This window comes from Amycolatopsis sp. TRM77291 (assembly GCF_054166285.1).
On the sequence record NZ_JBSZHF010000001.1, the window covers coordinates 2,262,148 to 2,312,310 of the forward strand.

The 50,163-nt window shown below is 68.4% G+C and carries 49 protein-coding genes and 4 pseudogenes (1 of these 53 only partly in view); 30 read left to right on the plus strand and 23 right to left on the minus strand.

The features are described 5' to 3' along the window. Positions 1–82, plus strand: the final stretch of a protein-coding gene (locus ACXIZN_RS10610; RefSeq protein WP_457953997.1) for a glycoside hydrolase family 2 TIM barrel-domain containing protein. Its footprint begins 3,653 nt before the window's first position; only the last 82 of its 3,735 coding nucleotides appear in the window; its start codon lies off the left edge, out of view; the stop codon is at positions 80–82. Positions 83–155: 73 nt separating this feature from the next. Here ACXIZN_RS10610 and ACXIZN_RS10615 read toward each other — a convergent pair whose 3' ends face one another. Further along, positions 156–785: a hypothetical protein gene (locus ACXIZN_RS10615; protein WP_457953998.1), complete on the minus strand. Its 630-nt coding sequence runs from the start codon at positions 783–785 to the stop codon at positions 156–158. Between the two features lie 263 nt (positions 786–1,048). Between ACXIZN_RS10615 and ACXIZN_RS10620 the strand changes: the two genes are divergently transcribed. After that, positions 1,049–1,453, plus strand: a complete 405-nt coding sequence (locus ACXIZN_RS10620) for a hypothetical protein (protein WP_126735010.1) — start codon at positions 1,049–1,051, stop codon at positions 1,451–1,453. On the opposite strand, the gene ACXIZN_RS10625 is transcribed toward ACXIZN_RS10620, so the two are convergent. Further along, positions 1,431–1,985, minus strand: coding sequence for a hypothetical protein (locus ACXIZN_RS10625; protein WP_457953999.1), 555 nt, complete (start codon positions 1,983–1,985; stop codon positions 1,431–1,433). The two genes, ACXIZN_RS10620 and ACXIZN_RS10625, sit on opposite strands and share 23 nt — an antisense overlap. A gap of 39 nt (positions 1,986–2,024) precedes the next feature. On the opposite strand from ACXIZN_RS10625, the gene ACXIZN_RS10630 reads away from it, so the two are divergent. From ACXIZN_RS10630 to ACXIZN_RS10645, 4 genes and pseudogenes are all read left to right on the plus strand, one after another. After that, the gene (locus ACXIZN_RS10630) at positions 2,025–3,371 is read left to right on the plus strand and encodes an MFS transporter (RefSeq protein WP_457954000.1); all 1,347 of its coding nucleotides are present in this window, start codon (positions 2,025–2,027) and stop codon (positions 3,369–3,371) included. 388 nt (positions 3,372–3,759) lie between these two features. Further along, positions 3,760–4,020 (plus strand): annotated as a pseudogene (locus tag ACXIZN_RS10635) (HNH endonuclease); the annotation flags it as partial. 258 nt (positions 4,021–4,278) lie between these two features. Next, positions 4,279–4,756 (plus strand): annotated as a pseudogene (locus ACXIZN_RS10640) (DUF222 domain-containing protein); the annotation flags it as partial. A gap of 99 nt (positions 4,757–4,855) precedes the next feature. Next, positions 4,856–5,515 (plus strand): annotated as a pseudogene (locus tag ACXIZN_RS10645) (DUF222 domain-containing protein); the annotation flags it as partial. A 212-nt stretch (positions 5,516–5,727) separates the two neighbouring features. On the opposite strand, the gene ACXIZN_RS10650 reads toward ACXIZN_RS10645, so the two are convergent. Genes ACXIZN_RS10650 through ACXIZN_RS10680 form a run of 7 tightly spaced genes read right to left on the minus strand, consistent with a single transcriptional unit; the run spans position 5,728 to position 12,986 of the window. Then, positions 5,728–6,666: a squalene cyclase gene (locus ACXIZN_RS10650; RefSeq protein ID WP_457954002.1), complete on the minus strand. Its 939-nt coding sequence runs from the start codon at positions 6,664–6,666 to the stop codon at positions 5,728–5,730. A gap of 9 nt (positions 6,667–6,675) precedes the next feature. Next, positions 6,676–7,443, minus strand: coding sequence for an HpcH/HpaI aldolase family protein (locus ACXIZN_RS10655; protein ID WP_457954004.1), 768 nt, complete (start codon positions 7,441–7,443; stop codon positions 6,676–6,678). Then, entirely contained in the window at positions 7,428–8,213 is a 786-nt protein-coding gene (hpaH, locus tag ACXIZN_RS10660; protein WP_126735016.1) for a 2-oxo-hept-4-ene-1,7-dioate hydratase, read from the minus strand. Before hpaH ends, ACXIZN_RS10655 begins: the two co-directional genes overlap by 16 nt. 9 nt (positions 8,214–8,222) lie before the next feature. After that, positions 8,223–9,317, minus strand: a complete 1,095-nt coding sequence (gene hpaD / locus ACXIZN_RS10665; protein WP_457954006.1) for a 3,4-dihydroxyphenylacetate 2,3-dioxygenase — start codon at positions 9,315–9,317, stop codon at positions 8,223–8,225. A gap of 30 nt (positions 9,318–9,347) precedes the next feature. Then, entirely contained in the window at positions 9,348–10,853 is a 1,506-nt protein-coding gene (gene hpaE, locus ACXIZN_RS10670; RefSeq protein ID WP_457954007.1) for a 5-carboxymethyl-2-hydroxymuconate semialdehyde dehydrogenase, read from the minus strand. Positions 10,854–10,869: 16 nt separating this feature from the next. Continuing rightward, positions 10,870–11,541 (minus strand): GntR family transcriptional regulator, encoded by a 672-nt coding sequence (locus ACXIZN_RS10675; protein ID WP_457954009.1) that lies wholly within the window; start codon positions 11,539–11,541, stop codon positions 10,870–10,872. Beyond that, positions 11,523–12,986 (minus strand): fumarylacetoacetate hydrolase family protein, encoded by a 1,464-nt coding sequence (locus ACXIZN_RS10680; RefSeq protein ID WP_457954011.1) that lies wholly within the window; start codon positions 12,984–12,986, stop codon positions 11,523–11,525. Before ACXIZN_RS10680 ends, ACXIZN_RS10675 begins: the two co-directional genes overlap by 19 nt. Positions 12,987–13,135: 149 nt before the next feature. Between ACXIZN_RS10680 and ACXIZN_RS10685 the strand changes: the two genes are divergently transcribed. Then, a complete protein-coding gene (locus ACXIZN_RS10685) occupies positions 13,136–14,509 on the plus strand; it encodes an MFS transporter (protein WP_457954013.1) in 1,374 nt (457 codons plus the stop codon). An 18-nt stretch (positions 14,510–14,527) separates the two neighbouring features. Here the strand turns inward: ACXIZN_RS10685 and ACXIZN_RS10690 are convergent, their stop codons facing one another. Further along, a complete protein-coding gene (locus ACXIZN_RS10690; protein ID WP_457954014.1) occupies positions 14,528–15,217 on the minus strand; it encodes an IclR family transcriptional regulator in 690 nt (229 codons plus the stop codon). Positions 15,218–15,287: 70 nt separating this feature from the next. Between ACXIZN_RS10690 and ACXIZN_RS10695 the strand changes: the two genes are divergently transcribed. The 4 genes from ACXIZN_RS10695 to katG all read left to right on the plus strand — a co-directional run bounded on the left by ACXIZN_RS10695 (position 15,288) and on the right by katG (position 20,453). Next, a complete protein-coding gene (locus ACXIZN_RS10695) occupies positions 15,288–15,818 on the plus strand; it encodes a flavin reductase family protein (RefSeq protein ID WP_257486340.1) in 531 nt (176 codons plus the stop codon). 30 nt (positions 15,819–15,848) lie between these two features. Continuing rightward, positions 15,849–17,306: a 4-hydroxyphenylacetate 3-monooxygenase, oxygenase component gene (hpaB, locus tag ACXIZN_RS10700; RefSeq protein ID WP_457954015.1), complete on the plus strand. Its 1,458-nt coding sequence runs from the start codon at positions 15,849–15,851 to the stop codon at positions 17,304–17,306. Positions 17,307–17,753: 447 nt separating this feature from the next. Further along, a complete protein-coding gene (locus ACXIZN_RS10705) occupies positions 17,754–18,185 on the plus strand; it encodes a Fur family transcriptional regulator (RefSeq protein WP_257486342.1) in 432 nt (143 codons plus the stop codon). A 33-nt stretch (positions 18,186–18,218) separates the two neighbouring features. After that, positions 18,219–20,453: a catalase/peroxidase HPI gene (katG, locus tag ACXIZN_RS10710; RefSeq protein WP_457954016.1), complete on the plus strand. Its 2,235-nt coding sequence runs from the start codon at positions 18,219–18,221 to the stop codon at positions 20,451–20,453. Positions 20,454–20,505: 52 nt separating this feature from the next. Here katG and ACXIZN_RS10715 read toward each other — a convergent pair whose 3' ends face one another. After that, positions 20,506–20,967, minus strand: a complete 462-nt coding sequence (locus tag ACXIZN_RS10715) for a DUF4383 domain-containing protein (protein WP_457954017.1) — start codon at positions 20,965–20,967, stop codon at positions 20,506–20,508. Continuing rightward, a complete protein-coding gene (locus ACXIZN_RS10720; RefSeq protein ID WP_457954018.1) occupies positions 20,964–21,110 on the minus strand; it encodes a hypothetical protein in 147 nt (48 codons plus the stop codon). The genes ACXIZN_RS10715 and ACXIZN_RS10720 overlap by 4 nt, the downstream gene beginning before the upstream one ends. Before the next feature lie 112 nt (positions 21,111–21,222). On the opposite strand from ACXIZN_RS10720, the gene ACXIZN_RS10725 reads away from it, so the two are divergent. After that, positions 21,223–21,975, plus strand: a complete 753-nt coding sequence (locus ACXIZN_RS10725; RefSeq protein ID WP_457954019.1) for a ZIP family metal transporter — start codon at positions 21,223–21,225, stop codon at positions 21,973–21,975. Between the two features lie 7 nt (positions 21,976–21,982). On the opposite strand, the gene ACXIZN_RS10730 is transcribed toward ACXIZN_RS10725, so the two are convergent. Genes ACXIZN_RS10730 through ACXIZN_RS10740 form a run of 3 tightly spaced genes read right to left on the minus strand, consistent with a single transcriptional unit; the run spans position 21,983 to position 24,354 of the window. Then, positions 21,983–22,438, minus strand: a complete 456-nt coding sequence (locus ACXIZN_RS10730; protein ID WP_126735028.1) for an ester cyclase — start codon at positions 22,436–22,438, stop codon at positions 21,983–21,985. Beyond that, on the minus strand, positions 22,435–23,331 hold the full coding sequence (locus ACXIZN_RS10735; RefSeq protein WP_457954020.1) for a hypothetical protein: 897 nt from the start codon (positions 23,329–23,331) through the stop codon (positions 22,435–22,437). Before ACXIZN_RS10735 ends, ACXIZN_RS10730 begins: the two co-directional genes overlap by 4 nt. Before the next feature lie 12 nt (positions 23,332–23,343). Continuing rightward, positions 23,344–24,354 (minus strand): hypothetical protein, encoded by a 1,011-nt coding sequence (locus ACXIZN_RS10740; protein WP_457954022.1) that lies wholly within the window; start codon positions 24,352–24,354, stop codon positions 23,344–23,346. Positions 24,355–24,546: 192 nt separating this feature from the next. On the opposite strand from ACXIZN_RS10740, the gene ACXIZN_RS10745 reads away from it, so the two are divergent. From ACXIZN_RS10745 to ACXIZN_RS10765, 5 genes are all read left to right on the plus strand, one after another. Beyond that, positions 24,547–25,947 (plus strand): fatty acid desaturase, encoded by a 1,401-nt coding sequence (locus ACXIZN_RS10745; RefSeq protein ID WP_457954023.1) that lies wholly within the window; start codon positions 24,547–24,549, stop codon positions 25,945–25,947. Next, complete coding sequence (locus ACXIZN_RS10750) at positions 25,944–26,138, plus strand: ferredoxin (RefSeq protein WP_457954025.1); 195 nt, start codon at positions 25,944–25,946, stop codon at positions 26,136–26,138. The genes ACXIZN_RS10745 and ACXIZN_RS10750 overlap by 4 nt, the downstream gene beginning before the upstream one ends. 2 nt (positions 26,139–26,140) lie before the next feature. Further along, on the plus strand, positions 26,141–27,349 hold the full coding sequence (locus ACXIZN_RS10755) for an NAD(P)/FAD-dependent oxidoreductase (protein ID WP_457954026.1): 1,209 nt from the start codon (positions 26,141–26,143) through the stop codon (positions 27,347–27,349). A gap of 1 nt (position 27,350) precedes the next feature. Beyond that, complete coding sequence (locus ACXIZN_RS10760; RefSeq protein WP_457954028.1) at positions 27,351–27,977, plus strand: TetR family transcriptional regulator; 627 nt, start codon at positions 27,351–27,353, stop codon at positions 27,975–27,977. A gap of 96 nt (positions 27,978–28,073) precedes the next feature. Further along, complete coding sequence (locus ACXIZN_RS10765) at positions 28,074–28,376, plus strand: DUF1905 domain-containing protein (protein WP_457954029.1); 303 nt, start codon at positions 28,074–28,076, stop codon at positions 28,374–28,376. Between the two features lie 3 nt (positions 28,377–28,379). Here ACXIZN_RS10765 and ACXIZN_RS10770 read toward each other — a convergent pair whose 3' ends face one another. Next, positions 28,380–29,360, minus strand: coding sequence for an ArsR/SmtB family transcription factor (locus ACXIZN_RS10770; protein WP_457954030.1), 981 nt, complete (start codon positions 29,358–29,360; stop codon positions 28,380–28,382). Between the two features lie 66 nt (positions 29,361–29,426). On the opposite strand from ACXIZN_RS10770, the gene ACXIZN_RS10775 reads away from it, so the two are divergent. Next, on the plus strand, positions 29,427–30,617 hold the full coding sequence (locus ACXIZN_RS10775) for an MFS transporter (protein WP_457954032.1): 1,191 nt from the start codon (positions 29,427–29,429) through the stop codon (positions 30,615–30,617). Here ACXIZN_RS10775 and ACXIZN_RS10780 read toward each other — a convergent pair. Beyond that, complete coding sequence (locus ACXIZN_RS10780; protein WP_457954034.1) at positions 30,604–30,825, minus strand: hypothetical protein; 222 nt, start codon at positions 30,823–30,825, stop codon at positions 30,604–30,606. The genes ACXIZN_RS10775 and ACXIZN_RS10780 overlap by 14 nt on opposite strands. A 38-nt stretch (positions 30,826–30,863) precedes the next feature. Then, positions 30,864–32,894: an MMPL family transporter gene (locus ACXIZN_RS10785; protein WP_457954036.1), complete on the minus strand. Its 2,031-nt coding sequence runs from the start codon at positions 32,892–32,894 to the stop codon at positions 30,864–30,866. Between the two features lie 106 nt (positions 32,895–33,000). Between ACXIZN_RS10785 and ACXIZN_RS10790 the strand changes: the two genes are divergently transcribed. Both ACXIZN_RS10790 and ACXIZN_RS10795 read left to right on the plus strand, forming a co-directional pair. Further along, positions 33,001–33,474, plus strand: a complete 474-nt coding sequence (locus ACXIZN_RS10790; protein WP_457954037.1) for a MarR family winged helix-turn-helix transcriptional regulator — start codon at positions 33,001–33,003, stop codon at positions 33,472–33,474. Positions 33,475–33,486: 12 nt separating this feature from the next. Further along, on the plus strand, positions 33,487–34,947 hold the full coding sequence (locus tag ACXIZN_RS10795) for an SDR family oxidoreductase (protein ID WP_457954038.1): 1,461 nt from the start codon (positions 33,487–33,489) through the stop codon (positions 34,945–34,947). 48 nt (positions 34,948–34,995) lie between these two features. Here the strand turns inward: ACXIZN_RS10795 and ACXIZN_RS10800 are convergent, their stop codons facing one another. Then, entirely contained in the window at positions 34,996–36,723 is a 1,728-nt protein-coding gene (locus ACXIZN_RS10800) for a glycoside hydrolase family 6 protein (protein WP_457954039.1), read from the minus strand. A gap of 235 nt (positions 36,724–36,958) precedes the next feature. Between ACXIZN_RS10800 and ACXIZN_RS10805 the strand changes: the two genes are divergently transcribed. The 3 genes and pseudogenes from ACXIZN_RS10805 to ACXIZN_RS10815 all read left to right on the plus strand — a co-directional run. Continuing rightward, a complete protein-coding gene (locus ACXIZN_RS10805) occupies positions 36,959–37,636 on the plus strand; it encodes a response regulator transcription factor (protein WP_457954040.1) in 678 nt (225 codons plus the stop codon). Beyond that, complete coding sequence (locus tag ACXIZN_RS10810; protein ID WP_457954042.1) at positions 37,629–39,023, plus strand: sensor histidine kinase; 1,395 nt, start codon at positions 37,629–37,631, stop codon at positions 39,021–39,023. Before ACXIZN_RS10805 ends, ACXIZN_RS10810 begins: the two co-directional genes overlap by 8 nt. A gap of 57 nt (positions 39,024–39,080) precedes the next feature. Further along, positions 39,081–40,094: pseudogene (locus ACXIZN_RS10815) on the plus strand (acyltransferase family protein); the annotation flags it as partial. 117 nt (positions 40,095–40,211) lie between these two features. On the opposite strand, the gene ACXIZN_RS10820 reads toward ACXIZN_RS10815, so the two are convergent. Continuing rightward, entirely contained in the window at positions 40,212–41,660 is a 1,449-nt protein-coding gene (locus tag ACXIZN_RS10820; RefSeq protein ID WP_457954044.1) for a DHA2 family efflux MFS transporter permease subunit, read from the minus strand. A gap of 220 nt (positions 41,661–41,880) precedes the next feature. On the opposite strand from ACXIZN_RS10820, the gene ACXIZN_RS10825 reads away from it, so the two are divergent. After that, on the plus strand, positions 41,881–42,732 hold the full coding sequence (locus ACXIZN_RS10825) for a maleylpyruvate isomerase N-terminal domain-containing protein (RefSeq protein ID WP_457954046.1): 852 nt from the start codon (positions 41,881–41,883) through the stop codon (positions 42,730–42,732). 84 nt (positions 42,733–42,816) lie between these two features. On the opposite strand, the gene ACXIZN_RS10830 is transcribed toward ACXIZN_RS10825, so the two are convergent. Then, on the minus strand, positions 42,817–43,206 hold the full coding sequence (locus tag ACXIZN_RS10830; RefSeq protein ID WP_457954047.1) for a winged helix-turn-helix transcriptional regulator: 390 nt from the start codon (positions 43,204–43,206) through the stop codon (positions 42,817–42,819). A 98-nt stretch (positions 43,207–43,304) separates the two neighbouring features. On the opposite strand from ACXIZN_RS10830, the gene ACXIZN_RS10835 reads away from it, so the two are divergent. Next, on the plus strand, positions 43,305–43,712 hold the full coding sequence (locus tag ACXIZN_RS10835) for a RidA family protein (RefSeq protein WP_457954048.1): 408 nt from the start codon (positions 43,305–43,307) through the stop codon (positions 43,710–43,712). Between the two features lie 4 nt (positions 43,713–43,716). On the opposite strand, the gene ACXIZN_RS10840 is transcribed toward ACXIZN_RS10835, so the two are convergent. Together ACXIZN_RS10840 and ACXIZN_RS10845 are read right to left on the minus strand one after the other, a co-directional pair. Beyond that, the gene (locus ACXIZN_RS10840) at positions 43,717–44,196 is read right to left on the minus strand and encodes a cupin domain-containing protein (RefSeq protein WP_457954049.1); all 480 of its coding nucleotides are present in this window, start codon (positions 44,194–44,196) and stop codon (positions 43,717–43,719) included. A gap of 113 nt (positions 44,197–44,309) precedes the next feature. Next, a complete protein-coding gene (locus ACXIZN_RS10845) occupies positions 44,310–44,741 on the minus strand; it encodes a VOC family protein (protein ID WP_457954050.1) in 432 nt (143 codons plus the stop codon). Between the two features lie 101 nt (positions 44,742–44,842). Here ACXIZN_RS10845 and ACXIZN_RS10850 point away from each other — a divergent pair, with 101 nt between their 5' ends. The 5 genes from ACXIZN_RS10850 (at position 44,843) to ACXIZN_RS10870 (ending at position 50,096) form a co-directional block, all read left to right on the plus strand. Further along, on the plus strand, positions 44,843–45,499 hold the full coding sequence (locus ACXIZN_RS10850) for a GntR family transcriptional regulator (RefSeq protein ID WP_457954052.1): 657 nt from the start codon (positions 44,843–44,845) through the stop codon (positions 45,497–45,499). A 131-nt stretch (positions 45,500–45,630) separates the two neighbouring features. Continuing rightward, complete coding sequence (locus ACXIZN_RS10855; protein WP_457954053.1) at positions 45,631–46,944, plus strand: ABC transporter substrate-binding protein; 1,314 nt, start codon at positions 45,631–45,633, stop codon at positions 46,942–46,944. Further along, positions 46,944–47,900, plus strand: coding sequence for a carbohydrate ABC transporter permease (locus tag ACXIZN_RS10860; RefSeq protein ID WP_457954054.1), 957 nt, complete (start codon positions 46,944–46,946; stop codon positions 47,898–47,900). The genes ACXIZN_RS10855 and ACXIZN_RS10860 overlap by 1 nt, the downstream gene beginning before the upstream one ends. Further along, complete coding sequence (locus tag ACXIZN_RS10865; protein ID WP_457954055.1) at positions 47,893–48,732, plus strand: carbohydrate ABC transporter permease; 840 nt, start codon at positions 47,893–47,895, stop codon at positions 48,730–48,732. Before ACXIZN_RS10860 ends, ACXIZN_RS10865 begins: the two co-directional genes overlap by 8 nt. Positions 48,733–48,764: 32 nt before the next feature. Beyond that, positions 48,765–50,096: a GH1 family beta-glucosidase gene (locus ACXIZN_RS10870; RefSeq protein ID WP_457954057.1), complete on the plus strand. Its 1,332-nt coding sequence runs from the start codon at positions 48,765–48,767 to the stop codon at positions 50,094–50,096. The last annotated feature ends 67 nt before the right edge of the window (positions 50,097–50,163 follow it).

Genomic DNA, 50,163 nt, shown 5'->3' on the forward strand with positions numbered 1-50,163 from the left:
GGACAGCACGTACGAGTACACGCTGTCGCTTCGGCCGTTGACCCAGCAGGAAGCGCGGGCAGGGCTGCCGGCCGGCGGATGACCTCAGGAGATCGCGAGAGCCACTTTCGAGACGCGTGATGTCTCGAAAGTGGCTTTCGCGGCACCTCACGCCGCTAGCGGAACAATTTGTAATTGAGCACGATATAGCCGGAATTCTCGGCGATTTTGACATCGTTCGCGCTGAGCCACCCGACCGTTCCCTTGGATGTCCGCAGGCAATGTTGGACGCCGGCGGATATCACCGTGGGACCGGGAACGGTCCCCTTTCCCTCGGAAACGATCTTCGGGCACTGTATTTTTGCTTCCTGTTCGGTTCCGTAGTAATAGAACAGGCCCGTGCGATTGGCCGCCAGATAGCTTCCGCTGAAGTGGAGGTCCATGTCGCCGTTGGGTCCTGATGCGGAGACCGGGTTGGCGCGGGGTTGATCGAGGTCGACTCCCATGTCCGCGTCCAGCCTCACCTGCTCGGCGGGGGCTTCGGCGGGTTTGGTCTCCTGTTGCTGCGCGCTGGTGGCATTCGGCGACGTCGACGCCGCACCTCGGCCGTCGGCCCCCTTCGCCGGCTGCGCGCTGGTGTTGATGAGTGCCACGATCACCGCGCCCACCAAGCCCACCGTCGCAGTTATGACAGCCGCCAAAATAGCTCCACGCCGGCTGACGAGCGCCGCGGTCACCGCCGGATCCGGAGATTTGCCGTTTCTCGCCCGGTTGGTTTCCGACCGGTCGCGATCGTGGTTCGTCACATGGTCTCCCCTGTCAAAGATGCCGAAAGATGCTACAACAAGATCAAGGTGGCCTCGGGGTGAGTCTGCTCGACAATTCTCGGACTGAACCTGGGGTGATCCGGTCGTAGGACCTGGCGGCTCACTCGTTTCACCCTCTGGGGCTAAGCTTCGGTGCCGGAACGCGCACGGCCACAGCTGTCCGGGTGATGTCGGGTCGAGGCCGTCCTCTTCGCCGCCGCAGTCGCTAGTCTTGATCTTCGACTGCGAGGGAGACTGAATTCATGGCGGAATGGGCCGATCTGGTCGCGTTCGTACGGCACGAATATCGGGTGGTGAAGGACGAACCGGACGAAATCCGCATCCGGTTGTCCTACGGTGACGACGACTACGAAGAGCGGGCCCAGACCGTGGTCATCGCGCGGGAGGTCTTCGACCGCCGCGAGGACTGGGTGCAGATCGCGACGCCGTTCGCACGCGTCGACCAGGTCGATCTCACGACCGTGCTGACCGAGATCGGCAACACGATCGTCGTCGGGGGACTGGTGGTCATGGGCGAACACCTGGTGCTGCGCCATTCCCTGCCGTTGGTGAACCTCGACATCAACGAGTTCACCGACCCGCTCGAACTCGTCGCGGGCTCGGCGGAGCTGCTGGAGCAGCAGTTCACCGGACGCGACGACTACTGAGCCGCGTGACCTCGTCGAACGAGGTCACCCGCTCGCATTCCTCTTCCGTGAGCCTGTTGATCGCTGCCCGGTACGCCTGCGCTTGAGGCGTACCGGGCAGTTCGCCGTCGAGGAGAAGCGGAAGACCGAGTTCGAAACCGCAGCGCGCCCGCGCGCCGTAGCGGTGCCGGGTGCGGGCGACCGCGGTGGCGACGCGGAGCCCGTGCTCGGTGCCCGGCGGTGTGGCGGGCCGGTCGGTTTCGATGGCCGCGAAACGGAACCCGTCGGCCTGGTCGCATTTCTCGCAGCCGACGGGACCCGAGCCGAGCCCGTTGCCGCAGTCGGTGCAGGTCAACCTGTCGAAGGCGGCGTCGACGACTCGCCATTCGAACACGGAAGTGTCGGTGACGACCGATTCGGCGAGGTCGATCTCGTCGCTGGTCCCGGCTGCCACCCCGTATTCCGCGAGGAACAACCGCCAACGGTCCTCGATACTCGCTTCGACGGCGGCCAAGGCCTCGGCGGGGCGTCCGCCGCGCGGAAGAGTGGTCATGGCGAAGACTCGCTGTTTCGCGTGGATAAGGTGTGTGACATGGGTTCCTCGAGGTGGGGCGGGCTCGCGGCCCTGCTCGCGGGGTTCTTCGTGCTTCTGCTGGACACGACCATTGTCGCGGTGGCGAGCCCGAGCATCCAGGCCGACCTCGGCGGGGACGTCGCCGCGTTGTTCTGGGTGACGGCGGGTTATCTGCTCGCGTTTTCGGTTCCGCTGCTGGTCGCCGGTCGTCTCGGCGATCTCTTCGATCCCAAACGCGTCTACCTGTTCGGCATGGCGGGTTTCGGCGTCGCCTCGGCGCTGTGCGGGATCGCGCCGTCGATCGGATGGCTCATCGCGTTCCGAGTCCTGCAGGGCCTGGCGGCGGCCGCGATGTCACCGCAACCACTCACGTTGATCCGGCGGCTCTTCGCCGAAGACGAGCGGGGTCGCGCGTTCGGCATCTGGGGCTCGGTGGCGGCGGCCGCCACCTTGCTGGGTCCCATTCTGGGTGGGTTACTGACAGCGAGCCTGGATTGGCGCTGGATCTTCTGGATCAACGTGCCGCTCTGCGTCATCGCCGTGGTCGTGGGCATCCGCCTGATTCCGGGAAGCCAAGGAAGTGCGACACGCTTCGATCTGCTCGGAGCCGCGTCGAGTACGGCGGGTTTGAGTCTTCTGGTGTGGGCATTGCTGTCATGGAGCCCGCTTTCGCTGCCTGCGACCGCCCTCGCCGTCGCGCTGCTCGTCTGTTTCTGGTTCCGAGAGCGCAAGCAAGGCGAGGACGCCCTCGCGCCGTTGCGGCTCTATCGCTCGTCCGGGTATCTGTCCGCGAGCCTCGCGATGGCGTCGCTCGGTGCGACGGTTCTCGCGATGGCCCTACCCACGATGCTCTACATCCAAGACAGCCGCGGTTTCGGCCCGATGGAGGCCGCGATGGTCCTCGCGCCGGACGCCGTCGTCGCGATCCTGCTGTCGCCACCGGCCGGCCGCTGGGTCGACCGGGTGGGCGGGCGCCGGCCGGCGATACTCGGCATGAGCCTTCTCGCTACGAGCCTTCTGCTCATCGGGCTGGTAGTGGTCCTGAACCTGAATCCCTGGTGGATCTCGGTGGGTGCCGCGCTGCTGGGCGCTGCCAACGCGATGGCGTGGTCACCGCTGTCCGCGATCGCGATGGCGTCCGTCGGCCCCGCTGTCGCGGGCGGTGCCTCTGGTCTGTTCAACACGGTCAGGCAGGTGGGTGCGGTGGCCGGGGTGGCGGCGACCGGCGCGATCCTGGCGGGCCTCGAATCACGGCCGGCCTTGGCATTCGGTGTCGTGTTCGGGTTCATCGGTCTTGTCGCCGTTGGCGGTGTCGTGGCCGCGCTCCGGCTGCCTGGGCGCTCTCGGGTGATCGAGGTGGCTTGAGGCCACCCCTATGCAATTAGTCGGCTAATTGCGGTGGTTCGCGGGTTTGCTTGGGTCGCTACACGTTTTATGTGCCCTGCGGAGCGGATGGCGTCGCCTCCGGCGGTCTCGCAGTGGGGTTGCGAAAGCCACTTTCGCGACGTTGAGCGTTGCGAAAGTGGCTTTCGCAACGCTTATCGAAGACAGGGCGAGTGGTCGCTGGCTCGACGCGCTTGCCTTGTCTCGCATTTAGTCGACTAATTGCGTGACTCGCTCAGAGTGAACCGCTCTTGGCGACGGATTCACTCTCCAGTGTTGTACGCGCGTTTCGCTTGTTGCTTGAAATTACGAACATCTGTTCGATGGTTTTCGGTATTATGGAGGCGTGTCCGAGACTTTCCTTCCTGAGTTGCCGCAGGAGTTGTGGCGTGCCGGCAAGCTGGAGCTTGCGCATGGTGTGCAGCAGTCGTTGCGGGTGATTCGGATGGCCACCGCGGGTTTGGGGCGGTTCTTGGCGGAGGTCGAGTCTCGGGGCGCCAAGGATTTGTTCGGGTATGGCAGTACGGCGAGCTGGTTCGCGGAGTTGGCGGGGTTGTCGCGTGCTGAGGCGGGGGCGGTGGTGAAGCGGGCGGTGGCTTTGAACCCGACGCGGAACCTGGATGGCACCGAAGCCCCGGCTGAGGCGGGGGCGGTGGTGAAGCGGGCGGTGGCTTTGAACCCGACGCGGAACCTGGATGGCACCGAAGCCCCGGCCGTGGCACCCGCGGTGGTGAAGCGGGCGGTGGCTTTGAACCCGACGCGGAACCTGGATGGCACCGAAGCCCCGGCCGTGGCACCCGAGACGGCCGCGGTCGCCGCGGCTTTGAACCCGACGCGGAACCTGGATGGCACCGAAGCCCCGGCCGTGGCACCCGAGACGGCCGCGGTCGCCGCGGCTTTGAACCCGACGCGGAACCTGGATGGCACCGAAGCCCCGGCCGTGGCACCCGAGACGGCCGCGGTCGCCGCGGAGGGGCTGGTCGGGGATGAACGGATCGACCAGATCCTGGAGATCTTGAAGAGACTCCCTGCCGACACCTCCGCCGAGGATCGGGCGGTCGCGGAGAAGATCCTCGCCGACCTGGCCCCGACCGCCGGTCCGCAGCAGCTCGCCAAGGCCGAAGCGAACCTCCTGGGGGTGGCTGGACCCCGACGGCACCGAACCCCAAGACCCCGAACCCAAACAACCACGCCGGGAACTCACCCTGGAGCGCCGCAGGGACGGCTTCTGGAAACTCACCGGGCTGCTCGATGACGAGACCGGCGCCCGCACCGCCGCCGCACTCGAGGCCTACGCCCAGCCGCGGCCGGTCGACGAGTTCGGCCAAGCCGACCTGCGGATGAAATGCGAACGCCTGGGCGACGCCTGGGCCGAACTCCGGCCGGTCGACGAGTTCGGCCAAGCCGACCTGCGGATGAAATGCGAACGCCTGGGCGACGCCTGGGCCGAACTCCTCGACCTCGACGAGTTCGGCCAAGCCGACCTGCGGATGAAATGCGAACGCCTGGGCGACGCCTGGGCCGAACTCCTCGACCTGGCCATCGCGTGCCCGGACCAGCCCGGGATGAAATGCGAACGCCTGGGCGACGCCTGGGCCGAACTCCTCGACCTGGCCATCGCGTGCCCGGACCAGCCCGGCACCAGCGGCTACCGGACCTTGGTGCATGTCACCATCGGACTCGATGAGCTGAAATCCGGCCTCGGCACCGCCTGCCTCGACTTCGTCGGAACGATGACGGCGAGGGAAGCGCGGTTGGCCGCCTGCGACTGCCTGATGCTGCCGGTCGTGATGAGCACTGCTGGAGAACCCCTCGACGTGGGACGGCTCAGACGGTTCGTCACCCCAGGGCAAAGGCGCGCGTTGAACATCCGCGATGACGGTTGCGCCTTTCCTGGCTGCCATCGGAAACCGAAGAACTGCCACGCCCATCATATTGAGCACTGGGTGGACGGCGGGCCGACGGATCTTCGGAATCTCGTGCTGCTGTGCGGGTTCCACCATCGGCTGATTCATCACGGTGACTGGGAAGTACGGATGGCCGCCGACGGATTACCCGAGTTCATCCCACCCCAATACCGAGATCCGCTCCGACAACCCCGCCGCAACACCCTGCACCGCGTCTGAGCACCGACGAGCCCGCCGGCCACACCGGCGACGGGCCCTTCGGCATGCCCACGGGCAGAACGGAGCCTTGGACGGTATGGGTCTTCCCACCTGAATCGCGGTGGACGCTGATGCTGGCGATCATCGCGTCTGTGTAGCTACAGCCAGGTCGGAACGGTGGCCGACCGCAGCCACAACCAGAAGACCCGGCCACCAAACCCACGAACTCCGCCCTACGCCGCGGAATCCCACCAGTTCAGCACCCGGCTGCCAAACAGCGTCAGCCACTTCGAAGGCTCGCCCGCCGCGACGTCGACCTCGAACCACACCTGCCCGGCATGCCGGTGGGCCTGTAGCCAAGTCCCGTCCGGCTGCCGTGCGGCACGGATGCGTTCGACGGCGTCGGCCATTCGCGGATCCGGAGCCGTGCCGTCGTGCAGCGAAGCCTCGCGGAAGTAGTCGGCCGCGTTCAGCACGTCGTAGAACCAGCGGAACGGATAGGCGAAGACCGTGATCCACGGCGCGATCTCCGGACCGGTCGACAATCGCCGGAACAGCCCCCGCTCCAGCAGGTACTCCTCGCCCGAGCGCCGCGCGGACCGCGAAGCCGGAGTACCACCGGTCGCGGTTTCGAAGGCGAGCAGGCCTTTGAGCGAGTTCAGCGTCGAGTGCACGGACGAGCGCTGGGAACCTGAGATCCACTCGCAGTTCCAGCCACCGTCGGGTTGCTGATGCTCCGAGAACCACGTGACGAGCGGGGCGACGTCGGCACCGAGCCACAGGCCGTTCGCGAGGGTCCACGCGTTGATGCAGCAGTCGACCTCGCCACCCCAGTACGGGAGGTCGTCGTACTCCCACCGGCTGTTCCGAGCGAGGAGTTCGGCCGTCCCGGAAAGGGCCGCGGCGTCCATGCCCCACTCCCGCAGCGTGTTCAGCGACCACGTCGTCGCCGTCCACGGTTGTTCACCTTCCGCACCGGTGAATCCCGCGGGAAAGAACGCGCCGCCCGCCCACTGGCCGTCCGGGTCCTGGTGGGCGAGCAGCCGCGCGCCGAAGCCTTCGGTCGCGATCCGCGCCCGCGTCGCCTCCCAGACCTCGGGCGGTTCGTGCGCGAGGTCGCGTTCCACCTGCCAGCGCAGGGCGGGGTCCGAGTCGAGCAGCCACGGGAGCATGCCAAGACCTTAAGCCTGATGCCGCCGCGCGAGCGCCTCCGAACCTTGTGCGAGCAGGGTGACATCGGCGCCGACCAGCACGAACGAAGCGCCGGCGTCGAGGTAGCGCTGGGCCTGTGCCTGGTCGAACGCGTTGACGCCGACAGGTTTCCCCCGCGCGCGGACGGCCTCGAAGGTGCCCAAGACGGCCGCGGTGACGTCGGGGTGCGTCTGCTTTCCGAGCAGGCCCATCGAGGCGGCCAGGTCGGACGGCCCGACGAACACCCCGTCGACGCCGTCGACAGCGGCGATCTCGGCGGCCGCCGAGACTCCCGCCGTCGACTCGATCTGCACGAACAGCGACGTGAACTGCTCGGCCTTCGCGAGATAGTCCTCGACCCGGTTCCAGCGCGCCGACCGCGACAGAGCGCTGCCGACACCGCGCACGCCACGTGGCGGATAGCGGACGGCCCGCACGGCGGCCTCCGCCTCCTTCGCACTGTCGACCATGGGCACCAGCAGGTTCTGCGCGCCCAGGTCGAGCAGTTGCTTCAGCGCGACCTGGTCACCGGACGGGGCTCGCACCATCGGCGTGATGGGATACGCGGCGATCGTCTGCAGCAGCGACTGCACCGTCTCGAGCCCGGCGGGGGAGTGCTCGGTGTCGACGAGCAGCCAGTCGAGCCCGGAGCCCGCGCAGATCTCCGCGACGACAGGGCTGCCCGACGTGACCCACATGCCGATCAGCGGCCGCTCGCCCAGCCGATCCCGGAACGGCGGATCTAGACGAAGCGGCATGTGATGGCCCCCAGATCCCGGTAGTCGGCGGTCACGGTGTCGCCCGGGTGCACCCACATCGGCCGCGTGAACGACCCGGCCAGCACGATGTCGCCCGGATCGAGCTTGTCACCGTGCTGGGCGAGTTTGTTCGCCAGCCAGGCGACGCCGTTCGCGGGATGGTTCAGCACCGCGGCGGCGACCCCGGATTCCTCGATGGTCTCGTTGCGGTACAACAGCGCCGAAACCCACCGCAGGTCGACGGCGTCCACCGCGACCGGGTTGCCGCCGTACACCATCCCGCCCATTGCCGCGTTGTCGCTGATCGTGTCGACGATGGTCCGGCCCGCCATCTCGATCCGGGACGACAGGATCTCCAGCGCGGGCACGACGTACTCGGTCGCCCGCAATACGTCGAACACCGTGGCGTCCGGCCCCGAGAGGGAATCACGGAGGACGAAGGCCAGCTCGACCTCGATGCGCACGTTCGAGAACCGGCCGTGCTCGATCACGGAACCGTTCTCGAACACCATGTCCGCGAAGATGGCGCCGTAGTCGGGTTCGGTGATCCCGGTGGCGGCCTGCATGACCTTCGACGTGAGCCCGATCTTTCGCCCGACCGGACGGCGTCCCGCCGCGATACCCCGGCGCCGCCATTCGTTCTGCACGGCGTACGAGTCCTCGACGGTCATGTCCGGATAGCGCGCCGTCAGCAGCGGGATCGTCTCCCGGGCCTCCTCCGCGGCCGCCAGTTCGTCGGCGATCGCGGCGATCGTTTCCTGTTCGAGCATGTCCCCGCCTCAGAGCTGGTTGCCGAGTTTGTACTCGCCCTGTTTCCACGCCGGCAGTTCGCCTTCGTCGTCACCCTTGCGGGTGTACGAGAAGCCGTCGGCGCCGATGGTGACCTCCAGTTCGCTTTCCTCGGTCCGCGCGACCACGGGCTGCGGCTTGCCGTCGAGGTCGAGCACGAGCGAGGCGTCGGTGTACCAGGACGGGACCACCGGCGTGCCCCACCAGTCGCGGCGCTGGTTGTCGTGCACGTCCCAGGTGACGACCGGGTTGTCGGGGTCGCCGGTGTAGTAGTCCTGCGTGTAGATCTCGACGCGATGCCCGTCCGGATCGCGCAGGTACAGGTAGAACGCGTTCGAGACGCCGTGCCTGCCGGGGCCGCGTTCGATGTGGTCCGACATCCGCAGCGAGCCGAGTTTGTCGCAAATGGACAGGATGTTGTGCTTCTCGTGCGTGGCGAAGGCGACGTGGTGCATCCGCGGCCCGTCGCCGCCGGTCATCGCGGTGTCGTGCACGGTCGGCTTGCGGCGCATCCAGGCCGCGTACGTGACGCCCTGGTCGTCCTGGATGTCTTCGGTGACCCGGAAGTTGAGGTCTTCCATATGCTTCACCGCGAGCGGGACGTCCGGCGTGACCTGGTTGAAGTGGTCGAGCCGGACGAGCGCGCCCGGGACGTGCAGGTCGTAGCGCCAGCTGAGCCTGTCGACGTGCTGGACCTCGTGGAAGAACTCGAGCGGGAAGCCGAGGGGGTCCTGCACGCGCACCGAGTCGCCGATGCCTTTGGTGAACCCGTTCTCATTGCGTTCGACCCGGCAACCCAGTTCCGTGTAGAACGCGACGGCCTTGTCCAGGTCCTCCGGTGACCGCACCCGGTACGAGAAGGCCGCGACCGCCGCGACCGGACCTTGGCGCAGCACGAGGTTGTGGTGGATGAACTCGTCGATCGTACGGAGGCTGACCGTGGTCTCGTCCTCCTCGGTCACCGTGAGGCCGAGGACGTCGGCGTAGAACGCGCGCGACCGCGCCAGATCGGTGACGACGAGTTCCATGTACGCGCAGCGCAGGACGTCCGGCGGCGGTGATTTCGGGGTGGGGATCGGCTTCATTGCGTCATCCTTTGTGGACGGGGAACGGGGTCAGCCCTTGCCGAAGGCGGGGTTGTGCACCTCGCCGAGGTTGATGTGCACCGCCTGCTGGTCGGTGTAGAAGTCGATCGAGCGGTAGCCGCCCTCGTGTCCCAGCCCGGACGCCTTCACCCCGCCGAAGGGCGTGCGCAGATCGCGGACGTTGTTCGAGTTGAGCCACACCATGCCCGCCTCGACGGACTGCGCGAAGTTGTGCGCCCGTTTGAGATCGTTGGTCCAGACGTAGGCCGCGAGCCCGTACTTCGTGTTGTTCGCGAGCTCCAGCGCCTCTTCTTCGCTGTCGAACGGCGTGATCGCGACGACCGGGCCGAAGATCTCCTCCTGGAAGATCCGGGCGTCCGGTTTGACGTCGGCGAACACCGTCGGCGCCACGTAGTTCCCGCTCGGGAAGCCGTCCGGGCGGCCACCGCCGGCGACGAGCCTGCCCTCGGTCTTGCCGATCTCGATGTACTTCATGACCTTGTCGTAGTGCTCGGGGTGCACCAGCGCGCCGACCTCGGTCGCCGGGTCGCTCGGGTCGCCCACCTTGACCCGCTTGGCCTGCGCGGCGTAGCGCTCGACGAACTCGTCGTAGATCGCGCGCTCGACCAGGATCCGGCTGCCCGCTGTGCAGCGCTCGCCGTTGAGGGAGAAGACGCCGAAGATCGTCGCGTCGATCGCGGTCTCCAGATCGGCGTCGGCGAAGACGACGGCGGGCGACTTGCCGCCCAGCTCCATCGAGAGTCCTTTGAGGAACGGCGCCGCGTTGCCGAAGATCAGGCTGCCGGTGCCGCTCTCACCGGTGAACGAGATGAGCGGGACGTCCGGATGCTTCACCAGCGCGTCGCCGGCGTCCTCACCGAAGCCGTTGACGAGGTTGAACACGCCCGGCGGCAGCCCGGCCTCCTCGAAGATCTCAGCCCACAGCGAAGCGGAAAGCGGGGTGAACTCCGCGGGCTTGAGCACGACGGTGTTGCCCGTCGCGAGCGCGGGCGCGAGCTTCCACGACTCCAGCATGAACGGCGTGTTCCACGGCGTGATCAGGCCGGCGACGCCGATCGGCTTGCGGTTGACGTAGTTGATCTGACGGCCGGGCACCTTGTAGGTGTCGTCGGCCTGCGCGACTATCAGGTCTGCGAAGAACCGGAAGTTCTCCGCGGCCCGGCGCGCCTGGCCCAGCGCCTGCGAGATCGGCAGACCCGAGTCGAAACTCTCCAGCGCGGCCAGCCGCTTGTCCCGCGACTCGACGAGATCGGCGATGCGGTTCAGCACGCGCGACCGCTCGCGCGGCAGCAGCTTCGGCCAAGGCCCCTCGGTGAACGCCTTCCGCGCGGCGGCGACGGCGCGGTCGATGTCGGCCTTCTTCCCCGCGGCGGCCTGGACGTAGACCTCGTTGGTGACCGGGTCGAGCACGTCGAAGACGGCGCCGTCGGCCGAATCGGCGAGTTCGCCGCCGATGTAGTGCCGGATCCGCTCCGGGACACCGTCCGGGATCGGCCGGGGAGTGGTGGTGGTCAAGACTAGCCCTCCTCAGTCAGCGGTTCGCGCGCTCTCGAGCGTCCAAAAAGGCCTGCATGGTGGCCCAGCGGTGATTGCGCGCGGCGAATTCGATGTCGAGCGGATCGGCCTTCTCGGTGATCAGCCGGAGGATCTCTTCGTGTTCCTCGACCGACCGGTGCGCGCGGTCGGGCACGAACGCGAACGTGGAGTCGCGCAGCCCGGACAGCCGGGTCCAGCCCTGGTGCACGAGGTCGAGGATCTGCGGGTTCGGGCAGCATTCGAACAGCAGCGAGTGGAACTGCTGGTTCAGCGCGGTGAACTCGTGCGCGTCGAAGTGGTCCAGCAGCGTGATCATGCGCTCGTTCACCCGCCGCGCCCGCGCGATGTCCTCTTCGGACAGCCGCGGCGCGGACAGCGCGGTGGCGACCCCTTCGACGACACCGAGGGTCTGCATCGCGTGGACGTACTCGTTCTGGTCCACCATCGCCACGCGCGCGCCGACGTTGCGTTCGAAGGTCACCAGCCGTTCGGCCTCCAGCCGCCGGATCGCCTCGCGCACCGGGACTACGCTCATGTCGAGCGCGCCGGCGATCTCGGCGAGGACGAGCCGGTAGCCGGGTCCGTACTCGTGCCGGGCGATCCGCTCACGCAGCCACTCGTAGGCGAGTTCGGATTTGCTGGTCGTCTTCACTGCTTCTTCTGCCATGCCTCATACCTTTCCCGCCACAACGGGTTCAGCGGGAAGAGCCCCTCGATCGGGCGGCCCTGTCCGACCTGCTCGGCGATCCAAGCGTCTTCGTCCTCCTGGACGAGCGCCGCGTCGGCGATCTCTTCGGCCAGCGACGGCGGGATGACGACCACGCCGTCGTCGTCTCCGACGATGATGTCTCCGGGCAGCACGGTGGCCCCGCCGCAGGCGACCGCGACGTCGGTGTCCCACGGCACGTGTTTGCGGCCGAGGACCGCCGGATGCGGGCCCTGCGAGAACACCGGGAGGCCGGTCGCGGCGACGGCCTCGAAGTCGCGGACCCCGCCGTCGGTGATCACCCCGGCGGCGCCGAGGTAGCGTGCCCGGAGCGCCAGGATGTCCCCGAGCGTCCCGGAACCCTTGTCACCGCGGGCTTCGATGACGATCACCTCGCCGGCGCCGACCGAGTCGAACAGGCGCTTCTGCGCGTTGTAACCGCCACCGTGGGACTTGAAGAGGTCCTCGCGGTTCGGGACGAAACGCAGCGTCCGTGCCGTTCCGACGACCTTCGAGCCGGGCAGGTTCGGACGCACGCCGTCGATCGCGACGTTGTTCAGCCCGCGTTTGCGCAGCTGCGCCGACAAACCCGCGACGGGTGCGCGAAGAAGCTTGGCGCGCAGTTCCTCGCTGAGCGTGGGCGAGTTCTCTTCGACCTGTTCGACGGGCGTGCCCCAGGCCTCGGCGCGCTGCTTGTCGTCGACCTCGGGCAGGCTGCCGATGTCCGAAAAGGACCGGATGCCCTGGGTGACGGTGGTGTGGAGCCGTCCGCTGCTGAGGGAGGTGCCGGGAACGTCCACTTCGACCACGACGACGTCACCGGGGGAGACCACCGTCGAGCCGGCGGGGGTCCCAGTGAGGATGACGTCTCCCGGTTCGAGCGTGAAGTGCTGGGAGAGGTCGGAAACGAACTGCCGCAACGGGAAAAGCAGCCCGGCCGTGCTGTCCTCCTGCACCAGGTCGCCGTTCACCCACGTGCGGATGCGCAGCGACGAGGGATCGATGTCGCGCGCGTCGATGAGGCCGGGGCCGAGCGGGGTGTAGCCGTCGCCGCCCTTGGAACGGACGTTGGAGCCCTTGTCCGCGGCGCGCAGGTCGTAGAGGCCGAAGTCGTTCGCGGCGGTGACCGCGGCGACGTGGTCCCACGCCTTGTCCGGTTTCACCCACCGGGCCGTGGTGCCGATGACCAGGGCGATCTCGCCCTCGAAGGCCAATAGTTCGGTCCCGGCCGGACGTTCGACCGTGCCGCCGGACGTACCGATCGAGCTCGACGGCTTGAAAAAGTACGACGGGTTCGCCGGACGCCGCCCGCGCTGCTCGGCACGTGACGCGTAGCTGAGATGGACGGCGATGATCTTGCCCGGCCGGGTGGCCGTCGGACCGGACGGTGCCTCGTAAGTGCCCATGTTCCCCTGAATCCTCGAACCCTTGCTTCGTATCTAATAACGTATATGATTCCGTGCCACAGTGGCAAGGCGGTCACCGAGTGGCCTTCGCCTCGCCCGGGATCCCTGCGGGCCGCCACTCGCGTCAGGCCTATGTCAAAGGAGTCAAGGTGTCGAATCCAGCGCAGGATGAACGCACGCCCGGCCGGACCGCTCCACCGTCTTCCGATCGGCGCCGGGTCGCGTTCGCGACCGTCGTCGGTACCACGGTCGAGTGGTACGACTTCTTCGTTTACGCGTCCGCCGCCGGTCTCGTCTTCGGCAAGCTGTTCTTCTCCGGCCTCGGTGCCAACAGCACGCTCGTCTCCTTCGCCACGGTGGGCGTGAGCTTCCTGTTCCGCCCGCTCGGGGCGTTCCTCGCCGGGCACTTCGGCGACAAGTACGGCCGCCGGGTCGTCCTGGTGCTCACCCTGATCCTGATGGGCGTCGCGACCACGCTGATCGGCGTGCTCCCGACGTTCGATCAGATCGGTGTCCTCGCGCCGGTACTGCTGATCCTGCTTCGGATCCTGCAGGGCGTTTCGGCGGGTGGTGAATGGGGCGGCGCTGTCCTGATGGCCGTCGAGCACGCGCCCTCCAAGCGCAGGGGCCTCTTCGGCGCCTCGCCGCAGATCGGTGTCCCGCTCGGGCTGTTGCTGGCCTCCGGTGTCCTGGCGCTGACCAGCCTGCTCGTCCCGGGGCAGGCGTTCCTCGACTGGGGCTGGCGGATCCCGTTCCTGCTCAGTGTCGGGCTGATCCTGGTCGGCCACTACGTGCGGCGCCGCGTCGAGGAGAGCCCGGTCTTCCGGGAGATCGCCGAACGGCGCGAGCAGACCAGGACGCCGATCATCCAGCTGTTCCGTAAGCACGCCGTGCTCGTTCTCGTCGCCGCGCTGGTGTTCGCGGGCAACAACGCCGTCGGCTACATGACCACCGGCGGCTACATCCAGGACTACGCGACCAACCCGAAGGGCCCGATCGGCCTCGACCGCGGTCCGGTCTTGTGGGCGGTGACCGCCTCGGCGGCGACCTGGCTGCTGTCGACGTGGGCGGCGGGCGCGGTGTCCGACCGGATCGGCAGGCGGCGCACCTACGTGGTCGGCTGGATCGCGCAACTCGCCGGCGTCGCGCTGCTCTTTCCCTTGGTGGACACCGGGAACATCGTGTTGCTGGCGCTGGGCCTGATCATCCTCAGTGTCGGGCTCGGGTTCACCTACGGCCAGCAGGCGGCGTTCTACGCGGAGCTGTTCCCAGCGTCGATCCGGTTCTCCGGTGTTTCGATCTCGTACGCGCTCGGTGCGATCCTCGGCGGCGCGTTCGCGCCGACGATCGCCACCGCGCTGGTCGACGCGACCGGCACATCGGTGTCCGTGGCCGTCTATCTGGGCGGGATGACCGTCATCGGCCTCATCGCCACCTTGCTGCTGCGTGACCGGTCGGGAATCCCGCTCGGGCCGGACCACGAAGCCGAGCAGGCGGTCAGCCCGCTGCGCTTCTCGAAGTGATCCCGCCGTCCGTGACGCTCACCCGCCGAGAGCGTCACGGACGGCCTTCGCCGCCGCCTTGAGCCGCTCCGCGAGCTCGGCGGGGGTTCGCGTGCTGGACAGGTAGACGACCGCGAGCGCCGCGGGAGCGTGCCCGCGCAGGGAGAGTGGCACGGCCACCGAGCTGAGGTTCTCGATCACCTCGCCGTGGCTGTCCGCGTAGCCGCGGTCGGTGACTTCCTTGATCCCCTCCGGCCAGTCCTCTTCCGGTAGCTGGGAAAGAATCGCGCGGCCGGGAGCGCCCGCGGTGAACGGATGCCTGGACCCCGGGCGCTGCGCGACGGACGCGACGGCGTGCCGGGGTTCCACGCTGACCAGGGTCACGCATTCCTCGCGGTCCATCACCGCCACGAAACACGTCATGCCGAGTTCGTTCGCGGCCGCCGTCAGCTCCGGCAGGGCCGCGGCCTGCAGATCGTGTTTGACCCCCGCCGCCAGCGCGGCAAGCCGCGCGCCCAGTTCGTATTTCCCCGCGGGTTCCCGCGCGAGGAGCCCGTGCTCTTCGAGGGTGCGGATGAGCCGGTACGCGATCGACCGGTGCACGCCGAGCCGTTCGGCGATCCGGTCGACACTGAGCGGTTCTTGGGCGTCGGCAAGGACTTCGAGGACACGGATGCCGCGGCTGAGCGTCTGGGACGTGCTCGCGGTCTTGCGGGACTCCGAAATCATTGTATACGATCCATTTCGATAGTTGAACTGGCTGTTCGATTATAGAACAGGAACCGACTGGGTGGTCACGATGTCACGCGAAACCAGTTTCTCGCCGGGTTCGAGCCTGTACCGGCCACCCGCGCAGTTCTTCCGAGGCTGTCTCGGCCGGTTCGCGACGGGAGTGGCCGTCGTGACCTTCGACGCCGCCACGAAACGGCACGGCCTGACGGTGAACTCCTTCACCGCGGTCTCGATGGATCCGCCGCTCGTGCTCGTCTCCATCCAGCGCACCGTGAAGAGTCACGACCTGCTCGCCGGGCGCCCGTTCGCGGTCAACGTCCTCGGCGCCGAACAGGAGGCGCTGGCGATGAACTTCGCCGGCCGCCCGACCCCCGAAGGTGCGCCGACGTGGGTCGAAGGCGGGCACGCGCCGCGGCTCGGCGGCGTCCTCAGCTGGTTCGACTGCACGCCGTGGGCCGCCTACGACGGTGGCGACCACACCCTGTTCCTCGGCGAGGTGCAGGAGTTCGACTACCGCTCCGGCGACGCGCTCGGCTTCGTCAACGGGCAGTTCTCGACCATCCACGAATCCGCGCAAGGCCACGAATCCCTGTTCTGACAACGACGTCCACCCGAGAAGGAGCACGACATGGGAGCCCGTACCGGACAGCAGTACCTCGACAAGCTCAACGCGATGACGCCGGAGTTGTACGTCGACGGCGAGAAGGTGACTTCGAAGGTCGCCGAGCACCCGGCGTTCCGCAACAACGCGCTGACCTACGCGAAGCTGTTCGACCTTCAGCACGATCCGGCGCACCGTGACGTCCTGACCTACGAATCGCCGACCACGGGGGAGCGGGTCGGCACGTCGTTCCTGGTGCCGCGCAGCGAGGAAGACCTCAAGCGCCGTCGCGCCGCCTTCTCCGTGTGGGCCCAGTACTCCAACGGTTTCCTCGGCCGCACCGGCGACTACATGAACTCGTCGCTCACCGCGCTCTCGACCGCGAAGAAGTTCTTCTCCCAGGCCGATCCCGTCTACGGCGAACGCATCCAGAAGTACTACGAGATGGCCCGCGAGAACGACCTCCTCGCGACGCACACCCTGATCCCGCCGCAGGTCAACCGTTCGGTGTCGGGCAGCCAGCAGGGTGGCGGCAACCTGTCGGCGAAGGTGGTCGAGGAACGGGAAGACGGCATCGTCGTCCGCGGCGCCCGGATGCTCGCCACCATCGCGCCGATCGCCGACGAACTCCTGGTCTTCCCGTCGACGGTTCTGCGCGGTACTCCTGAGGACGCGCCGTACTCGTACGCTTTCGCCGTCCCGAACGACGCGCCCGGCCTCAAGTACTTCTGCCGGGCCGGGCTCGACCACGGCCGATCGCATTTCGACGAGCCGCTCGCCTCCCGCTTCGAGGAGATGGACGCGGTCGTGGTGTTCGACGACGTCTTCGTCCCGAACGAGCGGGTCTTCCTCTTGGGACACCCGGAACTGTGCAACGCCTGGTACTCCGAGACCGGCGCCGGCGCGCTCATGACCCACCAGGTCGTCACGCGCACGCTGGCCAAGACGGAGTTCTACCTCGGCCTCGCCAGTGAGATCGCCGCCGCCATCGGCATCGGTGGCTTCCAGCACATCCAGCAGGACCTGTCGGAGCTGATCTCCTACGTCGAGATCGAAAAAGCCGTGCTGCGCGCGGCGGAGGCCGACGGGAAACTCAGCGAGGACGGCGTCTTCCTGCCCAAGTGGGAAGTCCTCAACGCCGCCCGGAACTGGTACCCCACGAAGGTCTCGCCGCGGCTGACCGAGATCATTCGCAAGTTCTCCGCCTCGGGGCTCATGGCCCTGCCGGGTGAAGCGGACTTCGAGGCCGAGGGCCGTCCCGACATCGACACGTACCTCCAGTCGGCCACCCTGCCGGCCAAGGATCGCGCGCGGCTGTTCAAGCTGGCGTTCGACGCGTCGGTCTCGAGCTTCGCCGGACGGGAGTCGCTGTACGAGTACTTCTTCTTCGGCGACCCGGTGCGGATGGCGGGCGCCCAGGTGAACGCGTACCCGAGGGAGGCGCTGCAGGAACGCGTCCGAGAGCTGCTGGCACGCGACGAGTGACGGGTTCTCCTCGTGTGAGGCAGCGACGGTCTTAGCCAACGGTGTCCGCCGGCTCCCGGCCGCTGTTGATCCTGCGCCAGGGGTCTGGAGGCGGCGTCGCGAAAGCCACTTTCGGGACACCAGACGTCTCGAAAGTGGCTTTCGCGACATGATCACCAGGCGGTCCCGGGCCCGGCCAAGCCCAGCACAACCCCGGTACCAAGCGGGTCAGGACTGCTGCTTGTCCCGCCATGCGATCCAGGACCGCAGNTGCGCCAGGGGTCTGGAGGCGGCGTCGCGAAAGCCACTTTCGGGACACCAGACGTCTCGAAAGTGGCTTTCGCAACCCCAGTCAAGCCCAGTCCGCGCCACCGAGCCGTCCTAGCCACTCACGAGGCCGGCGTGGGCGGGGACACGCCCGGGACGCAAGAACTTGATTCATTCCAGAAAATGGGCCAGACTGCGGCCGTGCCCACGACCCCGGACTTCGAGCGGATGCTGCGCGGGGCCTCCCTGCGCGTGACGCGTCCCAGGGTGGCCGTGCTGACAGCGGTACGCGACCACCCGCACGCCGACACCGACTCGATCATCGGGGCCGTGCGCGCGGAACTCGGCGAGGTCTCTCACCAGGCCATCTACGACGTGTTGCGGGCACTGACCGCCGCGGGTCTCGTGCGGCGGATCCAGCCGTCCGGATCCGTGGCACGGTACGAGTCCCGGGTCGGGGACAACCACCACCACGTCGTGTGCCGGACCTGTGGTGCCATCGCCGACGTCGACTGCGCCGTCGGTCCCGCACCCTGTTTGACCGCGTCGAACGACCAAGGCTTCGTGATCGAAGAGGCCGAGGTCATCTACTGGGGCCTGTGTCCCGACTGTGCCATCGAACCCCGTTCCTGAGCCCTGCAGTTCTGATTCCCCGGAAGGATTCCCGTGTCTGACAGCCCGGACGCCGTCATCGGCGAAATGAACGAAGAGAGCGCGGGCGGCTGCCCCGTCTCGTCGGGCCGCCGCAACCACCCCACCGAAGGCGCGGGCAACCGCGACTGGTGGCCGAACCAGCTCAACCTGAAGATCCTCCGGAAGCACTCGGCCGCGTCCGACCCGATGGACGCCGGGTTCGACTACGCCGCCGAGTTCAAGACCCTCGACCTCACCGAGCTCGCGAAGGACGTCGACGCCGTCCTCACGACTTCGCAGGACTGGTGGCCCGCGGACTTCGGCCACTACGGCGGCTTCATGATCCGCATGGCGTGGCACAGCGCGGGCACCTACCGCATCGAGGACGGCCGCGGTGGCGCGGGCGCGGGCATGCAGCGGTTCGCCCCGCTCAACAGCTGGCCGGACAACGGCAACCTGGACAAGGCCCGCCGCCTGCTCTGGCCGGTCAAGAAGAAGTACGGCCGCAAGATCTCGTGGGCCGACCTGATGATCTTCACCGGCAACCGCGCCCTGGAGACCATGGGCTTCAAGACCTTCGGCTTCGCCGGTGGCCGCGCGGACGTCTGGGAGCCGGACGAGGACGTGTACTGGGGTCCCGAGCGCACCTGGCTCGGCGACGAGCGCTACACCGGCGACCGTGAGCTGGAGAACCCGCTGGCCGCCGTGCAGATGGGTCTCATCTACGTGAACCCGGAAGGCCCGAACGGCAACCCGGACCCGCTGGCCGCCGCCCGCGACATCCGCGAGACGTTCGGCCGGATGGCGATGAACGACGAGGAGACCGTCGCGCTGATCGCCGGCGGCCACAGCTTCGGCAAGACGCATGGCGCGGCCGACCCGGACAAGTACGTCGGCCCCGAGCCCGAAGGCGCCTCGATCGAGGAGCAGGGCCTCGGCTGGAAGAACACCTTCGGCAGCGGCAAGGGCCGCGACGCGATCACCAGTGGTCTCGAGGTCACGTGGACGCCGACCCCGACCCAGTGGAGCAACTGGTTCTTCCACAACCTCTTCGAGTACGAGTGGGAGCTGACCAAGAGCCCGGCGCGCGCCCACCAGTGGGTCCCGAAGGACGGCAAGGCGAAGAACACCGTGCCGGACCCCGAGGACGGCAAGCTCAACCGCGCGCCCGGCATGCTCACCACCGACCTGGCGCTGCGTTTCGACCCGGTCTACGAGCAGATCTCGCGCCGGTTCTACGAGAACCCGGACCAGTTCGCGGACGCCTTCGCCCGCGCCTGGTTCAAGCTGACCCACCGTGACATGGGCCCGATCCAGCGCTACCTCGGCCCGCTGGTGCCGCAGGAGACGCTGATCTGGCAGGACCCGGTGCCCGCCGTCGACCACGAGCTGATCGACGACGCGGACATCGCCTCCCTCAAGGAGAAGCTGCTCGCTTCGGGCCTTTCGGTCTCGCAGCTGGTCTCCACCGCTTGGGCGTCGGCCTCGACCTTCCGCGGCAGCGACAAGCGCGGTGGCGCGAACGGCGCCCGCATCCGCCTCGAGCCGCAGCGTGACTGGGAGGTCAACGACCCGCAGACGCTGTCCCAGGTGCTGCGGACCCTCGAGGGTGTCCAGGAGGCGTTCAACAGCGCCCAGACCGGCGGTAAGAAGGTCTCGCTCGCCGACCTGATCGTGCTGGGCGGCGTCGCCGCCGTCGAGCAGGCCGCGAAGGAGGGCGGCTTCGAGGTCACCGTGCCGTTCACCCCGGGCCGCACCGACGCGACGGAGGAGCAGACCGACGCCGAGTCGTTCGCCCCGCTGGAGCCGACCGTCGACGGGTTCCGCAACTACCGCGGCAAGGGTCACCGTCTCCCGACGGAGTACCTGCTCATCGACCGCGCGAACCTGCTGAACCTGAGCGCGCCCGAGATGACCGTCCTCGTCGGCGGTCTGCGGGTTCTCGGCGCCAACGCCCAGCAGTCCAAGCACGGCGTGTTCACCGAGAAGCCGGGGTCGCTGACCAACGACTTCTTCGTGAACCTGCTCGACATGGGCGTCCAGTGGACCGCCACGTCGGAGGACGCGGAGACCTTCGAGGGCCGCGATTCCGCGACCGGCGAGGTCAAGTGGACCGGTACCCGCGCCGACCTCGTGTTCGGGTCCAACTCCGAGCTTCGCGCGGTGGCGGAGGTCTACGCCAGCGACGACGCCAAGGAGAAGTTCGTCCGTGACTTCGTTTCCGCGTGGGACAAGGTCATGAACCTCGACCGGTACGACCTGGTCTGAAGCTGATCCGAACGTCCGGGCCCGTCGCATTCCGCGGCGGGCCCGGACGTTTTCATTGGTGCTGCATATCCGGTTCCGGGTAGTCGCCCGCCTTGCGTTCGAGCGCGGTGGTGAAGACACCCAGCGCGATCATGCCGACGCCCAGGCCGAGATGCAGCCAGTTGTCGGCGACGTTGAACGGCAGGAAGTTCCCCGGGCTGCTCTGCGGGATCGCCAGGCCGATGATCCACAGAAGCAGGTAGCTCCCGCCGCCGACCATCAGGAAGATCCGGGAAGCGGCGCGTTTGCGCGCGGCGAGCACGCCCACCACGCCGAACAGCAGATGCACCAGGTTGTGCAGGATCGACACGGCGAAGACGCCGAACAACCGGGCTTCGGAATGGTGCCCGGCGAATTCGAGCCCGTCGTAGCCGGTGGTGATGCCCGGGATGAAGCCGAGGACGCCGACCACGAGGAAGACCGCGCCGACGGCCAACGCGGCCACTTGCGGCGGGCGCCGCGCGGTCGCGGTCATGATTCCCGACCACCCGGTTCCCGGGTCTCGTCCTGCTCGACGCTCTTGCGTTGTTCCGACGGCGAGTTCGGGTCGTCGCCGGGGTCAGCGCCTTCGGCCGGGTCCGAGGGGCGGGAGTCGCGCGCCGTGTCTTCTCGTTCCATGTCCGCCGGGTACCCCTGGTGTGCGGGGATAATCCTCGGCTTCCGGCGCGCGGCCGGCCACCGGTTCGGCCAGACTGGGATCCGGGTTGCGAGCGGTGAGCGGGAGGAACGGGTGCCGGATCTGCTGGCGGCGGGAGGCTGGGGTCTGCTGGCCGGGTCGGCGTTGCTGCTCGGTGCCGTGGCCGGTTTCCTGATCCGGATTCCGGGCAGGGTGGTGGCAGGCGTCATGGCCTTCGGGAGCGGCGTGCTGATCTCCGCCGTCTCCTTCGAGTTGATCGCCGAGGCGCACGAAAGGGGAGGCTTCCTGCCGGCCGCGCTCGGTGCGCTCAGCGGTGCGCTGGTCTACACCGTCGCGAACGTCGGGCTCGCCCGGCGAGGCGCCCGGCATCGCAAACGCTCGGGTGACCAGCAACCGTCCGAGGCCGAGCAGGCGGGCTCCGGAACCGCCATCGCGCTGGGCGCCCTGCTGGACGGAATCCCGGAATCGATGGTGATCGGCACCAGCCTGCTCGGCGGCGGAAGTGTCAGCGTCGTGACCGTGGCCGCGGTGTTCATCAGCAACGTCCCGGAAGGGCTGTCCAGCGCCGCGGGGATGAAGCGGGCCGGCCGGAGCCCGCGCTATGTCTTCGCGCTCTGGAGTGGCATCGCCGTGCTCAGCGGTATGGCCGCGTTGCTGGGCTACGGCGTCCTCGGCGAAGCCTCCGGTGCCACCCTCGCGGTGATCACCGCGATCGCGGGAGGTGCCATCCTCGCGATGATCGCCGACACGATGATCCCCGAAGCCTTCGAGGACGCGCAGTTGTGGACCGGGCTGATCACGGTCGCGGGCTTTCTGACCGCTTTCGGCCTTTCCCACCTCGGGTGATCGGCGATCAGACCTCGCCGGAAGCCAGCAAGCTCAGCAGTTCGGCGTGCCCGGCCTGGGTGATCAGGCTGGCGGCGTCGAAGTAGATGCGCTCGTTGGTAATCCGGTCCTCGTCGAAGAAGAACACCGCGATGATCGGCACCCGGAACGCCTTGCCGGTGGGCGGGCGGCCGTAGAACTCACCGAGGTTGGTGCCGAGCAGGTCGAATTCGACGATCACCGACTCGTCGGCGAAGTGATACCGGACGTTGTCGTGCCGCTGGTCCGGGAACGCAGTCCGGGTCATGCGGTAGTACGCCATGACCTCTTCGTCGCCGTCGAAGATCTGCCCGGTGGCCATGATCTCGTAGTGCGGATGGCCGTTGAAGGTGCCCAGCGTGCGGTCGAACTCGTGGGCCACCTCGGTGTCCATGTGCTCTTCGATGATCTTGAGGCGGCGCTCGCGCAGGTCTTCGCTGATCACTGGTCCTCCGGGTCGGTCCTGGTCGCGATCCGGAGCCTACCGCCCGCGGCCTCGTCGTCGGTGCCGTAGAGCAGGCTGCCGCACGAGCGCGACAGGCACGTCATGGCCTCGATCTTGTGGCCGGGGAAGTCGCCGATCTTCACCGGGACAGGGGAGAGGGCGATCGAACCGTCGGAACGGAGGACGCCGGCCTCGTACACGGCCGAATCGAAGGGGCCTTCGTCGCCGGGGTCCGAGGCGGCCGAGATCAGGACGCGGTCGTCCGCGGTGATCTCCACGTCCGAGGTGTGCCGGACGTGGGTGGCCGGGTACGTGACGCGGAACGGGATCGACTTCGGCTTCTTGAAGGAGAGCTTCGAGACCGAGAACTCCGCCGAGTAGAGCGTGGCCGGGCGGGCGTCCTGGCCGCGGTCCGCCCAGACCGCGAACAATCGGTCATTCACCTTTTTCAGCGCGAAACCCTCGTAATTGTCCTCCGGATCACCCTTCGGTACCTGGAAAGTGCCGAGTACTTTCAGGCGCCTGTCCTTCAAGGTGAAGTGAAAGCCTTCGCCGTCGCTGGCCAGTGCGACGAATTCGCCGTTCTTCCCCGGTACGGGTTCGGCCGCTTCGAGATCGACCGGTAGCTCTCCTGGCCAGTCGATGGTGTCCACCTTGGACACCTTGCCGTGGTCGAGACGAACCCGGACGGCGCGATTCTCGCCGGGTTTCTTGTTGTCCCGGAGGACAAGTGCGTCGATCCGGTCGTCGTCCCGGTCGAGGACGGCGATACCGCTGGCGCCGGACGTCATGCCGGTGCCGATGGATTCCCAGCCGTCGTCGGCCAGTGCGGCGGACGGCAGGAACAGGGGAATGGTCAAGGCCGGGAGAATCGCGAGGGAGGCGAATTTCATGTCGCGCCCCGTTCAGCCGCAGGACAGGGTGCCGGCGCGCAGCGCGTGGCCGCCCTCGTTGCCGTCGTCGGCCCAGACGACCTGCTTGCTCCCGGAGGCGCACGTGGCCGAGATCGCGAACCCTTCGTTGTTGTAGTCCGGCATCCCGGCCGGACGGTCGTAGGTGGCCGTGACGGCGAACTTGCCCTGCGCGTCGACGGCCAGCGTCGTCGAGTCACCGCCACAGGTGTCGTCGCAGACCGCCCACAGCTTGCCGGTCGAAGCCTCGTACTCGAGTTCCATGATCGAGCCGAGCCCGCTCGCGAAACTCGCGACCCGGGTGTACTTCCCGCCCGCCTGGTCGAGCGCGTAGGCGTAGATCATCCCGTTGCTTTCGAGGCCGACGAGGTAGAGGCCGGTGCCGTGGCCGGGATAGGTGCTCGGGTTGTACGGCGCCTTCGTGCGCTGATCCACGAATCCCTTGGCGGTGAGGGCGCTGTCCGGGACCCACGAGACGGCTTCGAGGCCGTCGTTGGCCGACACCTTCGGCAGGTCCGCCGTCAGGTTCCATTCGGCCTTGGCACTGAGCGTCTTGGCCGAACCGGACACGTCGTACCGGAGCACCTTGAGGGCGCTCGTCTTGCTGTTGTCGCCGTCGCGTTCGGTGGCCGCGACCACGCCGTCCGGGGTGGCGACGACGGCTTCGGCATCGGGGTCGCCCTTGCCGTCGCGGTAGCGCAGTGCCTTGCCCGACGACCAGCCGTTGGTGGTGTCCGGCCGCCACTTGGCGCCGTCGCGCACGAGGCGGTACAGCGTCCCGGGACCGTTCTTGACCGCCCACAGGACATCGGGACTGCCGAAGGACAGGCCGCTCATGTTGCCGCCGAGGACGTTCGAACCGTCGGCGTTCGTGACGGCTGAAGCGCCAGGCCAGGGGCTGTTCGCCAAAGTGCTCGCGGCGGCGGGCGTGGCGGGCAGGACCAGGAGGGCGGCGGCTACGGCGGCCACGGCGGCGGGCCGGATCCGGCGGGTTGATCGGGGCATTCGCGCTCCTTCGGGGCGGACGAAGTGGGTCGCGGCGTGTCTTCACAAGTTAAGTAAGTTTCCTTACGAATACAAGATATCGCCAGGTTCCCACGAAATGAAGCAACGTTGGATTTACAAATGGTGACCACTTGTCAAACCTGATGTACATCGCCTACAGTTTTGTAAACCCAGCCAATGGAGGAGGGTGCGATGAGCGAGATGACGGGCACGATCCCGGCGGGCTCGACCGAACGGTGGACGGACCGCAAGCGGTACCTCTGGCTGATCGGATTGGTGGTCCCCTCGCTCGCCTTCCTGGCCATCGGGCTGTACGCGGCCACCGGCTGGGGCGTGTGGTTCTGGATCGGGCCGATCGTGATCCTGGTGATCGTGCCGCTGATCGACCTGCTCGCCGGGCTGGACCGCAGTAATCCGCCCGACGACGTGATCGAACGGCTGGAGAAGGATCGCTACTACCGGTGGATCACCTTCGCCTTCCTGCCCATCCAGTACGCGGGTTTCGTGCTCGCGTTCTGGCTGATCGCCCGCGGCGACCTGTCCGTCGCGGACAAGATCGGGCTGGCGATCTCGATCGGCTGCATCGGTGGTATCGGCATCAACACCGCGCACGAACTGGGGCACAAGAAGGAGAGCCACGAACGCTGGCTGTCGAAGATCGCGCTGGCGCAGAGTTTCTACGGCCACTTCTACATCGAGCACAACCGCGGCCACCACGTCCGGGTGGCGACCCCGGAGGATCCGGCCAGCAGCCGGGTGGGGGAGAGCTTCTACCGGTTCTGGCCGCGCACGGTGTTCGGCTCGCTGAAATCCGCGTGGGGCCTGGAGCGCAAACGGTACGCCCGGCGCGACCGGCATCCGTTCCGCATCGGCAACGACGTGCTCAACGCGTGGCTGATGTCGGCGGTGCTGTGGGCGGCGATGACCGTGTGGCTGGGGCCGGGGATCCTGCCGTATCTGGTGATCCAGGCCGTGATCGGCTTCTCGCTGCTGGAGGTCGTCAACTACATGGAGCACTACGGCATGCGGCGGCAGAAGGTCGGCCCGCCGAACCGGCGCCGCTACGAACGGGTGGACCCCAGCCACAGCTGGAACTCCAACAACATCGCCACCAACGTGCTGCTCTACCACCTGCAGCGGCACAGCGATCACCACGCCAACCCGACCCGCCGCTACCAGACGCTGCGTGATTTCGCGGAATCGCCGGTGCTGCCGACGGGCTACGCCGGGATGATCGTGCTGGCGCTGTTCCCGCCGGTGTGGCGGCGCGTGATGGACCCGCGCGTCCTCGCGCATTTCGACGGCGACATGTCCCTCGCGAACATCCAGCCCTCGAAACGGGCAAAGATCCTGGCGCGCTACGGAACACGCGTCACCGCGCCCTCCCGGGTCGTCGCCGACACCCACGGCGACGCGACCGAAGGCGGGATGTGCCCGGGCTGCGGGTACGTCTACGACGAGAAACTCGGCGACCCGCGCGAGGGTTTCCCCGCCGGAACGCCGTGGTCGGCGATCCCGGATTCGTGGTGCTGCCCGGACTGCGGCGTGCGGGAGAAGGTCGATTTCGTGGCACCGGGGAGGGTCGGAGCATGATGAGGATCGAGGCGGACCGCGCGAAATGCGACGGGCTGGGTATGTGCGAGGCGATGGCGCCCGATTTCTTCGAGGTGGGCGAAGACGGGACGGTCGTCGTGCTCGACGAGCGGCCCGGTGAGGAACACCGCCAGGACCTGTCGGCCGCCGTCGACGCCTGCCCGGTCCTCGCCTTGAGGCTGCGGGACTGACCGTGGCACTCGTCGTCGTGGGAGCGTCGCTGGCCGGACTGCGCGCGGTCGAGGCCGCGCGCCGGGACGGGTACCGGGGGCGGATCGTGCTGATCGGCGCGGAGGACCGCCCGCCCTACGACCGGCTCCCGCTGTCGAAATCCTTCCTGGACATGGAAGGCCCCGAGCGGGTCGACCCCTTCCACACCGAAGCCGCGCTGCGCGACGAGTTCGGCGTCGAACTGTTGCTCGGCGCGCCGGCGGACGGGCTCGACACCGCCACCCGCGAGCTGTCGGTCGGCGGGAGGACGGTTTCCTACGACGCGCTGGTGATCGCGACCGGCGCCACCGCGCGGCGGCTCCCCGGAAGCGACGGGATCGCGGGGGTCCACACACTGCGGACCGCCGAGGACGCGCTCGCCGTCCGTGCCGCGCTCGACGACGGCGCGCGCACGGTCGTGATCGGGGCGGGTTTCATCGGCTCGGAAGTCGCCGCCGCGGCCCGGAAACGCGGGCTGCCGGCGACGATCGTGGAGGCGCTCGACGTCCCGCTGACCAGGTCTGTCGGAGCCGAGGCCGGCGCGGTGTGCGCTTCGCTGCATCGGGAGGCGGGCACCGAACTGAGGTTGTCCACGACGGTCACCGGCCTGGAATCCGGCGGCGGTGCGGTGACCGGTGTCCGGCTTTCGACCGGTGAGGTGCTGCCCGCGGATCTCGTGGTCGCCGGCATCGGCGTCGTCCCGGCCACCGGCTGGCTGGCGGGGAGCGGAGTCCCGCTCCACGAGCGCGACGGTGGCGTGGTGTGCGACGCGACGCTTTGGACCGGAATCCCCGGTGTGTACGCCGCCGGGGACGTCGCGCATGCCTCGAACCCGTTGTTCGACGGCGAGCTGATGCGGCTGGAGCACTGGACGAACGCCGCGGAGCAGGGTGCCGCGGCCGCTCGGCACGCGCTCGCCCCGGAGTCGGCCCGCGACCTGGCGCCGGTGCCGTACTTCTGGTCGGACTGGTACGACCACCGGATCCAATTCGTCGGCACCCCGCGGGCGGACGAGGTGGTGGCCGCCGTCCCGGAGGCCGGCGGTTTCACCGCGCTGTACCGGCGCGGGGACCGGGTCGTCGGGGCGCTGACGATCGACCGGCCGCGCGAGATCATGAAGTACCGCCGCCATATCGCGGGGCGGGCGCCGTGGCCGGAGGCGCTGGCGTTCGCGGCGGGGACGGCCGCCTAGAATGACGATCATGAGTGAGGCACCGGTCACGGGAGGTCCGTACCGTCAACCGATCGTCTCGGCGGCGATCGAGTTGACCGTGCGTTCCGGCTGGTCCTCGGTGACGATGAGCAAACTCGCGGAGATCGTCGGCGTCAGCCGCCAGACCGTCTACAACGAACTCGGTTCGAAGAGCCGGCTGGCCGAAGCGATGATCTCGCACGAACTCGCCCGGTTCCTCTCCGTGGTCCGGGAAGCGTTCGAACGGCACCCCGAAGACCTCGTCGAGGCGATCCACGACGCTGTCCGCGGCGTCCTCGAACTCGCCGACGACAACCTCCTGCTGCGCGCCATCGTCTCGGCGACGCACGGTGCCGACACCGAATTGCTGCCGCTGCTGACGTCGCGGGCCGGGAGCCTGCTGAGCGAAGCGACGGTCATGCTGCGCGGTCGTGTCCGCGCCTACGGCCCGCCGCTGGACGCTTCGCAGCTGGATGTGGCGATCGACGTCGTGGTGCGGACCGTGCTGAGCCACATCATGCAGCCGTCGGACACCCCGGCGCGCACGGCCGACGCGCTGGCGTGGATGGCTTCGCGAGTGCTCGGCGCGACGACGGCTCGGTCACTGCGGCATCCTCCGCAGGATTAAGGCCGCGGGTCGGACACCGCGGCCACACCTGCTGTCCCTTGTGGACCTGGCGGCCACGACGCGGAAACTGTCGGACCCGTGTGCGAGGCTCCACCGATGATCGTCGTGTTCGATGCCGAGCTCTGGGTCTGGGACGCCCGCCGCGGGGAGACCTGGACCTTTGTCAGCCTGCCCCAGGACGTCTCCGAGGAGATCCGCGAGATCACCGACGGCCCGCGCCGGGGGTTCGGCGCGGTCCGGGTCCAGGCCGGTATCGGTGGCAGCAAATGGAAGACGTCGATCTTCCCGGACGCCAAACGAGGCGCGTACGTGCTGCCGGTGAAGAAAGCCGTTCGTAAAGCCGAGGGGATCGAGGAGGGTGATGTAGCGAAGGTGACCGTCGAGCTGATCGACCTCTGACCGTCAGAGCAGGCGTTCGCCGAGCGGTGTCGTGAGATAGAGAACGCTGCGGCCGGAGCGTTCCCGTGCGACCAGGCCGCTGTCCCGCAGGACCTTGAGGTGCTGGGAAACGGCGCTCGGTGTCACGCCGAGCGCCCGGGCCAGATCGGTCGTGGTCGCGGGGGAGGACAGCGCCGAGAGGAGGCCCGCCCGCGTCCGCCCCAGCAGCCGGACCGTGGCGGACCCGGGCGACCGGGTTCCGGCGGTCCACAGGGTGCCGGTTCCCCTCGCCGGATAGCGGATCGTGGTCTGGGTCGAGGTGTTCTCCTTGACCAGGACATACGGCGACCCGAGGACGACCGGCATCAGCACGAGACCGCCCGGCCCGCGGGCGACCACACGATGCTGATCGCGCCACCGCTCGCCGGCCAGGATCACCCGGTCGTTGTGCCAGCGCAGATCCGGATGCAGGTCCGCGAACAACCGCTCGGCACCGCCCGCGGTCAGCGCACGGGCGTGGTACCCGACATCGGCGTCCAGCACCGCCCGGATCCGTGGCCAATGCGGGGCGACAAGGCGGTCGTGGGCGGCGCGCAGTTCCTCGGCGACCTCGCGCAATACGGACGCGGGGTCGTCGGCGAGGGCGGCGACGGCACGCGGAAGGTTCACGCCGAAGACCCGGCCGAGGCTCGCCCTCACCCGGTCCGCAGGGGTTCGCCGCAACGCGTCGAGGTCGTTTTCGAGGGAATCCCCCGAGTCTCGCGGGGCGGGGACGAGGAACTCCGGCCAGCCGAGCCTGCCGGTCACGAGCAACGGCCAGGTCCGCGAAAGGCCGAGTGGCTCGCGATCGAGTTCTTCGCGCGCCCACCGAAGCCAGGGCAGGTTGACCGCCTTCCGGTCGATCCCGGCGAGCTGCTGCACGCCGGCCACGGTCTCGGACAGTGGCGAGATCGCGAACCGGGTCGCGGCCAGTTCGGCGACACCGACTTCGATGGTCATCGGCATCGCCCGAGTATGTAGGCAGGAGCTAAATGGTGTCTCCGGAACGCCGGACCCGGCCACGATCCGATCATGCGCAACCTGCCCCGCGCCTACCGACGACTGTGGTGGGCCACCGGAATCGACAGTCTCGGGAACGGCGTCTTCACGGCGGCACTGCCGTTGCTGGCGGTGACGGTGAGCCGCGATGCGCGGGATATCGCCCTGGTCTCCGCCGCGACGTACCTGCCGTGGCTTCTGCTGTCCCTCACCGCCGGCTCCGTCGTCGACAGGGTCGACCGGGCCACCCTCATGTGGCGAACGCAGACGCTCCAAGCCCTGATCGTCGGCGTGCTCACCGCGCTCGTCGCGGCCGAGGCCGTCACCGTGCCGGTGCTCGTCGTACTCGCGTTCGCGCTGGGGTCGTGCGACGTCTTCTACGACAACGCGGCGCAGACGGCACTCCCGGACCTCGTCCCGGAAAGCCTGCTGCACCAGGCGAACGGCTGTCAGCAGGTGGCGCTGGTCGTCGGCAGGCAGTTCGTGGGCCCGCCCCTGGGGAGCCTGCTCTTCGCGTTCGCTTGGACGCTCCCGTTCGCCGTCGACGCCGCGTCCTTCGTCTTCGCCGCCTTGCTTCTGGCCGGGTTGCCCAAGCGACGACCTGCGCCCTCGGAACGAGTGAACGTTCTCGACGGACTTCGCTGGCTGAGCGAACACCGCTTGCTGCGCACTCTCGCTTTGCTGCTGGGCGTCAACACGTTCTGCGGTCAGTTCGGGAACGCGACTCTCGTCCTGTTCGTGACCGACGTGCTGCATCTCGGCGCGGGAGTGTTCGGTCTGCTGCTCGCCGGTGCGGCGTTCGGCGGCATCGTGGGCGGACTGGTGATCACGCGGCTGGCCGCCCGGCTCGGTGACCTCCGCGCCCTCCTCGTCTCGCTCGCCGTGAACGCCGCCGTCTTCGTCGGGATGGGGTTCAGCCCGAACATCGCCGTGCTCGGCGGGCTCCTGGCGGTGAGCGGTTTCGTGACGACGATCTGGAACGTCGTCACGGTCAGCGTCCGGCAGCGAGACGTCCCCGCGTCGCTGCTCGGCCGCGTCAACAGCGTCTACCGGCTGCTCGGCTGGGGACTGATGCCGCTCGGCGCGTTGACCGGGGGACTGCTCGCGCACAGGTTCGGGCTCCGCGTCCCGTACCCGGTCGCCGGTGTCGTACGGGGCCTCGCGCTCCTGGCCGCGCTTCCGGTGCTGATTCCGGCGATGCGGGACCGGCCTACTCCTCGGTGAGCTCGGCCAGTTGCTCCGCGGCGTCCCGGTTGCCGCGTTCCGCCAGTCGACGCAGTTCGTCCAGCGCGCCGAGTTCGGTCGCCGTTTCGATCAGCTGGTCCGCCGCGTCGCTGCTGCCGGCGTCGGCCAGCCGCCGCAGTTCGTCCAGGTCGCCACGTTCCCCGGCGTCCTGGATCCGCTCGTCGATGGAGTCCTGATCAGTGCTCATGTCACCTCGACACCTCGTCGCGCCGGCGATCGCCGCGTTCATTCCCGGCCGGACTTCGCCAGCTTCGACGGCCACCAGATCTTCCGTCCGACGTCCACCGCCAGAGCCGGTACCAGCAGCGAGCGCACCAGTAGCGTATCGAGAAGGACGCCGAACGCGACGATGAACGCCAGCTGGGCCAGGAAGAGGATCGGCAGGACGGCCAGTGCGGCGAAGGTCGCGGCGAGTACGACTCCCGCCGAGGTGATCACGCCACCCGTGACGCGGAGACCGCGCAGCGTCCCGTCCCGCATGCCGATCCTGCCCGCCTCCTCGCGGACCCTGGTCATCAGGAAGATGTTGTAGTCGATCCCCAGTGCGACAAGGAAGACGAAGCCGAACAGCGGGACGACCGGATCGGCGCCGGGGAAGTCGAAGACGTGGTTGAACACCAGCGCCGAGACGCCCATCGTCGCGGCGAAGGACAGCACCACGGTGCCGATCAGCAGCAGCGGCGCGAGCAGCGACCGCAGCAGGAGCGCGAGCACGAGGAAGATCACGACCAGGACGATCGGGATGATCAGCAACCGGTCGTGCTCGGAGGTCTCCCTCGTGTCGAGCAGCGTGGCGGTGGGGCCGCCGACCTTGGTGCCGTCGACGGTGTGCACGGCTTCGCGGATCCGCTGAACGGTCGCGACCGCCGCGTCGGAGTCCGGGGGATCCGCGAGGACCGCGTCGATCTTCGCGAGCCCGCCCGCTTCGCCGGTTTGGCGGATGTCCGAAACACCGGGGACACGCGCCAGCGCGGTGACCCCCGGGGCCTGGCCGGCGGGGGTGATGATCACCGTGGGCGAACCGGAGCCGCCGGGGAAGTAGCGCGAGAGGACTTCCTGCCCCGCGACGGAATCGACCGGCGTGAGGAAGACGTCGGACTGCGCGGTACCGGAGGCCTTGAGCTGGGGGAGGAACGCACCGCCCGCGAGCAGGACGACCGTGGTGACGATCCAGATCGTGCGCGGCGCGCGGGCGACCCAGCCCGACACGCGGCTCCAGAGTCCTCCGTTCTCCTCGCGAGGCGGAGACACCACCGGGCGGAAAGGCCAGAAAGCGTTGCGGCCGCACAAGGCCAGGACCGCGGGAAGGAACGTGATGGTCGTGAGGAAGGCGGCGCCGATGCCGATGGCGGCGACGGGGCCGAGTCCCTTGTTCGAATTCAGATCGCTGAACAGCAGGCAGAGCACGCCGAGGATCACGGTCCCGGCCGACGCCGCGATCGGTTCGATGGTCGAGCGCCAGGCCGTGCGGAGGGCGAGGCGCGCGTCGTCGGTCGTCCGGAGTTCCTCGCGATACCGCGAGACCATCAGGAGCGCGTAGTCGGTGGCGGCGCCGAAGACGAGGATGAACAGGATGCCCTGGCTCTGCCCGTTCAGCGCCAGGACGTCGTGGTCTGCGAGCAGGTACACCGCGAGACTCGCCGTTCCCAGCGCGAACACCGCCGACAGCAGCACGAGCAGGGGGAGCAGCGGGCTCCGGTAGACGACGATCAGGATGACCGCGACCACCGCGCCCGCGACCAGGAGCAGCAGGCCGTCGATCCCGCCGAACGCCTCCTTCAGGTCGGCGACCTGCGCGGCCGGGCCGGTCACGAGCACCTTCAACCCGTCCGGGGTGTCACGGGCGAGCGCTTCTCGCAGCGCCTCGACACCGTCCCCAGGGTCACCCGTGGCGTCGAGGAGCACGACGACCTGCGCGCCCGCGTCGCTCTGCGGAGCAGGGAAGAGCCGGGCATTCGACGTCCGGTCGGCGAGGAACCGCTTGTCGCCCTCGGTCAGGCCGGAGGGCCGTTCGGCGACGACGATCGCCGGGATGACGGCGGCGCTGGAGAACTGCTTCTGGAGTTCGCCGACCTCGGTGGCTTCGGCGGACGCCGGCAGGAAACTGCTGCTGTCGTTCTCGGTGACCTGGCTCAGCTTGCCCGCGTACGGGCCGCTGAACCCGCCGAAGATCAGCCACGCGACCGCGATCAGGGCGGGGAGCAGCCAGCGCAGACGTGACCGCGTGCGGGCGGGGCGTTCGACTTCCGAGATCATGGACGGATGGCTCCCGTGGCAGTGCTACTTCGACGAGTGAATAGTTCGACCATCGAAATAGTAGAGTGGTCGCCCGGACGGGGCAGCGTGAGGGGAGGTTCCGGACATGCCTGAGGACACGGAGCCCGTCACGGACGACTTGCTCGTTCTCCTGCTGCGGCAGCTGACGGTCGAGTCGGACCGGTTCGCGGAGATGTTCGGCGAGGCACACGGCCTGCACCGGACCGACCTCAACGCGCTCGCCGTGATCATGGACGCCGCCCGCATGGGGGACCCGATGAGCCCGAGCAGGCTCGCGAGCGCCTTGCACCTGAGCGCGTCGGCGACGACGGCGGTGCTGGACCGGTTGGAGCGGGCAGGGCACCTCTTCCGGGACCGGAGCGCGACCGACCGGCGCAAGGTCGAACTGCGGATGCACGAGAAGGCGCGGGAGATCGGCTCCGAGTTCTTCCAGCCGCTCGGGCGGAGCTACGCCGAAGCGTGGCGGGACATGGGCGAGGACGAGCGGCGGACGGTCGCCCGGTTCCTCCGGAGCAGTATCGCCGCGACCGTCGAAGTGCGCGGTCGCCTGGCACCGTGAACACTCGGGGGCATGCGATGTGTGGTGCTGGGAGCGACGGGCTATGTCGGCGGACGGCTGGTACCGCAACTGCTGGACGCGGGTCACGAGGTGCGCGTGGTGGCGCGCTCGCCGGAGAAGGTCGCCGAGGAGCCGTGGCGTGACCGCGTCGAGGTCGCACGCGGCGACGTCACCGATCCGGCCTCCATCGAGACGGCGCTGAGCGACTGCGAGGTCGTCTACTATCTCGTGCATTCGTTGGCGCGCAAGGACTTCGTCGACGTCGACCGGGAAGGGGCGCGGGCGGTCGCCGAGGCGGCCAAGGCGGCGGGCGCGCGTCGGCTGGTGTACCTGGGCGGCATCGTGCCGGACGACGAGGAGCTGTCGCCGCACCTGGCGTCGCGCGCCGAAGTGGGCCGGGTCCTGCTGGATTCCGGAGTGCCCGCAATCGTCCTGCAGGCCGCGGTGATCATCGGCTCGGGTTCGGCGAGCTTCGAGATGCTGCGCTACCTGACCGAGCGGCTCCCGGCGATGGTGACCCCGCGCTGGGTGCGCAACCGCATCCAGCCGATCGCGATCCGGGACGTGCTGCACTATCTCGTGCACGCGGCCGATCTCCCGGCCGAGGTGAACGGCGCCTTCGACATCGGCGGGCCGGACGTGCTGACCTATTTGGACATGATGCGCCGGTACGCCGTCGTCGCCGGTCTGCCGAGGCGAGCCGTCGTACCGGTCCCGGTGCTCACTCCATGGTTGTCCGCGCAATGGGTGAACCTGGTCACTCCCGTGCCGAAGTCGATCGCCGTACCGCTGATCGAATCGCTGGTGCACGAGGTGGTCTGTCACGACCACTCGATCGCCGAGCACATCCCCGACCCCGATGCCGGGCTGACGCACTACGAGCACGCCGTCGAACTGGCGCTGACCCGGGTCCGCAACGCCGACGTGCCCACCCGCTGGTCGGACGCGTCGAGCGCCGCGGCGCCTTCGGACCCGCTGCCGAGTGATCCGGAGTGGGCGGGCGGAACGGTGTACGAGGACGATCGGGCACAGCGGACCGACGCCTCGCCGGAGGCGCTGTGGGATGTCATCGAGTCCATCGGCGGGGAGCACGGGTGGTACTCGTTCCCGCTGGCCTGGTCGGTCCGCGGGTGGGCCGACCGGCTCGTCGGCGGCGTCGGATTGCGGCGCGGACGGCGGGATCCGCGGCGGCTGCACCTCGGCGAGGCGCTGGACTGGTGGCGCGTCGAATACCTCGACCGGCCGCGCCTGTTGCGGCTCCGGGCCGAGATGAAACTGCCGGGGCGCGCCTGGCTCGAACTCGGTGTCGAGTCCGATGAGGACGGTCGGACCGTGTACCGGCAACGGGCGGTGTTCGAGCCGCACGGGCTGGCCGGGCACGCGTACTGGAAGGGGATCGCGCCGTTCCACGGTGTCGTCTTCGGTGGCATGGTCCGCAACATCACCGGTGCGGCGCAAGGAGAAGCCTCGTGAGTGGCAGGGACGGTTAGAACCGTCCTCACCACTCACGAGGCCCACGGCCTACAGAGCCGGGTAGGCGTTCCTCAGCAACTCCTGGAACTGGGCGGAGAACCAGTGCCCGGAGAGCGGCGCCTCGGGCAGCGCGCCGGACATGTTGTACTGGTTTCGCGGGTTGCCGGTGTACGTCGGGTCGCACATCCGGTCGAAACCCTTGCCCTCGGTATTCGGGATCTCCTTGCTGGCACCGTCGGATTCACCCGGCGGCTTGATCCAGACGTAGGCGTCGATCCCGGGTTCCGGCGCGGTCTTGGGGCGCTCGCCGAGTCCCGCGCCCGCCTGGTTGCACCAGTTCCCGAGATGGATGCGGCGATCCGTCTTGCTCCCGTTCACGTAGGCGTCGACCGTGGTGGACGGCCCGGGGCCGGTCGGCCGTGCGGCGCCGCCCCAGCCGTTGCGGGAGGTGTCGATGAGCATGCCGACGTCCGCCGGGAAACCCGCCCGGATCGCCTCCTGCCGGAACGCCTGCGCGTAGGACAGTTCGTCGACGTAGCGGTTCCAGTCCACCCACTTCGACGTCCGCACCGAAGTGCCGCCGACGCTGTCGTTCACGGTGAAGTACGGCTCCTTGAGCGCCCCGTAGTTCGCGGTGTTCGCGATGAAGCCGTGCACATTGGCCAGTGTGCTGCCGGAACTTTTCGCGGCCTGCGCGAACAGCGCGGCGGACGGGCCGAGGTTGTCGTCCCAGCCGAGCCAGCCGTGGTGCCCGGCGTCGATGTAGTTGTACACGTTGGGGATCGCGCCGAACTTCGCCAGCGCGTAGCCGACACCGGTGACGTAATTCCCGTTGGCCTTCATGACGTCGCATTGGGGCGTGGCCGTCGGCCGCGGTGTCACGTTGGTGACGAGGTTCGGCAGGGAGTCGATCTCGATCACGGTCACCACCCGCAACGCCGCGTACTTCGGATCGGCGAGGATCGTTGCTATCGGGTCGATGTACTCGGCCTGGTAGCGCGGGAGTTCGTCCGCCTTCAGCTCGCCGTTCGACGCGAGCGCGGAGCAGTCACGGCCGGGCAGGTTGTAGATCACCAGCTGGACGACCAGCGGTTTCCCGGCGGCCTGCTGGAGCGCCTCGTCGAGATGGCCGCGCAGCCCGCGGCTCGTGGCCGTGCCCTCGATGGCGGCGATCCGGTCGAGCCAGACGCCGGTCGGCTGGTTCGCGATCCGGGCGCCGCCCGGTTCGGCCGCGGCTTTCGCCGACCAATCCGGGTTCACGTACACGCCGGCGCCGGCGTAGGGGTTGTCCGCCTTGGGGCCGCCGGGACCGGGGGTCGTCGTGGTCGTGGTCGGGGTGGTGGTCGTGGGGACGGTGGAACCGGTGCAGGTGGTGCCGTTCAAGGTGAACACGGCGGGTTTGGCGTTGGTGCCGGAGTAGGTGCCGTTGAAGCCGGGGGAGACGGTGGCGCCGGTGCCGAGCGAGCCGTTCCAGCCCGCGTCCCGGACGGTCACCCGTGCGCCCTGCTGGCCGAAGCTGCCGTTCCAGCCCTGCTGCACCTGCTGGTTCCCGGGGAAGTCCCAGCTCAGCGTCCAGCCGCCGCTGATCGGATCGCCGAGGTTGGTGACGGTGACGGTGGCCCCGAAACCGGTGTCCCATTGGTTGGTGATCGTGTAGTCGACCTTGCAGCCCGGCGCCGCTTCGGCGTTCGAGCCCAGCACCACCGGCACCGCCACCATCGCGAGTACCGCGCAGACGGCCGATGGTGCCGAAACACCCTTTCTGCGGAATCTCATACGTCGCCTCCTTGCGACCGGAATCCGATTTGTGGGAGCGCTCCCATTGAGGACCGTAAAGGGGCGGCCGGGCCGTGACAAGGCCGAGCGATCCGAAATGTGGGATCGCTCCCGGAATACGACCAAAGGACTGAGCCGACCGACGGAGGACTCGTCCTGACGGCGGCGAAGCCTTCACCCGGACAGCGGGCGGGCGGTGACCGAATGTGGCCGGGCCGTATGGGATCGTGAGCGGATGAGGATCTTGCTCGTGGAGGACGAGCGACGGCTGGCCGAGTCGCTGCGCGCGGGGCTGAGTGCCGAGGGCTATGCCGTGGACGTCGCGCACAACGGCCGCGACGCGCTTTGGTACGCGGCCGAACATCCGTATTCCGCGATGATCCTCGACATCATGCTGCCGGGGCTGAACGGCTACCGCGTATGCCGGAGGCTGCGCGAACGGGGCGACACCACCCCGATCCTCATGCTGACCGCGAAGGACGGCGAGGACGACGAGATCGAGGCGCTGGACACCGGCGCCGACGACTTCCTCCCGAAGCCGTTCTCCTACGGCGTCCTGCTCTCCCGGCTCCGGGCGCTGATCCGGCGCGGGGGAGCGACCCGGCCGGGAACGCTGCGGCTCGGCGATCTCGAACTCGATCAGGCGAGCCGCGTCTGCCGTCGCGGCACGGCCGAGATCCCGTTGACCACCAAGGAGTTCGCTCTGCTGGCGTATCTGATGAAACGGCAGGGTGAGGTGGTCACCAAGGCCGAACTGCTGGAGAACCTCTGGGATTTCGCCGCGTCGGCGACCGCGAATCTCGTCGAGGTCCACGTGAGCGCGCTGCGGCGCAAGATCGACCTGCCGTTCGGGGTGGAGACGATCCGCACGGTGCGCGGCGCCGGCTATCACGTGGTGGGCTCAGGTGCGTGAGTTCCTGCGGACGACCCGCTTCCGGGTCGCGCTGACGTCGTTCGTGACGTCGCTCGTCGCGCTCGGCGTCGTTTCGGCCTGGCTCGTGCTCGACGCCGAGAACCGGCTGGGGGCCGGGGCCGCGCAGCTGGCGAGGGCGCGCGCGGCGGCGATCGTGCAGCTGCTGAACACCGGTGCCGCACCGGCCGATCTGCTCCTGCTCGTCCGGGATTCGGCCTACGAGGTGGTCGACCAATCCGGCCGGCGCGTCGTCGGGTGCCCGGGCCTGCGGCACGGCCTGCTGGTCCAGGCGGACGATTATCAGCGCGGTGATTCCGTGTCGGTTCTCGAGGCGGGCGCGGTCGACGAGTCGATGGCGGGCTCCGTCGGCTGCCGGGGAGTGCTCGGACGTGATGTCGAGACCACCGAGACACGCGTGCACGTCGCGGCCGAGACGAGCGGTGACAGCAAGTACCGGATCTACGGCGCCGCCGTGGTCGACGAGTCCGGGCAGGCGGCGCTCGACGCGGTGCGCGTGACGCTGCTGGTGGGTGTCCCCGTGATCGCGCTGCTGATCGGGGCGGTCGCGTGGCTCGCCGTACGCCGTTCGCTGAGGCCGGTCGAGGCGATCCGCTCGGAGGTCGCGGAGATCGGCGCGCACGACCTCTCACGCCGGGTCCCGGCCCCGGACAGCGCCGACGAGATCGCGAAGCTCGCCGAAACGATGAACACGATGCTCGCCCGCCTGGACACGGCGGTCACCCGGCAGAGCCGCTTCACCTCGGACGCGTCGCACGAACTGCGCACTCCGCTCGCCTCCTTGCGGACCCAGCTGGAGGTGTTGCTCGCGCATCCGGACCGGCTGGACTGGCGTGACGCCTGCCGCAACGCGCTGCTCGACATCACCCGGCTGCAGGATCTCGTCGGGGATCTCGTGCTGCTCGGCAAGCTGGACAACGCGGAACCGGAACGGACCACGCCGGTGCGACTGTCCGAAGTGGTCGAATCCTGTCTCTCCGGCCGGCGGCGTGTCGTGGCAGAGATCGACGAGGATCCGCTGGTCCTCGGTGACCGTGGCAGGCTGGAGCGGTTGCTGCGCAACCTGGTGGACAACGCGCAACGCCATACCCGCACCGGTGTCGAAGTGCGAGTGTCCACTATGGACGAATTCGCCGTGGTCGCGGTGACCGACGACGGGCCGGGCATTCCCGCCGCGGAACGCGAGCGGGTGTTCGATCGCTTCGTGCGTCTCGACGACGGACGTGCGCGCGACGACGGTGGCGCGGGTCTGGGGCTGGCGATCGTCGCCGAGATCGCCCATGCGCACGGCGGCACCGTCGAGGTCGCCGACCACGATGGCGGCGCCCGGCTCGTCGTCCGTCTGCCATTGGCGAAACCGCGAAGCTGAAGACGTCTTCAGCTTCCTTAAGCTTCGGTTCAGCGTCCGCGCACGAATCTTCGGGGCATGTTCGTTCCCGCACGCCGCTCGTGGTGGCGCCCCCTCGGCCACGCCGACTACCTGGCCTCGTCGTGGTTCCCCGGTCTCACCGGCGTACGCGCGCTCGCCGCCGTGGCCGTCGTGTTCTTCCACTACGGAGGGCCGGTCGTCGACCGCCTCCAAGGTTGGATCGCCGTGCAACTGTTCTTCGTGCTGTCCGGCTTCCTCATCACGACGCTGGCCCAGCGCGAGGAAGACCGTGACGGCCGGATCTCGCTGCGCGGGTTCTACCTTCGCCGGGTCTTGCGGATCATGCCGGTGTACTTCCTGCTCCTGGCGCTGACCACGGTCGCGGTCCTGCTCGGCGGGACTTACCAGAGCAGCAGGCTCGCCGACGCCATGCCGTACTACCTCGTCTTCGGCAACGAACTCGTCGACTTCAACACGCCCTATCCGACGTCGTGGTCGCTGGGCGTGGAGGAGAAGTTCTACCTGGTCTGGCCCGCGCTGCTGGTGCTGACTTCGTTCGCGCGAAGCGGGAAGACGGCGCTGCGCCTGCTGCTGGGCACCTCGGCCGTCCTGGGTGTCGTGCTGTACGCGCTGCCGCTGGCGCCCTCGCACACGTGGGCGAGCCTTTCGGTGCATTACTGCTCGCTGGTCATCGGCTGCCTGCTGGCGATGACGCTCCACCATCCGCGCGGGTTCGCCCTCGTCCGGCCGCTGACCAGCCCGGCCGTCGCCACGGCGATCGGCTGCGGGTTCGTCGTGCTGCAGTTCTCCGTCGGCCCGCTGGCGAAGGCGCTCGGCGGGCACTGGCAATCCGTGGTGCCGGTCTACGCGGCGGGCTCGGCACTGTTGCTCGTGGCCGTCGTGTCGCCGGGCCCGGTCCGGACGCTGCTCTCTAGCAGGCCGCTGACCTTCGTCGGAGACCGTTCGTACGCGCTCTACCTCGCGCAGACCGGCGCGGCCGGGGTCACGGGCTGGCTGCTGCCCAGCGGGCTCGCCAAGGCCGCCGCGACCACCGGTGTCGCGTTGGTGTTCGCCTGCGCGCTGCGCCGCTGGGTCGAACAGCCCGCCATCGCCTACGGCCGGAAGGTGATCGGACGACGCGCGCCCGCCGTACCTCCGGCGGAGGTGACGGCGGGCGCGAGGCGAACGTCAGTGGTGCGCGGCCACCGCGCCGGTGCCGGCGCTCTTCTTGACGAAGAGCGACCCGACGAACGCGGCGAGACCGACGCAACCGGCGACCATGAACGTCGTGCGGATACCGCCCGCGTCGGGGCTGACCGCCCCGGCCGTGGTCGTGCTGGCCGTGGCCACCGCGATGAACATGGCGGTGCCGAGCGCGCCGGCGAGCTGCTGAAGGGTGGCGAGGATCGCGCTGCCGTGTGAATAGAGGTGTTCGGGCAGCGAACCGAGGGACTCGGTCATCAGCGGCGTCATCATGAGGCCGAGCCCGCTCATCAGCAGGACGTGGATGGCGATGACCGCGATGAGCGGCGATCCCGCGCCGAGCAGGGCGAACAGCCACAGCGAGATCGCCATCGCGGCCGCGCCGGGGATGACCAAGGGCCGCGGGCCGAAGCGGTCGTACAGCGCGCCGACCGGGCGGCCGAGCAGGCCGAGGACCAGGCCGCCGGGCAGCACCGCGAGCCCGCTGACGAACGTGGTGGTGTGCAGGACGGTCTGCAGGTACAGCGGGAGCAGGATCGCCGCGGCGCCGAGCAGGCACATGAACAGCAGGGCCGTCAGCACCAGGGAGACGACGAAACTGCGGTGGGTGAACGGACGCAGGTCCAGCAGCGCGCGGTCTTCCTTCTGGAGGCGCAACTGGCGCCAGGTGAACACCAGGAGCGCCACGACACCGACGGCGATCGGGGCCCACGGCGGCACGGGCTGATGCCCGCCGGCGGATTCGCCGGACACCGACAGGCCGTACAGCACGCCGCCGAAACCGAGCGCGGACAGGACCACCGACAGCACGTCGAGCGGCACCTTGCGGGTGTCGCTGTCCAGCCGCAGCTGCATCATGCCGACCACCAGGGCGGCGAGCGAGAGCGGCAGCACGATCCAGAACATCCAGCGCCAGCCGAGCGAGGAGAGCACGGCGCCGCCGATGGTCGGGCCGATCGCCGGGGCGACCGCGATGACGATGGTGATCGTGCCCATCGTGGCGCCGCGCTTCTCGACCGGGACCAGGCGCATCACCGTGGTCATCAGCAGCGGCAGCATCACCGCCGTCCCGCAGGCCTGGATCACGCGGCCGGTCAGTAGCAGGGCGAAGCCCGGGGCGAGCGCGCTGACCAGGGTGCCGGTGCTGAACAGGGTGAGCGAGGCGAGGAACACCTGGCGCGGGGTGAACCGCTCGAGCAGGAACCCGGTGGTCGGGATGACGACCGCCATGGTGAGCAGGAAGCCACTCGTCAGCCACTGGACGGTGGTGGTCGGGACCTGGAGGTCGACGGTCAGGTCTCGCAGCGCGACGCTCAGGATGGTCTCGTTGAGGATCATCACGAACGCGGAAAGGACCAGGACCCCGATCAGGAGCCCGGCTTTCGCCGGTGCCCTTTGCTGGTCGTGGGCGGTTTCGGGCAGGGTCTCGGTCATCGGTGAAGGGCTCCTGGAAGGGCGCGGGTCCGCGTTGGCCGCCTTCGGCGCCGGCAACGGTGACAGCGAAGGCGAGGCTGAGTCTTTCGTTCAGTCTGCCTGTGCCGGTCGGTGTGTGTCACGTGAATTTCCGTAGTGAGTACGGTCACTGCGCTTTCGGGCAGCGCGGACCGCACGCGAGCGGAACGGATTTCCGGTGGCGACACGATAAAATCGTGAGGTGACCAGAGCGATCACGGCGGATCGGTGGCATTCGGTGCGACGAGCCTATCGGGTGACGGGCGCTCGATTCGCCGAACTGGTCGCCCGCGTTCCGGATCCGGACGCGATGGTCACCGCGGACTGGACGGTGGCCGAAACCGTCGCCCACGTCGCGATGATCGCGAAGATGTACACCTCCCTGGTGCGGCCGGAAAGCGCGTCGATTTTGGACGCCCGCGGGCAGAACCAGGTGGAGAAGACCACTGTGGACACGGTTTCCGTGCTGAACACCTTGGTGTTGCGCGATTTTCCCGAACGCGACACCAAGGTGCTCGTCGACGGATTGCTCGCGGACATCGAGGAAGTACTGCGCGTGACCGAGGACGCGGACCCCGGCACCCCGCTGGACTGGCTCGGCGGCTCGAAGGTGCCGCTGGCCGGCGTCCTCGCGCACCTCGTCGACGAACTGCAGATCCACGGCTGGGACATCGCCAAGGCGCTGAAGCTGCCGTGGACGATCGACCCGGCCGACGCGGCGTTGTTCTTCGATCTGTTCCTGGTGGGTGTGCTGAACCACGACGCCGGGCACCTTCTCGACACCGAAGAACCACCGCGGGATCGGCGGATCGCCGTGGCGTTCCGGTCGGCGTACACGTCCCCGGTCGTGCTGGTGCTGCAGCGGGGACGGGTGACGGTCGAGGAGCCCGGCGGGCCGGTCGACGTGCGGATCTCGTTCGACCCGCCGACGCTGAACCTGATGCTGTTCCACCGGGTCGGCAAGGTGCGTTCCGCGCTGACGCGCAAGATCGTCGTCAGCGGTCCGCGACCGTGGCTGTTGCCCGCCTTCCTGCGGGTCGTGCGTTTGCCGTAGGGCTTCGGGTTTCGTGAGTGTTCTGGGTACCCGCCGCCGGTGCGCGGGTGGCGGTTTCGCGTGACTGGCCGGTGCTGGACCCCGTCAACCGTCGACGGGCGCGTCGAACCGCCGTCGAGAGTCTTCGATGTGGCCGAGGAACCGATGGGTCCAGTCGCACATCCCGTCGACCGTCGCGCGCAGGCCGTGCCCCGCCTCGGTGAGGGTGTAGTCGACTCGCGGTGGCACCGTCGGGTGCACCGTCCGCCCGACCAGGCCGTTGCGCTCCAGCATGCGCAGGTTCTGGGTGAGCATCTTGTGGCTGATGCCCTCGATGTCGTTCCGCAGTTCGGTGAACCGCCGCGTGTCGTCACCGATCGTCTCGATGATCAGGAGCGCCCACTTGTTGGCGACGTCGGAGAAGATCTCCCGCGCCAGCGAGTCCGCCCGCATCACATCGGCGTCGTCCGAGCCGTTGAGCTGCTTGGTCACCATGAGGTTCCCCAGTCACGAAAAAGTGCGTTCTTCCAGGTCGTCGCACACTCTCCTACAGTTCCTGGGTAACCACAAGTGACCACGAACGAGGAGTACGGATGAGCATCACCCTGGTGAACCCCGCGGGACTGCCGGAGATCCCCGCCTACCGGCAGGTTTCGATCGCGACCGGGTCGAAGCTGGTCTTCGTCGCGGGGCAGGTCTCCTGGGACGCCGACGGCGCCCTCGTCGGCGAGGGCGACCTCGCCGCGCAGGTCGAACAGTGCTACCTCAACATCGGCACCGCGCTCGCCGAGGCCGGCGCCACCTTCGACGACGTGGCGAAGATGACCGTCTACGTCGTCGACTGGACGCCGGACAAACTCGCGCAGTTCCTCGAAGGCGTGGACCGGGCGGCCGCCAAGCTGGGCGGCACCCCGGTCCCGCCGGGAACGCTGATCGGGGTCGCGGCCCTCGACGTGCCCGAGCACCTCGTCGAGGTCGAGGCGACCGCGGTCGTCGACTGAGCGTTCACCGGCCGCGCGCGGCGCGCCAGACCGGGCTGTCGACGTAGTGGTTGTCGTACTGCTTCGACGACGCCGCGATCTCCGCCGGGTCGGCTTCGCCGCGCGCGACCCGGTCGAGGAGCCGGTAGTAGTCGAAACGGGCCATGCCCGGCGTGAAGGTGACCAGGACGTCGGCGTCCGATCCGGCGGCGGGGCCGAACGCGTGCGGCACCTTGGGCGGCACGGCGAGGAAGTCGCCCTTCTCCAGCGTGTGCAGGGTTTCCTCGACGAGGACCTGGAGTTTTCCTTCGAGCACGAAGAAGAACTCGGTCGCCCGGGTGTGGAAGTGGGCCGGGGTGCCGAAGACACCGTCCTTCAGGGTCGCGCGGTTCGCGGTGAAGCCCCCGTCGGTGGTGTCCGAGTCGGCCAGCAGCGTGATCTCGCTGCCCGGGGCGTCGCTGACGATCTCGGCGTCGGCGGCTCGGAGCAGGATGGGGTCGAACATGGCGCGTCTCCTTGGTCCTTCGTGATCTGACAGGACCACTCTCTCCGGGCATCAGGCCTTGATCAACGCGGAAGGCCGCACTGATCGATAATCCTCGGGTTATCGATCAGTGGTCAGGCGGCGAAGACCTGCGAGTCGTCGGCGAAAGCCTTGAACTCCAGGGCGTTGCCCGCGGGGTCCAGAAGGAACATCGTCCACTGTTCCCCGGTCTGGCCCTCGAAGCGGACGTAGGGCTCGATGACGAACGAGGTGTCCGCCGCGCGCAGCCGGTCCGCGAGTTTCCGGAACTCGGGCACGGTGAGGATCAATCCGAAGTGGGGCACGGGAACGTCGTGCCCGTCCACGGGGTTGTGGATCCGCCGCGGCCGCTCCGGGGCGAGGTGCGTGACGAACTGGTGGCCGTGGAGGTTCCAGTCGATCCACGTGTCGGAGCTGCGGCCCTGTTCGAGGCCGAGGACCTCGCCGTAGAAGCTGCGTGCGGCGGCGAGGTCGTCGACGGGCATGGCGAGGTGGAAGCGGGGGATGGGGGAGTCGAGGACGGTCATATCCGGGGCATCCTTTCCAGCGGGACAGTGGTTGTCGCAATGTTAACATTAGGACAAGAGGGGTGTCGCTAGGATCGGGCGTTCCGGTGGGAAGGATGAGGATGAGCGAACCCGGCAGGGTGGTGCCGGCACGTCGTCGCGGGCTGGCGGACGAGGTCGCCGACAGGGTCAGGGACGCCATCTTCGGCGGCGCCTATCCGCCTGGCGCCCAGCTTCGCGAGGTCGAGCTTTCGGAGGCGCTCGGTGTCAGCCGCGGCCCGGTGCGCGAAGCGCTGCTGAAACTGGAGCGCGAGGGCCTGGTCCGTAGCGAATGGCACCGCGGCGCGACCGTCACGACCCTGTCCGATGTGGACGTCGCGGAACTGGACAGCCTGCGGTCGGCGCTGGAACAGCTGGCCGTCCGGCTCGTGGTCGCGAACGCGCCGGAGGCGGGCCTGGCCGTGATCGACGAGGTCGTCGACCGGATGGACCGGGCGCGTGACGAGCACGAGATGGTCCGCTGTGACATCGACTTCCACGACGCGGTCTACGCGGCGTCCGGTCATCGGCGGCTCATCGAGGCTTGGCAGGCGATCCGGTCGCAGGTGCACCTGTTCCTGCTGACCCGGATCGGCGTGAGCTCCGACGGCTACCTCGCGAGCATCCCGGCCGAGCATCGCCGGCTGGCGGCCGCTCTTCGTGCCCGTGACGGCGAGAAGGCGCTCGAACTCTTCGCCGTCCATCGCGGCGAAGCCTTCGCCGTTCTGACCGGGGAGTGAACGAGCCGGACGAATTGGCGTTCAAGGTCTTGACGGCAAGGTTGGCCAAGGCTTAACTCAAGCCCTGAAATAAGACGTGTCCCGGGTCACAGGTCCGGACGCGGCTTGGCCACTCACCCCGAGGACCATCGATGCGAATCGGAAAGATCGCTCCCGCGCTCGTCCTGGCGCTGGCGGCCGCCGCCACGACGGCGTGCGGCGGCGGCGACACGTCGTCCAGTGCCCCCAAGGAGCTCGTGTACTGGGCGTCCAACCAGGGCACCAGTCTCGACAACGACAAGGCCGTCCTGCAGCCCGAACTCGACAAGTTCGAGAAGGCCTCCGGGATCAAGGTCAAGCTCGAGGTCGTCCCGTGGACGGATCTGCTCAACCGGATCCTCGCGGCCACCACCTCCGGCAAGGGGCCGGACGTGCTCAACATCGGCAACACGTGGTCCGCCTCGTTGCAGGCGACCGGGGCGTTCCTGCCGTTCGACGACGCCGCGCTGGAGAAGGTCGGCGGCAAATCGCGCTTCCTCGGCCCGTCGCTGGCGGCCACCGGGGCGAGCGGGCAGCCGCCGGTCGGCGTACCGCTCTACGGCCAGGCGTACGGCCTGTACTACAACAAGAAACTCTTCGCGGAGGCCGGCATCACCAAGCCGCCCGCCACCTGGGAGGAGCTCGTCGAGGACGGCAAGAAGCTCACCAAACCCGACAAGGGCCAGTGGGGGCTGTCGCTCCAGGCCGGTCAGGTCACCGAGAACAGCCACCACGCGGCGATCCTCGGCGCGCAGCACGGTGCGCAGTTCTTCACGCCCGAGGGTAAACCGCAGCTGGCTTCGGATCCGTCGGTCGCGGCCGTGCAGCAGTTCGTCGACCTGATGCAGAAGGACAAGATCGTCGATCCGGCCAACGCCGAGTACGCGGACACCGCCAAATCCCTCAAGGACCTGTCGGACGGCAAGGCCGCGATGTTCATGAACCAGGCCTCCGCGGGGTCGTTCAAGAACATCGGGATGGACATGGCGAACCTCGGCGTCGCGCCGATCCCGCTGCCCGCCGCCGCGCCGCCGAACGGCCGGAAGGTCACCAGCTTCGTCGCGGGTATCAACATGGCGGTCTTCAAGAACACCAAGAATCCCGACGCCGCACTGGACTTCGTGAAGTTCATGGTCTCGGCGCCGGAGCAGGCGCTGCTCAACAAGACCTACGGCTCGCTGCCGACCGTCCAGGACGCGTACAGCGACGCCGCGTTCCAGACCGAAGACGTCAAGGTCTTCCAGAACGTGCTCGCGAACTCGGCGGAGCCGATGCCGCAGGTTCCGCAGGAGTCGCAGTTCGAGACCCTGATCGGCACCGCGATGAAGGCGATGTTCGCCGACGTCGCCGCGGGCAAGCCGGTCGACGGAGCCAAGATCCGTGACCAGCTGAACCAGGCGGACCAGCAGATCGCGGCCGGTAGTTGATGCCGACCGCTCTCGACGACGCCCCGGCCGTGAAGGCGGCCGGGGCGCCCCGGCCGCGGCGTGTCCGGCGCAAACGGCGGATGGTCGCGCTGCCGTATCTGCTCCTGCTGCCCGCGATCCTGCTCGAACTGCTCGTCCACCTGATCCCGATGATCGCCGGGCTCGTGATGAGCTTCTTCAAGCTGACGCAGTTCTACATCCGCGACTTCTCGTCCGCCCCGGCCGCGGGCCTGGACAACTACGAGTTCGTCCTGGACTTCGACTCGGCGGCGGGCAAGTCGCTGCTCGGCTCGTTCTGGATCACCGTCCTCTACACCGTGCTCTCGGTCGGGTTCTGCTGGCTCTTCGGCACCTCGGCCGCCGTGCTGATGCAGAAGAACTTCCGGGGACGCGGCCTGCTCCGGACCCTGTTCCTGGTGCCGTACGCGCTGCCGATGTACGCCGCGGTGATCACCTGGTCGTTCATGTTCCAGAAGGACACCGGCCTGGTGAACGACCTGCTGGGCACTGACTCCTTCTGGCTCATCGGGGACAACAGCTTCTGGTCGCTGGTGGTGGTCTCGGTCTGGCGGAACTGGCCGTTCGCGTTCCTGATCGTGATGGCCGGGCTGCAGAACATCCCCGGCGAACTGTACGAAGCGGCGGCCATCGACGGCGCGGGCTGGTGGCGCCAGTTCCAGGCGATCACCCAGCCGATGCTGCGGCCGGTCAACCAGGTGCTGCTGCTGGTGCTGTTCCTGTGGACCTTCAACGATTTCAACACGCCGTATGTCCTTTTCGGAGCGTCCGCGCCGAAGGAGGCGTCGCTGATCTCGATCCACATCTACCAGAGTTCCTTCGTGACCTGGAACTTCGGCCTCGGCTCGGCGATGTCGGTGCTGTTGCTGCTGTTCCTGCTCATCGTCAGCACCGTCTACTTGGGACTTACCGCGCGGAGGAGGAACGCCGTTGTCTGAGCCCCGCTGGGTCCCGTGGGCCCGCCGATTCGTCCTCGGCTTCCTCGCCCTGTTCACGCTGGTGCCGTTGTACGCGATGGTTTCCTCGTCGCTGAAGCCGCTCGGGGACGTGCAGGGCGCCTGGGAATGGGTGCCGACGACGCTGACCATCCAGCCGTTCTTCGACATCTGGGAGACCATCCCGCTCGCCGAATACTTCGTGAACAGCCTGGTCATCTCCGGCTCGGCCGCGATCCTCTCGGTGGTGATCGCGATCTTCGCGGCCTACGCCTTGAGCCGCTTCCGGTTCCGGGGCAAGAACTTCTTCAAGGTGACCGTGCTGTCCACGCAGATGTTCCCCGGCATCCTGTTCCTGCTGCCGCTGTTCCTCATCTTCGTCAACATCGGCAACACCACCGGCATCGTCCTGTACGGCTCGCGGCTCGGGCTGATCATCACCTACCTGACCTTCTCGCTGCCGTTCGCGATCTGGATGCTCGCCGGCTACATCGACTCGATCCCCAAGGAACTCGACGAGGCCGCGATGGTCGACGGCACCGGGCCGCTCGGCGCACTGGTCAGGGTGGTCATCCCCGCGGCCATGCCGGGCATCGTCGCGGTGGGGATCTACTCGTTCATGACGGCCTGGGGCGAGGTGCTGTTCGCGTCGGTGATGAGCGATTCGGGCACGCGGACCCTCGCGGTCGGTCTCCAGGAGTACTCCACCCAGGTCCAGGTGTACTGGAACCAGGTCATGGCCGCGTCCCTGATCGTCTCCGTCCCGGTCGTCGCCGGATTCCTGCTGCTCCAGCGTTATCTCGTCGCCGGGCTCACCGCCGGTGCCGTGAAATGACCCGCCCGTCGCTCCGTACAGAGAGGTCCGCCTTGAATCTGCACCTGCCCGCCGATTTCCTGTGGGGTGCGGCCACCGCCGCGTACCAGGTCGAAGGTGCCGTCGACGCCGACGGCCGCCTCCCGTCCATCTGGGACGACTTCGTCCGGGTCCCGGGTGCCGTCCTCAACGGCGACACCGCCGACGTCGCGTGTGATCACTACCGGCGCTGGCCGGAGGATCTCGCCATCATGAAGAAGCTTGGGCTCGACGCCTACCGTTTCTCGGTCGCGTGGCCGCGGGTGATCCCGACCGGTCGCGGCGCGGTCAACGCGGCGGGTCTCGAATTCTACGACCGGCTGGTCGACGCGCTGCTCGAAGCCGGGATCCGGCCGTTCGCCACGCTGTTCCACTGGGACCTGCCTTCCGCGCTGGAAGGCGGCTGGCCCGAGCGTGACACGGCCTATGCCTACGCCGACTACGCCGCCGCCGTGGCGGCTCGGCTGGGTGACCGCGTGAAGGACTGGAACACGGTCAACGAACCGCTGTGCTCGGCCTGGCTCGGTTACCTCGAAGGGCGTTTCGCCCCCGGCGTCAAGGAACTCAAGCAGGCCGTCCACGCGTCGCACCATCTCCTGCTCGCGCACGGCCTCGGGGTACAGGCGATCACCGCGAACGCCGTCCAACCCGCGAACATCGGCCTCGTGGTCAATCTCAGCGGGATCGAGCCGGCGTCGGACTCCACCGCGGACGTCGAGGCGGCGGCCAGGATGGACGGGCACGTCAACCGCTGGTGGCTCGACCCGTCGAACGGCCGCGGCTACCCCGCGGACATGATCGAGGTCTACGGCGTCGAACCACCCGTGGTCGGTGACGACCTGGAGGTGATCTCGGCGCCGGTCGGCTTCCACGGGCTGAACTACTACTTCCGGCAGATCGTCGAGGACGACCCGGAGGGGCCGGCCCCGCGTGCCCGGCAGGTGCCGGTCGAAGGCGCCGCCACCACCGCGATGGGCTGGGAGATCCACGGACAGGGGCTGGCGGACCTGATCCACCGGCTGGCCAACGAGTATGGGGCCCGCGCCATCTACGTCACCGAGAGCGGGGCCGCCTTCGACGACAAGGTCGCCGAGGACGGATCGATCCACGACGCGGACCGCATCGCCTACCTGGAGGAACATCTGGGCGCGGTGGCGGGGGCCGCCGAAGCGGGGGCTCCGGTGAAGGGCTACTTCGCCTGGTCGCTGCTCGACAACTTCGAATGGGACAGCGGGCTGAGCAAGCGGTTCGGGCTCGTGCGGGTCGACTACGACACGCAGGTCCGCACGGTCAAGGCGAGCGGCCACCGGTACGCGGAGATCATCGCCGAGCACCGGAACCGCTGACCCGGCTTGTTCGCCGGCTGGGAACAGCAAGCAGGCTCGTGAGTGGTGGGGGGGGGGGGGGGCGGCC

Excerpts from the sequence above, each read along its gene's own strand:
- ACXIZN_RS10620 (WP_126735010.1), top strand. The coding sequence starts at position 1,049 with ATGGCGGAATGGGCCGATCTGGTCGCGTTCGTACGGCACGAATATCGG.
- ACXIZN_RS10625 (WP_457953999.1), bottom strand. The coding sequence starts at position 1,985 with ATGACCACTCTTCCGCGCGGCGGACGCCCCGCCGAGGCCTTGGCCGCC.
- ACXIZN_RS10630 (WP_457954000.1), top strand. The coding sequence starts at position 2,025 with ATGGGTTCCTCGAGGTGGGGCGGGCTCGCGGCCCTGCTCGCGGGGTTC.
- ACXIZN_RS10650 (WP_457954002.1), bottom strand. The coding sequence starts at position 6,666 with ATGCTCCCGTGGCTGCTCGACTCGGACCCCGCCCTGCGCTGGCAGGTG.
- ACXIZN_RS10655 (WP_457954004.1), bottom strand. The coding sequence starts at position 7,443 with ATGCCGCTTCGTCTAGATCCGCCGTTCCGGGATCGGCTGGGCGAGCGG.
- hpaH (WP_126735016.1), bottom strand. The coding sequence starts at position 8,213 with ATGCTCGAACAGGAAACGATCGCCGCGATCGCCGACGAACTGGCGGCC.
- hpaD (WP_457954006.1), bottom strand. The coding sequence starts at position 9,317 with ATGAAGCCGATCCCCACCCCGAAATCACCGCCGCCGGACGTCCTGCGC.
- ACXIZN_RS10675 (WP_457954009.1), bottom strand. The coding sequence starts at position 11,541 with ATGGCAGAAGAAGCAGTGAAGACGACCAGCAAATCCGAACTCGCCTAC.
- ACXIZN_RS10680 (WP_457954011.1), bottom strand. The coding sequence starts at position 12,986 with ATGGGCACTTACGAGGCACCGTCCGGTCCGACGGCCACCCGGCCGGGC.
- ACXIZN_RS10690 (WP_457954014.1), bottom strand. The coding sequence starts at position 15,217 with ATGATTTCGGAGTCCCGCAAGACCGCGAGCACGTCCCAGACGCTCAGC.
- ACXIZN_RS10695 (WP_257486340.1), top strand. The coding sequence starts at position 15,288 with ATGTCACGCGAAACCAGTTTCTCGCCGGGTTCGAGCCTGTACCGGCCA.
- hpaB (WP_457954015.1), top strand. The coding sequence starts at position 15,849 with ATGGGAGCCCGTACCGGACAGCAGTACCTCGACAAGCTCAACGCGATG.
- ACXIZN_RS10715 (WP_457954017.1), bottom strand. The coding sequence starts at position 20,967 with ATGACCGCGACCGCGCGGCGCCCGCCGCAAGTGGCCGCGTTGGCCGTC.
- ACXIZN_RS10720 (WP_457954018.1), bottom strand. The coding sequence starts at position 21,110 with ATGGAACGAGAAGACACGGCGCGCGACTCCCGCCCCTCGGACCCGGCC.
- ACXIZN_RS10735 (WP_457954020.1), bottom strand. The coding sequence starts at position 23,331 with ATGAAATTCGCCTCCCTCGCGATTCTCCCGGCCTTGACCATTCCCCTG.
- ACXIZN_RS10740 (WP_457954022.1), bottom strand. The coding sequence starts at position 24,354 with ATGCCCCGATCAACCCGCCGGATCCGGCCCGCCGCCGTGGCCGCCGTA.
- ACXIZN_RS10745 (WP_457954023.1), top strand. The coding sequence starts at position 24,547 with ATGAGCGAGATGACGGGCACGATCCCGGCGGGCTCGACCGAACGGTGG.
- ACXIZN_RS10750 (WP_457954025.1), top strand. The coding sequence starts at position 25,944 with ATGATGAGGATCGAGGCGGACCGCGCGAAATGCGACGGGCTGGGTATG.
- ACXIZN_RS10760 (WP_457954028.1), top strand. The coding sequence starts at position 27,351 with ATGACGATCATGAGTGAGGCACCGGTCACGGGAGGTCCGTACCGTCAA.
- ACXIZN_RS10765 (WP_457954029.1), top strand. The coding sequence starts at position 28,074 with ATGATCGTCGTGTTCGATGCCGAGCTCTGGGTCTGGGACGCCCGCCGC.
- ACXIZN_RS10770 (WP_457954030.1), bottom strand. The coding sequence starts at position 29,360 with ATGCCGATGACCATCGAAGTCGGTGTCGCCGAACTGGCCGCGACCCGG.
- ACXIZN_RS10775 (WP_457954032.1), top strand. The coding sequence starts at position 29,427 with ATGCGCAACCTGCCCCGCGCCTACCGACGACTGTGGTGGGCCACCGGA.
- ACXIZN_RS10780 (WP_457954034.1), bottom strand. The coding sequence starts at position 30,825 with ATGAGCACTGATCAGGACTCCATCGACGAGCGGATCCAGGACGCCGGG.
- ACXIZN_RS10785 (WP_457954036.1), bottom strand. The coding sequence starts at position 32,894 with ATGATCTCGGAAGTCGAACGCCCCGCCCGCACGCGGTCACGTCTGCGC.
- ACXIZN_RS10790 (WP_457954037.1), top strand. The coding sequence starts at position 33,001 with ATGCCTGAGGACACGGAGCCCGTCACGGACGACTTGCTCGTTCTCCTG.
- ACXIZN_RS10795 (WP_457954038.1), top strand. The coding sequence starts at position 33,487 with ATGCGATGTGTGGTGCTGGGAGCGACGGGCTATGTCGGCGGACGGCTG.
- ACXIZN_RS10800 (WP_457954039.1), bottom strand. The coding sequence starts at position 36,723 with ATGAGATTCCGCAGAAAGGGTGTTTCGGCACCATCGGCCGTCTGCGCG.
- ACXIZN_RS10805 (WP_457954040.1), top strand. The coding sequence starts at position 36,959 with ATGAGGATCTTGCTCGTGGAGGACGAGCGACGGCTGGCCGAGTCGCTG.
- ACXIZN_RS10820 (WP_457954044.1), bottom strand. The coding sequence starts at position 41,660 with ATGACCGAGACCCTGCCCGAAACCGCCCACGACCAGCAAAGGGCACCG.
- ACXIZN_RS10830 (WP_457954047.1), bottom strand. The coding sequence starts at position 43,206 with ATGGTGACCAAGCAGCTCAACGGCTCGGACGACGCCGATGTGATGCGG.
- ACXIZN_RS10835 (WP_457954048.1), top strand. The coding sequence starts at position 43,305 with ATGAGCATCACCCTGGTGAACCCCGCGGGACTGCCGGAGATCCCCGCC.
- ACXIZN_RS10840 (WP_457954049.1), bottom strand. The coding sequence starts at position 44,196 with ATGTTCGACCCCATCCTGCTCCGAGCCGCCGACGCCGAGATCGTCAGC.
- ACXIZN_RS10845 (WP_457954050.1), bottom strand. The coding sequence starts at position 44,741 with ATGACCGTCCTCGACTCCCCCATCCCCCGCTTCCACCTCGCCATGCCC.
- ACXIZN_RS10850 (WP_457954052.1), top strand. The coding sequence starts at position 44,843 with ATGAGCGAACCCGGCAGGGTGGTGCCGGCACGTCGTCGCGGGCTGGCG.
- ACXIZN_RS10855 (WP_457954053.1), top strand. The coding sequence starts at position 45,631 with ATGCGAATCGGAAAGATCGCTCCCGCGCTCGTCCTGGCGCTGGCGGCC.
- ACXIZN_RS10860 (WP_457954054.1), top strand. The coding sequence starts at position 46,944 with ATGCCGACCGCTCTCGACGACGCCCCGGCCGTGAAGGCGGCCGGGGCG.